The 48,258-nt window shown below is 48.9% G+C and carries 39 protein-coding genes and 4 pseudogenes (1 of these 43 only partly in view); 25 read left to right on the top strand and 18 right to left on the bottom strand.

The features are described 5' to 3' along the window. On the bottom strand, positions 1-476 hold the start of the coding sequence (locus G8770_RS11505; protein WP_167186484.1) for an Nramp family divalent metal transporter. Its footprint begins 793 nt before the window's first position; the window shows 476 of its 1,269 coding nt (coding positions 1-476); it begins with the start codon at positions 474-476; its stop codon lies beyond the left edge, outside the window. 411 nt (positions 477-887) lie between these two features. Here G8770_RS11505 and G8770_RS11510 point away from each other — a divergent pair, with 411 nt between their 5' ends. Next, entirely contained in the window at positions 888-1,412 is a 525-nt protein-coding gene (locus G8770_RS11510) for an HdeD family acid-resistance protein (RefSeq protein WP_167186486.1), read from the top strand. A gap of 69 nt (positions 1,413-1,481) precedes the next feature. Here the strand turns inward: G8770_RS11510 and G8770_RS11515 are convergent, their stop codons facing one another. From G8770_RS11515 to G8770_RS11535, 5 genes are all read right to left on the bottom strand, one after another. Continuing rightward, on the bottom strand, positions 1,482-2,837 hold the full coding sequence (locus tag G8770_RS11515) for a dipeptidase (RefSeq protein ID WP_167186489.1): 1,356 nt from the start codon (positions 2,835-2,837) through the stop codon (positions 1,482-1,484). Between the two features lie 237 nt (positions 2,838-3,074). Then, positions 3,075-4,421 carry a Na+/H+ antiporter NhaC family protein gene (locus tag G8770_RS11520; RefSeq protein WP_167186492.1) on the bottom strand — a complete coding sequence of 449 codons (1,347 nt, stop codon included), beginning with the start codon at positions 4,419-4,421 and terminating at the stop codon, positions 3,075-3,077. 260 nt (positions 4,422-4,681) lie between these two features. Continuing rightward, positions 4,682-5,875, bottom strand: coding sequence for a nicotinate phosphoribosyltransferase (gene pncB, locus G8770_RS11525; protein ID WP_167186495.1), 1,194 nt, complete (start codon positions 5,873-5,875; stop codon positions 4,682-4,684). A gap of 31 nt (positions 5,876-5,906) precedes the next feature. Continuing rightward, entirely contained in the window at positions 5,907-6,548 is a 642-nt protein-coding gene (locus G8770_RS11530; protein WP_167186498.1) for a nicotinamidase, read from the bottom strand. Positions 6,549-6,895: 347 nt separating this feature from the next. Further along, entirely contained in the window at positions 6,896-7,855 is a 960-nt protein-coding gene (locus G8770_RS11535) for a DHH family phosphoesterase (RefSeq protein ID WP_167186501.1), read from the bottom strand. 160 nt (positions 7,856-8,015) lie between these two features. On the opposite strand from G8770_RS11535, the gene G8770_RS11540 reads away from it, so the two are divergent. The 7 genes and pseudogenes from G8770_RS11540 to G8770_RS11565 all read left to right on the top strand — a co-directional run bounded on the left by G8770_RS11540 (position 8,016) and on the right by G8770_RS11565 (position 14,314). Then, on the top strand, positions 8,016-8,264 hold the full coding sequence (locus G8770_RS11540) for a hypothetical protein (RefSeq protein ID WP_208022207.1): 249 nt from the start codon (positions 8,016-8,018) through the stop codon (positions 8,262-8,264). Between the two features lie 190 nt (positions 8,265-8,454). Continuing rightward, positions 8,455-8,880, top strand: a complete 426-nt coding sequence (locus tag G8770_RS11545) for a DUF3577 domain-containing protein (RefSeq protein WP_167186504.1) — start codon at positions 8,455-8,457, stop codon at positions 8,878-8,880. 104 nt (positions 8,881-8,984) lie between these two features. Further along, positions 8,985-9,500, top strand: a complete 516-nt coding sequence (locus G8770_RS11550) for a JAB domain-containing protein (protein ID WP_167186507.1) — start codon at positions 8,985-8,987, stop codon at positions 9,498-9,500. An 89-nt stretch (positions 9,501-9,589) separates the two neighbouring features. Beyond that, positions 9,590-9,769 (top strand): DUF6573 family protein, encoded by a 180-nt coding sequence (locus G8770_RS24780; RefSeq protein ID WP_208022208.1) that lies wholly within the window; start codon positions 9,590-9,592, stop codon positions 9,767-9,769. A gap of 18 nt (positions 9,770-9,787) precedes the next feature. Next, positions 9,788-10,015 (top strand): annotated as a pseudogene (locus tag G8770_RS24785) (DUF6573 family protein); the annotation flags it as partial. Positions 10,016-10,220: 205 nt separating this feature from the next. After that, positions 10,221-11,263, top strand: a pseudogene (locus G8770_RS11560) (IS3 family transposase). Between the two features lie 675 nt (positions 11,264-11,938). Further along, positions 11,939-14,314: a fatty acid cis/trans isomerase gene (locus G8770_RS11565; protein ID WP_208022210.1), complete on the top strand. Its 2,376-nt coding sequence runs from the start codon at positions 11,939-11,941 to the stop codon at positions 14,312-14,314. Between the two features lie 93 nt (positions 14,315-14,407). Here the strand turns inward: G8770_RS11565 and G8770_RS11570 are convergent, their stop codons facing one another. After that, positions 14,408-15,442: a helix-turn-helix domain-containing protein gene (locus G8770_RS11570; RefSeq protein ID WP_167186510.1), complete on the bottom strand. Its 1,035-nt coding sequence runs from the start codon at positions 15,440-15,442 to the stop codon at positions 14,408-14,410. A 371-nt stretch (positions 15,443-15,813) separates the two neighbouring features. Between G8770_RS11570 and G8770_RS11575 the strand changes: the two genes are divergently transcribed. From G8770_RS11575 to cls, 10 genes are all read left to right on the top strand, one after another. Continuing rightward, positions 15,814-16,071 carry an amidohydrolase family protein gene (locus tag G8770_RS11575; protein WP_167186513.1) on the top strand — a complete coding sequence of 86 codons (258 nt, stop codon included), beginning with the start codon at positions 15,814-15,816 and terminating at the stop codon, positions 16,069-16,071. A gap of 217 nt (positions 16,072-16,288) precedes the next feature. Further along, the gene (locus tag G8770_RS11580) at positions 16,289-17,203 is read left to right on the top strand and encodes a hypothetical protein (protein ID WP_167186515.1); all 915 of its coding nucleotides are present in this window, start codon (positions 16,289-16,291) and stop codon (positions 17,201-17,203) included. Between the two features lie 218 nt (positions 17,204-17,421). Continuing rightward, positions 17,422-18,852, top strand: coding sequence for a DcaP family trimeric outer membrane transporter (locus tag G8770_RS11585; RefSeq protein WP_167186518.1), 1,431 nt, complete (start codon positions 17,422-17,424; stop codon positions 18,850-18,852). 41 nt (positions 18,853-18,893) lie between these two features. Continuing rightward, a complete protein-coding gene (locus G8770_RS11590) occupies positions 18,894-20,423 on the top strand; it encodes a M20 family peptidase (RefSeq protein ID WP_167186521.1) in 1,530 nt (509 codons plus the stop codon). Between the two features lie 339 nt (positions 20,424-20,762). After that, positions 20,763-22,106, top strand: coding sequence for a metal-dependent hydrolase family protein (locus G8770_RS11595; protein WP_208022211.1), 1,344 nt, complete (start codon positions 20,763-20,765; stop codon positions 22,104-22,106). Positions 22,107-22,175: 69 nt separating this feature from the next. Then, positions 22,176-23,504, top strand: coding sequence for a metal-dependent hydrolase family protein (locus G8770_RS11600; protein ID WP_167186523.1), 1,329 nt, complete (start codon positions 22,176-22,178; stop codon positions 23,502-23,504). 34 nt (positions 23,505-23,538) lie between these two features. After that, positions 23,539-24,864: a metal-dependent hydrolase family protein gene (locus tag G8770_RS11605; protein ID WP_167186526.1), complete on the top strand. Its 1,326-nt coding sequence runs from the start codon at positions 23,539-23,541 to the stop codon at positions 24,862-24,864. Positions 24,865-24,992: 128 nt separating this feature from the next. Then, positions 24,993-26,333 (top strand): serine hydrolase domain-containing protein, encoded by a 1,341-nt coding sequence (locus G8770_RS11610; RefSeq protein ID WP_167186529.1) that lies wholly within the window; start codon positions 24,993-24,995, stop codon positions 26,331-26,333. 39 nt (positions 26,334-26,372) lie between these two features. Then, positions 26,373-27,158 carry a hypothetical protein gene (locus tag G8770_RS11615; protein ID WP_167186530.1) on the top strand — a complete coding sequence of 262 codons (786 nt, stop codon included), beginning with the start codon at positions 26,373-26,375 and terminating at the stop codon, positions 27,156-27,158. A 71-nt stretch (positions 27,159-27,229) separates the two neighbouring features. Then, a complete protein-coding gene (gene cls, locus G8770_RS11620; protein ID WP_208022212.1) occupies positions 27,230-28,858 on the top strand; it encodes a cardiolipin synthase in 1,629 nt (542 codons plus the stop codon). Between the two features lie 182 nt (positions 28,859-29,040). On the opposite strand, the gene G8770_RS11625 is transcribed toward cls, so the two are convergent. Continuing rightward, entirely contained in the window at positions 29,041-29,517 is a 477-nt protein-coding gene (locus G8770_RS11625) for a hypothetical protein (RefSeq protein ID WP_167186533.1), read from the bottom strand. Positions 29,518-29,893: 376 nt separating this feature from the next. Here G8770_RS11625 and G8770_RS11630 point away from each other — a divergent pair, with 376 nt between their 5' ends. Next, complete coding sequence (locus G8770_RS11630) at positions 29,894-30,196, top strand: hypothetical protein (RefSeq protein WP_167186536.1); 303 nt, start codon at positions 29,894-29,896, stop codon at positions 30,194-30,196. Between the two features lie 270 nt (positions 30,197-30,466). On the opposite strand, the gene G8770_RS11635 is transcribed toward G8770_RS11630, so the two are convergent. Beyond that, complete coding sequence (locus G8770_RS11635; protein WP_167186539.1) at positions 30,467-31,843, bottom strand: GntP family permease; 1,377 nt, start codon at positions 31,841-31,843, stop codon at positions 30,467-30,469. Positions 31,844-31,985: 142 nt separating this feature from the next. Between G8770_RS11635 and G8770_RS11640 the strand changes: the two genes are divergently transcribed. Next, positions 31,986-33,008 carry an AraC family transcriptional regulator gene (locus G8770_RS11640; RefSeq protein ID WP_167186541.1) on the top strand — a complete coding sequence of 341 codons (1,023 nt, stop codon included), beginning with the start codon at positions 31,986-31,988 and terminating at the stop codon, positions 33,006-33,008. Between the two features lie 116 nt (positions 33,009-33,124). Here the strand turns inward: G8770_RS11640 and G8770_RS11645 are convergent, their stop codons facing one another. From G8770_RS11645 to G8770_RS11660, 4 genes are all read right to left on the bottom strand, one after another. Continuing rightward, positions 33,125-33,880: an enoyl-CoA hydratase/isomerase family protein gene (locus G8770_RS11645; RefSeq protein ID WP_167186544.1), complete on the bottom strand. Its 756-nt coding sequence runs from the start codon at positions 33,878-33,880 to the stop codon at positions 33,125-33,127. A gap of 215 nt (positions 33,881-34,095) precedes the next feature. Then, positions 34,096-35,388, bottom strand: coding sequence for a serine hydrolase domain-containing protein (locus G8770_RS11650; RefSeq protein ID WP_167186547.1), 1,293 nt, complete (start codon positions 35,386-35,388; stop codon positions 34,096-34,098). 142 nt (positions 35,389-35,530) lie between these two features. Further along, positions 35,531-35,983: a MaoC family dehydratase gene (locus tag G8770_RS11655; RefSeq protein WP_167186550.1), complete on the bottom strand. Its 453-nt coding sequence runs from the start codon at positions 35,981-35,983 to the stop codon at positions 35,531-35,533. A gap of 124 nt (positions 35,984-36,107) precedes the next feature. Then, the gene (locus tag G8770_RS11660) at positions 36,108-37,262 is read right to left on the bottom strand and encodes a YyaL domain-containing protein (RefSeq protein WP_167186553.1); all 1,155 of its coding nucleotides are present in this window, start codon (positions 37,260-37,262) and stop codon (positions 36,108-36,110) included. 314 nt (positions 37,263-37,576) lie between these two features. Between G8770_RS11660 and G8770_RS11665 the strand changes: the two genes are divergently transcribed. From G8770_RS11665 to G8770_RS11680, 4 genes are all read left to right on the top strand, one after another. Next, entirely contained in the window at positions 37,577-38,788 is a 1,212-nt protein-coding gene (locus G8770_RS11665; protein WP_167186556.1) for a CaiB/BaiF CoA transferase family protein, read from the top strand. 58 nt (positions 38,789-38,846) lie between these two features. Then, the gene (locus G8770_RS11670; protein ID WP_167186559.1) at positions 38,847-39,620 is read left to right on the top strand and encodes an enoyl-CoA hydratase-related protein; all 774 of its coding nucleotides are present in this window, start codon (positions 38,847-38,849) and stop codon (positions 39,618-39,620) included. 42 nt (positions 39,621-39,662) lie between these two features. Next, positions 39,663-40,778 carry an alpha-hydroxy acid oxidase gene (locus tag G8770_RS11675; RefSeq protein WP_208022213.1) on the top strand — a complete coding sequence of 372 codons (1,116 nt, stop codon included), beginning with the start codon at positions 39,663-39,665 and terminating at the stop codon, positions 40,776-40,778. A 205-nt stretch (positions 40,779-40,983) separates the two neighbouring features. Further along, positions 40,984-43,266 (top strand): TonB-dependent receptor, encoded by a 2,283-nt coding sequence (locus G8770_RS11680; RefSeq protein ID WP_167186565.1) that lies wholly within the window; start codon positions 40,984-40,986, stop codon positions 43,264-43,266. A 252-nt stretch (positions 43,267-43,518) separates the two neighbouring features. Here G8770_RS11680 and G8770_RS11685 read toward each other — a convergent pair whose 3' ends face one another. From G8770_RS11685 to G8770_RS11705, 5 genes and pseudogenes are all read right to left on the bottom strand, one after another. Then, on the bottom strand, positions 43,519-43,758 hold the full coding sequence (locus tag G8770_RS11685) for a transposase (protein WP_167186618.1): 240 nt from the start codon (positions 43,756-43,758) through the stop codon (positions 43,519-43,521). A 34-nt stretch (positions 43,759-43,792) separates the two neighbouring features. Further along, the gene (locus G8770_RS11690; RefSeq protein ID WP_167186568.1) at positions 43,793-44,251 is read right to left on the bottom strand and encodes a hypothetical protein; all 459 of its coding nucleotides are present in this window, start codon (positions 44,249-44,251) and stop codon (positions 43,793-43,795) included. Positions 44,252-44,331: 80 nt separating this feature from the next. Further along, positions 44,332-44,421 (bottom strand): annotated as a pseudogene (locus G8770_RS24650) (hypothetical protein); the annotation flags it as partial. Positions 44,422-45,121: 700 nt separating this feature from the next. Further along, on the bottom strand, positions 45,122-46,465 hold the full coding sequence (locus G8770_RS11700) for a metal-dependent hydrolase family protein (RefSeq protein WP_167186571.1): 1,344 nt from the start codon (positions 46,463-46,465) through the stop codon (positions 45,122-45,124). Positions 46,466-46,745: 280 nt separating this feature from the next. Continuing rightward, positions 46,746-47,691: pseudogene (locus G8770_RS11705) on the bottom strand (IS5 family transposase). A gap of 458 nt (positions 47,692-48,149) precedes the next feature. Between G8770_RS11705 and G8770_RS24655 the strand changes: the two are divergent. Beyond that, positions 48,150-48,258 (top strand): transposase (locus G8770_RS24655; RefSeq protein ID WP_167186574.1); only part of this gene is annotated, 109 nt, incomplete at its 3' end.

Below are 48,258 nucleotides of genomic sequence, written 5' to 3' on the forward strand. Positions count from 1 at the left end.
AACATCATGCCGACCAATGCCGCGATGATGCGTTCAAACACCGCGTAGGAGCCCAGCCAGACCAGGGCCAGCCCCAACAGCCCGGACGCCACGGCAAAGATTTTCAGGTCGACAGCGGGGAACAGCGCGGCCAGGGGCAGGGCAGTCGAACTCATGGCTGTCGCCCCGTACACAAACCCCCACAGCACAATGTAGATGCCAAAATAGACCGAAGCCCAGCGCCCCAGCGAGCGCCAACCGTGGAAGATGGTGTGGCCACTGGCGAGCGTCCAGCGCCCCACACCTTCCACCAGAATGATCTTCAGCAGACAGCCCAGCACCGCGGCCCAAATCAACTGATAGCCGTATAAACTCCCGGCCACCAGGGTCGCCACCAGGTCACCGGCACCGACCCCTGTGGCCGCCGCGACGAGCCCGGGGCCGATGAGTTGCCAGCGAGGGAGAGCAGTGGGTTGGTGTTTGGTCATTGTGGTCATAATAATATTTCATGAAAAGAGGTTTGCCGTTTACATTCTTTGCTAGGCTTTAAGCAGTCAAGAATATCAGACGGTGTCATTTCCAGGCGCGTGATTTTGCGTCCGATGCCTATACCATAACCGGGATTCAAGGTGAATCCATTGAAGAGTTTGCCGGTTTTCACGTTTCACGGTGTCAATGAGCGCATTAAGGTGGATGAATTTGCAAAGTCAGTCGGGCACTTTTACCAGTTACCAGTTACCAGTTACCAGTTACCAGTTAATGAATGATTTGGAGGATCTTTGAATCTTTTGAATGTTCAGTCAACTGCTGAGGTCCGACTTGTCTAATGGCCACTTGATTATTGCTAAAATCAGCAGGTTAAACGGGTTTTGGGCCAGTATCCCTTCACAAAAAAAAGGACAGTAATTATGAATTACTCTACACGCTTTTTCTGGGCGGGTGTTTTGACAATTGTGCTTGGTTTGGTTGTTCTGTTCAATGCGGCGGTTGCTTCTGGCGCTATCGTGGTCGTCACCGGTATTGTCTTATTGATCGGTGGCGCTGCGCAAGTTGTTCTCGGGTTTCTTGAGGAGGGATCCGGGAGAAAATGGCTGACATTAGCGCTCGGCTTCCTCACGGTATTTCTGGGGTGGTCCTTTTTGTCTAACCCGCTGGCTGGGATTGTCTCGCTGACGACATTTTTACTCATCTTGATGGCGGCGAGTGGAGCGGTTCAAGTCCTGTTCGGGTTGCGCGCACGTGGAACGCCGTTCTTTTGGCCACTCATACTCTCCGGTCTGGCATCAATTTTATTGGCAATCATCCTGTTGTCATCGCCAAGTGCAACAATCTCTCTGCTCGGCTTTTTGCTGGGCCTTCATATGCTCGCTTCGGGCGCATGCTTGACCATGGTGGGGCTCTATATGAAAAAGCTGGACGCCCTGAAAAAATAAATGCTGTCTCATCCTAAGCAACCGGATGAAATCAGCTTTTTACGTTACGGCTTGAGTGATCGACCGGAGTTATTGCTGAACGATTTGCGCTTCAGATTCCTCCCCAGAGTCTTCCGTCGAGTTTAATGTGGCAGCGACCGCTTGCACTTCATCCATCACGCGCATCAGGTTGCCACCCCACAACAGGGTGATGTCTGTTTCGCTGTAGTTGCGCTGCAGGAGTTCGCGAGTCACGGCCAATGTCTCGGAGGCGTCGTTCCAGCCGGACACACCGCCACCGCCGTCGAAGTCGGAGCTGATACCGACGTGATCAATGCCGATTTTCTGTACCAGGTAGTCGATATGATCGACGAAGTCCTGCACATTCACCGGTGGAGCAACGGGATCGACTTCCTGCTTGAGCAGCGGAGCTACCTTGGCACGAAGCTCCCTGTAGCCCGCCATATACTCACGGCGGGCTTCACTGTCGAGCTTACCCACTTGCGGCCAGGCGAGGATGTTGAAGCCGGTTTTCTGGGCTTCACGGGCCATCACCGCAGCGGCTTTTTCTTGCCAGGCGTTGTATTTCCCGGTGTTGAGGTAGGAGGCGAAGGCGACCGTCTGCACCACACCGCCATTTTCCTGGATGGCCAACAGCTCTTCGTCATCCAGATTACGGCTGACATCATTCAAAGCCCGAGCGGAAGAGTGAGAGGCGATGACCGGTGCTTTGCTCAGGCGCAGGGTTTCGAGGTTGGCGGCTTTCGAGGGATGCGACAGGTCGATAATGATGCCGACCCGATTCATCTCCTTCACCAGATCGCGGCCCAGGTCACTGAGTCCGCCGTACAGCCATTGACCATCACTTTCGCCGGTATTGGAGTCGGCAAATTGACTGTGACCATTGTGCGCCAGTGACATATAGCGCGCGCCACGGTTGTAAAAGTCCTGCACCAGGCTCAGATCCGTGCCCAGTGGATAGGCATTCTCAACCCCCATCAAGGCCACCAGTTTGCCTTCGGCCACCAGCGCCCGCACTTGCTCAGGCGTCGTGGCCAGGCCGATACGGTCCGGTGCGATTTCCTCAACAAGGCGATGCACGGCATCAAACTTGGCGATGGCGTTGTCCAGTGCGGCCGCGTATCCGGCTTCTGTGAGCTCCCCCTGCGCGGTGTAGATGCTGAACCAGATGGCATCCAGGCCACCGCGTGCCAGTTTGGCCAGGTCAACCTGGGTTTTGAGGTCCTGGGTGTAATTTTGCTTGCGGGTAAAATTGCTCACGTCCAGGTCCACATGGGTGTCCATGGTGAGGAGTCGTTGATGCAGCGTTTCTACGCTGTCACTGGCCTGTGCCGCTGGAGCTTGGGCTGTTTCAGCGGTGTCTGGGGAGCAGCCTGCCAGTACAGTGGTTAACACACAGAGCGCCAGTGATAATTGTTTAAACATAGAGTTACCTGCTTGCAAAGTGAAAGACACCGTGCCTTGACCGTGGTGCGCCACAATCACACCACGGCACGGTTTTCAGAAGTATCCTGATAGCGGGGAATTCTGAAAAGTGTGCAATTTATATGCCAGTTCCAGCACGCGGGTGCCCAAACTGAGGCCAGTTTGACGAAGAAGTCTTCTGCTGTCACTTTCAAAACAGAGAGCTCTGAAAACCGATAGCGTCAAAGTTAACAGCGCCTAGAGAATCATAGCCGCAGCCCAGCCGAAGATAATCAGGGGAATGTTGTAGTGAATAAACGTAGGCACGACGGAATCCCAGATGTGATCATGCTGACCGTCGGCATTGAGACCCATGGTCGGCCCCAGGGTGGAGTCCGATGCGGGGGAACCCGCGTCACCCAGGGCGCCGGCCGTGCCGACCAGGGCAATGGTGGCCAGCGGGCTGAACCCCAGTTGCAATGCCAGTGGCGCGTACACGGCGGCAATGATCGGCACAGTAGAAAACGAGGAGCCAATCCCCATGGTAATCAGCAAACCAATGACCAGCATGGCCAGTGCCGCCAGCGCCTGATTGTCGCCGATCAGCACCGAAGAGGTTGCCACCAGGGTACTCACATCTCCCGTCGCCTTGATTACCGAGGAAAATCCGGCGGCCGCAATCATCACAAAACCAATCTGCGCCATCATTTTCATGCCGTTGATGACCACATCGTTTGACTCGCGCAGGTGCACAATGCCGCCTGCCAGAAAGACAATGTAGCCTACCAGTGCACCGACAATGATTGAGCTGGTGGCGAGTTGTGCCGCAAACGCCAACAGGATGGCCCCGACGGTCATCCATATTTTCCGACTGGGTGGATGAGCGCTGGTCCCGGCTTGACTTTTGACGGCGTCATCCGGTGTTTCGATGGGGTGCAATTGATAGTCACGGGGACGGCGGTAGCTAAAAAACACCGCGACCAAAAGCCCCAGGGCCATGCCCGTTACCGGGAGACTCATAGCGACGGGTATCATGCTGCTGTCAATGTTGGGAACCCCATTGTCTTGCAATTGCCGGAACAGAATTTCATTCATGAAAATGCCACCAAACCCGATGGGCATGATCATATAGGGCATGGTCAACCCAAAGGTGAGGATGCAGGCGATCAAGCGGCGATCGAGTTTGAATTCCTGCAGGATGTGCAGCAGGGGCGGGATCAGAATAGGGATAAAGGCAATGTGCACCGGCACCAGGTTTTGTGAACACACCGCGACCACCAAAATCAAAAACAACAGCAGGCTTTTAAGGCGGGCTTGTTGCTTGGGGGTGGATTCCCCGGCCAGCAAGCTGTGTACTTTAGCCGCCATGACGTCGGGTAAGCCCGACATTTCAATGGCCACCGCAAAGGCACCGAGCAGGGCATAGCTCAAGGCTACCGCCGCGCCACCCCCCAGGCCATTGCTGAACTCGGTAATGCTGTTCTCCAGTGACAGGCCCCCAATGAGGCCGCCGGCAAGACCGCCTAATGTCAGCGACAGGACCACATTGATCCGTAACAGGCTCAACCCCAACATAATGCCTACAGCAACAATAACGGCATTCACTCGCCAGTCTCCTGTAAAGTCATGAGCTACTTTGTCATGATGTTTTAGATGCCATTACCCTGCCCGTAAAAGCCATAGCTGTCCAATACAACAGGTCTTTTACTGTGGGTAAACCGGAGCCAGTGACGTTGGTTGCCTGAAGCCTCGCAGGCGAGTTACCGGGTTCAGCGTAGGTTGGTAACTTGCGTCAACATCACCGGTGTCAACAACGGCTGCAAGCCGGTGAATACAGAATTTGATGCGGATAAGACGGGACCTTATCAGCAGACAAACTCCGCTTTACGCCCATAACTGTTGGCCAGCCAGGCTACATAATCGGGATCTTCACACATGATTTTGCCGGGGCTGTCAGAAAGCTTGGCGACGGGACGTCCATTGACCTCGGTGAGTTTCATGACAATGTTCAGTGGCCTGTAGCCCAAATCGTTGGTGAGGTTGGTGCCGATACCAAAGCCCACCTGAATTTTATCCTGGAACTGGCGATACAGTTCCACCATTCCAGGAATGCTCAAGCCATCACTCCAGATGGCCCGCTTGGTTTTGGGGTCCACTTTCAGTGCGTGCAGCCGCTGAATCAGTTTCTCACACCAGAGCTCCGGGCAACCGGAATCGTGGCGGAAACCATCGAATTGCTTGGCCAAATAGAGATCCAACAGGTCACAAAACGAATCCATACCAATCACATCGGTAAGGGCGTCACCCAGGCAGCCGCGAAACTCTTGTGCCCAGGCATCCAGCGCGGCTTTTTGGGCGTCCAGGGGATGCACCAGCCCTTGCCAGGCCTGCAGGTATTCATGAGCCATGGTGCCCACGGGAATCAGGCCTTGTTCCATGGCAAAGTGATAGTTGGAAGTGCCCACAAAATACTCGGACAGGTTCAGGCGCAGGGTGCGAATGACTTCTGCCTGCCAGGCTTTGCTGAAGCGACGACGAGAGCCAAAATCGGCAAAATTGAAGCCGGGCATGTCCCCTTGAGATTTCAACAAACTGATTTTCTCGGACAAGCGCCTGCGGCCTTCCTCGTAATTCGGCTCGGGGATGGTGTGTCGGTACCAGACTTCGCTCACGATGGGCAGCACATACAGTTCCCAGGGGCCGCCCTTGAGCATGGATCCCTCAGTGTAAATGTTCAGATTACCCCCGCTGGTTTCCAACTGAATGTGTTTGGTATCCAGCGTGAAATCGCTCAGGAAGTCTATGTAACCCGCGCTCAGGTGCGGCTCTTCGCTTAAGTAGCGCAATTCATCCTCCTGAAAGCGCAGTTCTGCCACCATGGCCAGCTGGTCTTTGACTTCGGCTGCAATCGGCGTCAGGTCAATGTCTTTATCGCGCAGCTTGAAGCGGTAGCGGGCGGTGGCGCGGGGGTATTGGTGCAGATTGACCTGCTGCATGGAAAACTTGTACTTGTCGGTGTCTAACAAACTGGTGATGATGGGTTCGCCTTTTTGTCTCATGATCCCGTCTCCTGCCGTAGGATTCTGTCACTCAAATTGAGTTGCACAGCTCGTTGGTCCGGTGAATGATTCTAGCTCCGGCCGCTTTCATTTCTGCCAGTGCCTGCTGGGTAGCTGTGGAGCTGATGCCTCGGCAGGCTTCCAGATTGAGTACCACCTGAAAGTCTGCGCGCAGCAGTTGCAAAACGGTCAAGCGCACGCAGTGATCGGTCGCCAGGCCCCCGCAAATCACGGTATCAATCCCTTGCTGTTTGAGAAACTCAATCACGCCCGTCGACAAGGTATCTTTCAGATCATGAAAGCAAGCCCCGTAGGGGTGCATGTCAGGTTCGATGCCTTTGTAGACGGCGAAGTCGTAGGACTTAATCGGCGGCAGGCCATCCAACAACTGAAAGCCTCGGGTGCCTGGCACGCAATGCAGATTCCAGCGGACATCCACATCTTCCCCCTTGACCGGACTGAATGGGGGAGCCTCATGGGTGGCGGCCCAGATAGGATTAGCGGGGTGAGCGTCCTTGGAAAACACCCGAAGTCGGGCAAATGTTGCTTGTTGATTGAGGGCCGCCACGATGTCGTGGCCCCCTTCAACGGGCAACTCTTCCGGACACAGTGGCGTAAAGCCTTTTTGAGGGTCCACATCAAAGCTGGCTGTGGTTTCGAAGGTGATCAGCATGACAAAACCCTCTTATGGGATTGGCTGTCGACTGGGGGCGGTGCAAGCCGGCGGTTTGCCTGGCAAGCCCTGGCCCGATAGAAGGCAGTCCCAAAGAGTACATGCAAGGGAGGGCGGCCCGCAGGGCACACAAGTCAGTCTGTGTCAGACCAGTTTAGCCATTGAAAGGCAAGTCACGTAGAAATAGCAACAATAATTTGAAAATTTTCCTGGGCTGCCAGAGCAGGGTACTTAAATGAGCGTACTTAACGTGTGTGCCCGAAAAGAGGGGCGGACGCGTGCCGAGGGGCTTAAATACACACACTAATTTAAGCCCCTCGGCATGGCAGAACTTGGAATAACCCGAGTTAGCAGTAGGCGGCTTCCAGTCGATCGGCGAAGGTTTTCAATTCGCCGGCGGGTAAGTCATTGATACCGGCTGCGGCAGCGCGTCCGCCACCGGTCGCAAATTGCCGGCACAGATCCGCGGCGCCAGTTTTATTGTTGAGCGGCGCCCGTACGCTCACCAGGTAATTGCCATTGGCTTTTGCGGTTAACACCGCGTGAGCTCTATCGGGGTATTGATTGGCCAGGTCATTGCCAAACACACCGCTGACACGACGCGCCCACTTTTCATTGGGGAGCATGTAAATGGCACTGTTTGACGTGGCCATTTCAGGCTGGCTGCTTTGGGCGGCCGCCATGTCTTCGGTGTATCCGGTTTGCAGCTGTTTGAAATCGACGTTGCCATCCTTGATGAAATCCAGAGGATTTGTGTAGGGCAGCAGCTTTTGAAACAGCTTGGCGGGCTCAAAATGCAGGTCACTCAAGTCGGAACCATAACCGTTGTAATTGATGTAAATGCCCAGCTGTTCCAACAGGGTGACGTCGTCTTGCGCCAGTTTTAGGCTATTGGCCAGGGCGGTTGCGCTTTTCTTGAGGTTGTCACCGAAGGCTCCAACAATCGCCCACAGGGTAAATTGACCCTTTAAATGGGTGTTGACCAGAATACTGGTGCAGGTGTCGGACGCCTCATTTATCAGGGTCTTAAGCTGGGGGTGGCTGGGGATCTCCCCGGCAAAGTGATGATCCACATAGAAAATACTGGCTTCTTGCTGCAGCAGCCGAGTCACATCGTCGCGGTTTTTATCAAGGGATATGTCCAGCGCGGTAATCCGGTCGCCGGGCTTGGCATTGACCTGTTTCAGCAAATCAATATCGCGTTTGACGCCCGTTACCAGGGTCGCCTCACGCGGTTCGCTATGGCGCAGCTGCAACAGTGAACAGATACCATCGGCATCGCCATTAAATACATCATAATCAGTCATGTTTCGGGTCCTTTCTCACTCGTACATCGCGTGCTAATCACTGTCATCCGCCGGTTGCGGCATGTGCTTAAAGTGATAACCACAGAATCTGGCCAACAGCATAAACGAAAATTAATGTCCAAAAAATCAGGATATTACGGATTTAAATATCGATTTTTTGGTGATGGTAGGTGTATACAAGAAATGGGAACTGGTGGAACGGTTGTACACCGAAACCCGGCGCAAGCTGGGCCTCGGCGCCGAACTGGATCGGGTACTGTTTGTCGGTGGCGGCAGCATGGCACTGGCGGAGTACATTGCCAACTGGTTCCCTAACCAGATCGTTGCCGATCACGCGGCGTTTGCCAACGCCCGCGGCATGCTCAAGTACCTGCAATACGTCTGTGATGATCCGGAAAACAACGCGTAACGGTTTTTAACGTGGTCACTGCGGTCTCAGTGGCAACTCAGGTATCGGCGGATTGTGCAATCGATACTGCGGTTTTACCGTCAATCCAACCTCGGGGCTTGCCCTGAGGCTACCACTCACCCTGCCGGGCACACGATCCCGCCAGGGACTCGCGTGCTCCGGCGTTTCACTGTGTCCAGGAGACTGCGTTATGAACCCAAGACAAACACCTTCAGAAAAACCGAAGTATTTCGATCTTGATATCCACGGCATCGGTTACCTCAACCGCGCCCGGCTGGTGACCCCCGAGACAGGCACGCCTTTTCTCAGTGTCACGGTGGCGGCGTTGCGAGGTCCGGCTGACGCTGCCCAATACACCCATTTCGACTGTGTGGTGGTGGGCGAAGAAGCAAAAGATCTGGTGCGCCAGCTCATGCCGGCCATCGAGGCCGACATGAAAGTGCTGGTTGGCTTTCACCTCAGTGATTTGCAGGCCGAGTCGTTTGTGTTCAAACAAGGCGACAAGGCGGGTACCACCGGGGTGGGCTTGAAGTCCCGCTTGCTGCGATTCCAGTGGATCAAAGTGGAAGGGAACCCTTACTACCCGGCGATCACCGGCAACACCGTCGTCGCTTAAGCGCAACCCCTGGCAGTGTCTTCCGACGCTGCCATTTTACCGAACCCGCGAGGAACCCCGTGCCTCTCGGACGGGTCTGCTCGCACCCTTCAAGGAGACCCGTCATGGTGTCAAATGCCTCACCGATTGCGGTGAACCGTAATAATCGTTTTCAAAAAGTGAACCTTGCGACCTTAAACGACGCTGAAAAACAGTCCCTGCTGACATTGGCGTTTGCGGTGTTACAGGACTTGCATCAGCCCGGCGCCGAGATTTCGAGCCCCATTCAGACCCGCAATTATTTGCGTCTGCTGTTGGCGGATCGGAAAACCGAAGTGTTTGGCTGTTTGTTTCTGGACAATCAGCATCGGGTGATCAATACCACCGAGATGTTTCAGGGCACGGTGGACAGTGCGTCGGTCTACCCGCGCGTGGTGGTGCAGCAAGCGCTGAGTTTTAACGCCGCCGCAGTGCTGTTTTTTCACAACCACCCCAGCGGGGTCGCCGAACCCAGTCACGCCGATGAAGCGATCACCCAGCGTTTAAAAGAAGCGCTGGCCCTGGTGGACATCCGGGTGCTGGATCATTTTATCGTCGCTGCGGGTGGCTCGTTGTCGTTCGCCGAGCAGGGGCTGATTTAACCCTGTTCACTCAATCAACCCATCGGGGAGTTCTGCTGCCCACTGGGACAGAACTCCCTAACGGAGTCATTTCTGTAGGGAGTTCTGTCATGAAGAAAACCAAAAACCGTTCGTTAGAAGCCGTGTTTGGTCCGTTGGTGTCAAGTTACAGCCGAGCCGAGGCGATCTCGGACGGTGTTTTAATCGACGTAACGACCATGGCCCGGGAAGCCGGATTTCAATGGCCGGTGGCACTGACGCATTCGGTGTGGCGCGATTGCGTGTCTTAGGGCGAACAACGACACCGCAGCCAGGTATGCCAGGATGAAGACGGTCGATTGTGGGACGTGTTGTTCATGGCGGTGTTTATGATCCGTCGAGCGGACCAGCCGAAAGATCGAATGACCTTTACGCTGTATCGGGTGCGCAGAGATGGAAAGACACTGGAGCCACAGGAAGTGACGTTAAAACTGATCGTGGGCCCTGGTGATGAGGGGGAACCGGTGGTCACGATTTTAATGCCGCATGAAGATTAAAGTCGCTGATACTTCGGCGCCTAGCCCTGACCACTTGGGATAAAGTGGTTCCTTTTTAGTATCCGATCTTTGCTATATCTTAATTATTCTTGGGCTGTCAGTGGTAATCCCCCCGATAAATAACTGGCCTGAAAAGTAGAATTTTCTCATAATAGTTTGAAGGAGATTCTGCATGAAATAACCCCGTTATTCGGATAGTCAGATTATGGCTACTCTTAAGCAAGCTGAATCCGGAACACCAGTTTCTGAGTTTTGCCGGGGACACGGTATGAGCACAGCCAGTTTTTTCAAGTGGCGAGCGAAGTATGGAGGCATGAATACATCGATGGTGGCACGCCTCAAAGAGCTTGAAGATGAAAATCGCCGCCTAAAGAAAATGAATGCTGAAGAGCGTCTTAAAGCTGAGATTATCCAGGAGGCCATGGAAAAAAGTGGTGAGACCATCTCAACGTAAGGAGATGGCGCAAGAGGTTGTTGCTAGCCGAGGAATCAGTATTCGTCTAGCGTGCAGCGCCTTCCAGGTCAGCGAAACCTGTTATCGTAACCAGCCTGTATTGTCATCAGAAAACGAAGCGATTGCTGATTGGCTAATCCGATTGACGGAAAGTGATACCGATTGGGGTTTTGGCTTGTGCTTTGATTACCTGAGAAATGTGAAGGGCCTTACCTGGAACCATAAACGGGTTTATCGAATTTATTGTGAGCTAGCATTGAACATCCAGGATCAAGCCCAGAAGGCGATTGAAGCGCAACAAACCAGAGCCATTGAAAGAGCCCCTCCGCCCGAACCAAGTTTGGTCAATGGATTTTATGCATGACCAGCTATCCGATGGCCGAAGTTATCGCTTGTTCAATGTCATTGATGATTACCGGCGCGAAGGGATTGTCATCGAAGCAGGCTTTTCGTTGCCATCAATCAGAGTGATCCGAGTACTAAATCAGCTACTTGAGTGGAGGGAAAAGCCAGCAGTTATACGATGGGACAACGGCCCAGAATTTATCAGTCATGAGTTTACAAAGTGGGCGGTGGCGCATGATATCCGGATTGAATATATCCAACCGGGTAAGCCTCAACAGAATACCTATATTGAGAGAACAAACCGGACCATCCGGTATAGTGGGGTCAGTAAACACCTGTTCGAAAAGCTCGAACAAGTTCAGGAGTATGCAACTGAATGGCTTTGGTTTCACAATCACGAACGGCTTTATAAGTCCAATAATGGGAAACCACCACTGATGGCTGCTTAACCTCTACTTTGAATGTCAGTTAAAAATGGGAGGATTACCCTTCAATGTTGACATTCTGTAGTGCCATTAGAGGGCTGATTTCAATCTCGGCGATCAGACAGCCAAGAACTGAGCCCAGTGAAAATCGTGAAGCCAGCGGTACTGCGATGATACACGCGACAAGAAAGATAAACGTCAGTGACAGGATGACAGTTAATGGATCTTTAACCCTATAGGTTGATATAGATAAATCTGCAATGTTTTCTGATGGGCTAAAGTTTGTGGATTAACAGGAGTTCACTTGGGAATGTCGGAAACCTGATCGTGAAATTATAGGTATTTAACTGTAATTGTGGACAAGCTCTTGGTATCCACGGGTATCTGAATACGCTTAATAACAGTAACTTATTGAAAAATATGGGTTCTCTCTATGGATAGCTTGTCGAGTTACGTGAAGGAAAAAGCGACTGCGAAAATGTTGCCAATTTTAATCAGGCTATGCCGATATCACAGACTATAATTGGTACGTTCTCCAGAATATTCTGGATGGATCGGAAGATTGTTTACATCTTTCAGGTAGAAAACCACCCTACGAAATATAGCAGATAATAATCAATAACTCTCATTTCCACAAGGGAATTTCGCAATTACTAATCTTGCATGTCAAGCAAACTAATTGCCATGGAGTGTTCATTAGTGAGTAGATTTTTAAATATTTTTTTGGTGATAAAAAAATCCAGATTTCTCATGCTGGTTGTGTTTGTCACAGGATGTACGACATTTGGGGCGAAGAAACTCTCCGAGCTTTATGGTCCAGCACAGCCCGGAGATAGAGAAGTGAAGGTTTTAGAAACGGGTCAAATTGATTACTGGAATGATGTAAAGCCAGTGATTGAGAATCGTTGTGTTGTTTGCCACAGTTGCTACGATGCACCCTGCCAGCTAAAGCTGGGATCGATAGAGGGGATAGAGCGAGGGGCATCCAAAGATTCTGTCTACGATCAATCGCGTTTATTTAAAGCAGACTTAACGCGTTTGTTTGAAGATGCCGGATCGGTGAGTGAATGGCGCGCAAAAGGCTTTCATCCTGTTCTTAATGAACAGGATGAAACGTTCACCGCAAATAAAGCTGCTGGAGTGATGCATCAACTGTTGCAGCTCAAATCAAATAATCCTCTTCCTGACGCAAATATCCTGAGTGATGACTTTACCTTTGGACTTAACCGAAAGAATGAATGCCCCAAACCCGAAGAGATTACTTCTTATTCCAACAGAAACCCATTATGGGGGATGCCATATGCCTTACCGGGGCTTAAATCCAATGAGCAGCAACTGCTGCTGAGATGGCTGGAACAAGGTGCTGTACACACAAAGAGGCCGGCATTACCTTCTCAATTCAAATCACTGATTACGGAGTGGGAGACATTTTTCAATCAAAGTTCTCTGCGGGGGCAGTTAGTCAATCGCTATATTTATGAGCACTTATTCCTTGCAAGTCTGTATTTTGACGAGCTCGAAGGTCGGCATTTCTTTCGATTGGTTAGATCCCGAACGGCACCAGGTCAACCTGTTGATATTATTGCGACTCGACGCCCCTACGATGATCCTGCGGTAGAACGAGTATACTATCGACTTGTCGAATCGAAGGGGGTGGTGGTTGCTAAAACCCATATGCCTTACGCTCTCAACAAAAAACGGATGATTCGATGGAACTCTCTATTCTACGACCGAGACTACACCGTAGACCAGCTGCCTGATTACGATCTGAAGCACTCCTCAAATCCCTTTCTGACATTTAAGCAGCTACCTGTCTCCTCTCGCTATCAATTTATTCTGGATGAAGCTCAGTATACGGTGATGGGTTTTATTAAGGGGCCGGTATGCCGGGGGCAAGTGGCTCTCAATGTCATCAATGATCACTTCTGGGTGTTTTTTATTAAGCCGAGTGAACTGCAGGATACGGCATTAACAGAGTTTATTGCTGATAATGGGGACTTGCTCAGCTTGCCTTCCGGTAAAGACAGTATTTATCGGCCGCTGAGTGCCTGGCGTACCTATTCCAAAAAACAACGTAACTATCTCGCTAAAAGAGATGAATATTTGCTGTCGTTAGGGCATGAGAAAGTGCCTCTGGATCTCAGTCAGCTGTGGGATGGCAATGGCAGTAATGAAAATGCGGCTTTAACCGTGTTTAGGCACTACGACAGTGCAACTGTTGAAAAGGGCTTGCTTGGCATGCAGCCCAAGACGGCCTGGCTATTGGGATATATGGATCTGGAGAGGATTCACTATTTGCTGGTGGCAGGTTACGACGTCTATGGAAATGTAGGTCATCAGTTATTGTCGCGTCTCTATATGGACTTTTTGAGAATGGAGAGTGAAGGAACATTCCTTCTTTTATTGCCTCAGGAGAGCAGAAAAAAGGAAAGGGCGTTATGGTATCGGGGAGCAAATGAAGAGGTTCTGGCTTATCTGGAAAGCCCCGAAGTGGAAAGAGCCAACCACAATACAGCGATTTCTTACAACACGGATAATCCAAAACAAGAACTATTTAAGATGCTTATGAATAAATATAAGTATCTTCTTCCAAAATATCGAAAGCTATCCAGCCTGAAAAATGAGGATCTGGCCAGAACGCTGGGGAGTGTTTCAAGCATAAAAGGTGACGATCTTAATAATTTACCGCAAAACTCAATCATTCTTGTCGAAACCAAAGATGGTGATGAGTTTTTTACATTAATTAAAAACAATGCTCACCTGAATATGACCTCAATGTTTGGAGAACAAAAAAAACGCATTCCTAGTGAAGATCAGCTGATTATTCTTCGTGGTTTTGTTGGGAGTTATCCAAATCTGTTTTTTAAAATTAACGATAATAATCTTGTTGATTTTATTAAACGAATCTCAGCTTCCGGTACAGAGCAAGGCTTCTCAGAATTAATGAATAGGTACGCTGTACGTCGTAGCCATCCTGATTTCTGGGTGTTCAGTGACCGTGTTTACAGAGGGTACGAAAATTTTGAGCCAGTTGATTTTGGGCTTCTGGATTACAATCGCCTCGAAAACCGATGAGGGAATTTTCGGGGACCTGTCTGGAGTTGCCACTACTTTGGTATGGGGCTCGGGTGCCCCTATTCAGCAAGTAGATAAACTTATTGTGGTAGGTTAGGTTGCATCCCGGCCTAGCGTTTCCGATGGTGATTCTCCGAACAACTGACGATATTCAACCGAAAAACGACCGATCTCCGTAAATCCGGAGTTTAGCGCTGTATGTTTTACCCGTCCACGCTCGTTGGCTGAATTAATCAAGCCGGAGTGCGCCCGCATAAACCGGCGTTTTTGTAAGTACGCGAGAGGGGGTAGACCACACACCCTGTTGAACGCCAGATAGAGAGTTGTTTTTCCGACATCTGCCGCAGAGCATAGATCTGCCAGCGAGACTGGCTGTCTACCGGCAGCCATAAAATGTTCCTCAGCAAGTCGAACAATGCGGTTGGGATCACGCATTCGTTCGGTTTGAGGAAGAGTTTCAGTTAAGGCATGTAAGTAGGTATCGGTCAACAGACCAAACACCTTATTGCTAATCTTATCGGATGAATGATTCCCGTGGTCACTACAGGCTTCATGAAGTATTGAGGTGAGTTGGACACGCACCTTAAAGCCATCGGTTTCCGTCAGACGCAACTCGCGATCATGTAACTTGATAGCTTCGACGCTGACACCACGTAATGCGGCGATTGTCTCGACAAATGGTCTTCTTGGTATGGTTATACCGCACACATCCCGACTCTTTGAACGTTGGTGAATACTGTCTAGATCTCCAGGCATGTAAATGCTGGATCTGTTTGCAGAGTCACCATTTATGAAATAATCACCAGACCAGGATATCGGAAGCGCGAAACTCACATAATCGGGATGGAATACATTGATGCCCACTGCTTCTACATCAATAGCGAGTCGAAGCAGACCGATTTCGCCGACAGTCGCCATCTGTACATTAACTGTATGTTCACCTCGCCCGGCCTGTACGTAATAAGATTCTTTCACTGGAAGCTGGACTTTTTTTGGTGAGTAATTTGGGCACTTGTCTTTGTGGTATGTGATGATGCGATTTTCAACGGATGGCGACTCTATGACCACTTTAGTACTCCATATTGTGAAATGAAAGGAACATATGTAAAACGGAAAATCTGCATACATTATAAACGCCTGGATTGATAGCGGTGTGCTAGATTTTATTCTTACATGGTGGATTATGTGTCATGAAGTGATTGATTGATGATTTAGGCGAAAATTTGGGAATTAATCCCCGTAAATACAGGTCGTCAGAGATTGATGCTCATGATTCTTAGTGAAAGTACCTTTGAATTGATTTGAGGAAGGACGTGCCATGAGCAGATCAAAAATTCAGAATTATTTATGTCAACCGCACAGTTTTTTTGATGTGTCTTAAGTAAATTATTAAAGTTTGATCTAGGCTTAAACAATGTAATCCATTGGTCACGCAATATGCCCAGCGAAGAATATTTATCGTTAATGAAAAAAAGGACTCCTGGCTTTCGGTGCAGTCCATGATCAACGATGAAAATACAAACCAGTTTAAAGACTCAGTCAGTAAACCAATAATTATCGACGTAACTGAGGTTGCCCAGAAGATGGATGTCAAAATGGCCAGGGCAACAGACGTGCTTTTCGATACAGAACTGGTGTGTAAACAGGGAGTGTTCGGAGTGATTGACAAAACTTCCTATGCAGATCTGGTTTTTGTAAATGGCAATCCTCTGGAAAACGTTGCTTTGATTGACAGCGAAGGAGCCAATTCGGTCTGATTATGAAGGATGGGAAAATCTTTAAAATTACCTTGAATTAAGATCGTTATCCGACGAAGTGACATCCCTGTTTTCCTTTCGGGGATGTCATTAAAATCGGGCTGGCAAGAATTGAATTTTCCCTTTTAAACTGTGTTGAAGAAATTCGGTCGCAAACCACTCTGTGGGTCGAATTTCTCGGTTCTCAAATTTGACAGCTACATGTAAGGAGCTAGTAATGAGACTTTCCGCCATAAAGTGTTTGAGTTCTGCAGTAATGGCCTGCGCAGTTGCTATCCCCGGTTTGGTTTTTGCTGAAGGTTCTGGTGAGAAAACGGCTGCAGAAATCGCCGCTGAGCTTTCAAACCCTAATACAGCTCTGGGCACGATGAATTTCAATCTGGACTACATTACGTTCGATGGTGATCTTCCTGGCGCCGATAAACAAAGCGCAGTGCGGATGACCTTTCAGCCCAGCTTGCCTTACCCACTTGAAAATGGGATGAATTTTTTCGCCCGGCCGGCCATTCCAATAATTTTCAAGCAAGATGTACCCACTGTAAATGAATATAATGCTGGAGGATTGGGACTACCCGGAACCTTCGAGCAGGGTGTGCCATCGTTTAGCGGTTTCGACAATACAGGATTTAATTTAGGTGATATCGGTTTTGACGTAGGCGTGGGTAAAACATTTTCAAATGGTGTTGTCGCTATTGGAGGCATTGTCGGAACCATACCCACTGCGACAGACGATGCACTAGGGAAAGATCAATGGGCATTAGGTCCCGAGGCACTGGTTGCTATTGTTAAGCCTTGGGGCGCTCTTGGTTTGTTGTTGACCCATCAGTGGGATGTTGCCGGGAATGACGATATTGATACCAATGTAACCGCGGGGCAGTACTTCTGGGTTGTCAATTTGAAAGATGGCTGGCAGCTTCGCTCTGGTCCTACGTTTTCTTATGATCACGAGGCAGAGAGCGGTCAGGAGTGGACGCTCCCTGTTGGTATTGGCATTAATAAGACCATGATTATTGGTAAGACACCGTGGAAAGTGGGACTGGAGTATTGGAACTACATAGAGTCCCCGGATGCTTTTGGTCCTGAGCATCAGATCCGCCTTGTTATCGCACCGGTTGTCTCTCTACCTTGGTGAAAAATCTCTGGAGTGAGCAGATAGAAATTTATTTGTCTCTTGCCCCGCAAGTGCGTTTAACCCAACGCAGTGTTCAGTAGATTACGAACTCGAAAGGCAGCCATCTAGAGACCTTGATGGCTTTGGTTCTGCAGACGGTGAGAAGGTTAGAAGGTAATGGATAATCTAGATGCTTTTCCATTTCAAATTGGAAATATCATTTTTTTGAGAATTTTAAGGTGATAAAAATTAAAAATTACCTACGCGTTCGAGCAAAAAGTCAGGCATTGATCTGGTGCAGCTGTTTGGGATTGTTTTTTTCGTGCTGGGCTGTAGCCGATCTCAATCAGGATGAAATTCTGGTGCTGCAGAAGCAGATTGATGAGGAGCGAAAGCGTCTTGATGCATTGGAAAAAAAGCTACAGGAACTGAGATCATCCGATACACCGCCTCCCCCTGTCCAGAGTGAGATTTCTGAAGAGGTGGCGAAAGTCATAGTTAACAGAGAAGAAACGAGCTCTATTCGTCAGTTAATGGCCGCTGAGGGTCGATATGACCCTTACCTTGACGAGAAATTTAAGAAGTCTATTCCTCTTGTTGGGTCACCTTGGCGTTTTTCATTTGGAGGCTATGCAAAGTTAGACATCATTCACGACTTTTCAGGAACCGGCAACAAGCGTCAATTGGTTTTAGGCCAGATCCCTGTTGATGATAATCCATCTGAGGGAAGTTACAGTCATGTTCAGGTCAGCGAAACTAGATTTCACATGGAAACGCGAAATTCTGATTCGCCACATGAGAACAGTGTGTTTATCGAGTTCGATTTCTTTGATGAAAATAGCCCTAATTCGGTACGTTTAAGGCATGCTTATGTTCGCTATGGAAAGCTGTTGGTGGGTCAAACCTGGACGCTTTTGTCAGAACTAAGGCAGCTTCCTTTGATTCTTGACTTTGCTTCTGGCGATTCAATTTTGGGCGGGCGTACGGAACAAATCAGGTGGACCAATCACTCAGAGGATAAGACGTTTGGATGGGCACTGGCTCTGGAGAACTTTAATGATGCCAGTATATATAACCCGGATGATTTGTCTGGAAAGGATCGATCAGACTTTCCAAGGTTGTCATCCGGGTTTACAAAACTCTGGGACCGTGTGGAATGGAGCACAGGCGCATCAATCACGCAGCTTCGTTTTGATGGTTCTGAGGGTGTTGGCGACTCCGAGGAATTGGCGTACACAGCAACCACAGCCGGCCGCGTCTATCTTGATAAAAACAAAAATAACTGGTTCGGTTTTGGGTTTGGCTATCAGTCGGGTTCTATCAATGATGTGATCACGTTTGCCAACGCTGGTATTCCCAATGCAGCAATAGATTCTGAAGGTGACCTGGATCTGGCGAAGGCTTGGAATACCCAGCTAGGTCTGCATTGGGCCTGGAATCAATCGCTGTCATCGAATTTCAGCTATGCGTATGCAAAGATCACGGACGTTCCTGAAGCATTTGATCCGGATTGGATCAAAGTTGGGGCGGCTGTACATGCTAACCTAATCTATAAATACGACGAGCAACTTTCGTTGGGAATAGAGGTTATGCACGGTGAACGTGAAAATGTTAATGGAAGAGACGGAGATGCCCAAAGAATTCAATTTAGTACATTTTATTATTATTAATCAAAGTTAAAGCTTTGGATTAAATAGAAGGAGATCGTTCAATGAAATCGCTTACTGGATTGAGTACAGTCCTCACAGGGACTGTATTGGCATTGTCCATGAGTTTGATGGCTCATGCTGAGGAGAAAAATAAATTTGAATCAAGGCAGATGACAGGCGTTGAGCCAGTAAGCGTCGAGGTTGATATTGATGGCGCTGTAGAGCGGTTATCCAAAGCGGTTCAATTCCCCACTATTTCCAACCAGGACAGAAGTGATTTCGATACCGAAGCTTTCCTGGGTTATCACCAGTTTCTGATGGATTCCTTCCCTAATGTCCACAAAACCCTGAAAAGGGAGGTGATGGGTGACCCGCGCCCCTACAGCTTGCTGTATACCTGGAAAGGAAAGGACCCTTCATTACCTCCAGCGTTGTTTTATGCGCATATGGATGTCGTACCAGTGCCGGACGACTCCAGAGACCAATGGAAGCAGGAGCCTTTCGCGGGTGCGGTAGCTGATGGTTATATCTGGGGACGTGGCGTTCTGGACGATAAAAACCAAATTCATGCCATTCTGGAAGCCGCTGAAATGAAGATAAAAGAGGGTTGGCAACCCTCCCGCACATTATATTTCGTGTTTGGGCAAGATGAGGAAGTTGGTGGCCCAGAAGGTGCAAAGCATATCGCTGATGTATTGGAGCAGCGAGGAATTAAAAAGTTTGCCTTTGTTATCGATGAATCCGCGCCTGTCACACCTGGTATATTTCCAGGGATTCCTGATAACACGGCACTGATCGGTATTGCGCAAAAAGGCTTTTTGAGTTTGGAAATAGCAATTCATGGTCAAGGTGGACACTCATCGCAACCTCCTGAAGAATCCAATATTGGGATTTTGGCTGAAGCCATCACCAAACTGGAAGATGCGAAATTCCCCTATAAAATTCATCCTGCTGTTCGTCAGCAGTACCTCTATATGGGGCCAGAGTTAGATAAAGATAAACAACCGATGTATGCAGCGGTAGCGTTTGGTAAAGATGGAGAAATGACAGAGTTAGAAAAACAGTTCATTAAAGAAATGGCTACTCAGCAGCTGACAAGGGCCATGTTGCATACCACCATTGCTGTTACCATGTTCAATGCCGGTATTAAGGACAATGTCTTACCACCTTCTGCTATTGCTGTTGTCAATTTCAGACCCATGCCTGGCGATACCCCAGAAGTTATTATCGACCATGTCAAGAAAGCGATTGATGATGATCGTATAACCGTCAGAGATATCTCGGCATCCACCCCAGCTACCAATGTTGCGGATGCGACCGGGAAGGGTTACAAAGTGCTTGAAAAAACTATCCGTCAAACATGGGGTAATGATCTTATTGTGTCACCATTTTTCGTAATTGGTGGGTCTGATTCGAAACATTTCCAGGCGCGCCCCTTTGCTCCTGATGTTTATACCATTACAGGTATACAGCTCGAGTCAATGAAAGAGTATGCAGGTTTTCACGGTGTGAACGAACGGATTCTAGTAGATGAATATGCCAAGTCAATCGGGTTCTTTTATCAATTACTGAATAACTTAGAGGAACTTTAGTCTCTACATCGTTGCATTGAAAAATGGAAGACGAAGGTAAAATTAATTCAGTTTGTTACCTCAAGAATCGTGTTGAATTAACCGGTATTGAGGCTGTCGTATTTTTAGATAGAAATTACGGTAAGGTCTGTATAGGAAGTAAAACATTTATATTTTTTCAACGATGCTTTGTTGGTTTGGTGTAAAAAATATTAAGAAAAAATATCGCAAGTAACATTCTCAAAACGACAAAGTGATTAAAAAATTGTTTTATCTTATCGGTGATGGGTAAATTTACTATTTGGTTATATTTATCTAAATATAAGATGAGATAAAGATATAATTTTTAAAGGAAAAGTTATGAATTTACTAAAATCGGTTAATACATTTTTCTCTTTCTTTATCTTAATGTTATCAGGTGCTGTTTATACTAACGCGCAATCTGTGCCAGAGGTTACATTAATAACTAACGTCAATGTGTTTGATGGAGTCAATGAAAAGTTAATAAAAAATGCTAATGTCGTCATTACAGATAACTTAATTACTGCTATCTCGACAGAGCCTCAAGCTGTTGCTGGTGGTAAAGTGATTGATGGCGGTGGTCGTACATTGATTCCTGGCCTCTCTGATGCTCATTGGCACATGACCATGGCAGAGGTGCCGCAAGCTGTGATTCTGACAGGAGATGTTTACGAAATCGCCGCCCGCGCGGTGCCGGCGGCTGAACGCACCTTGATGAGGGGGTTTACCACTGTTCGGGACATCGGCGGCAACAGCTTCTCAATCAAAAAATTGATCGATGCCGATGTTATTCCGGGGCCGCGTATGCTGGTTGCTGGTCCCCCCATAAGTCAGACCGGCGGACACTACGATTACCGGTTGCCCCATGAAATCCCTGCGGAAACCAATTTCGATTACTGGGGAAAAACTGGCTTTTTCGTCCTGGCTGACGGAGAAGCTGAAGTGCAGCGGCGTGCCCGGGAAGTGTTCCGAATGGGAGCCAGCCAGATCAAGATCGCGGCCGGGGGTGGCGTGGCGTCTCTTTTTGATCAGATTGATGTACGCCAGTACTCTCTGAAAGAGATGCAGGCATTTGTGGACGTTGCCGAAAGCTATAACAGTTACGTTTCGGCTCACGTGTTCACTGACGAGGCGGTTCAGATGGCCGTGGAGGCAGGCATCAAAAGTATCGAGCACGGCATGCTACTCAGCGAAAAGACTCTTCGGATGATGAAGAACAAAGGCGTCTGGTTAAGCACACAGCCCTTGGTAGACGATGAAGATCGGATGGTTTTTCCAACCGAGTCATCGACAAAAAAATGGTTGGAAGCTACTGCGGGAACTGAAAAGCTCTATCCGCTGGCCAAGAAGCTCGGGGTCAAAATCGCATTCGGTACTGATGCTCTGATGGACCCGGCAATGGCGGCCAAGCAAGGCAAGATGTTGGCTAAGCTGGAGCGCTGGTTTACGCCGTATGAAGTTCTGAAGATGGCAACTTCTGACAATGCTGAGCTTATGGAGATGGCGGGTCCGCGGCACCCCTACCAGGAGGGGCCACTTGGTAAAATCGTTGTCGGGGCTTATGCCGATCTGATTCTGGTTGACGGCAATCCATTGGAGGACTTGAGTCTTGTGGCCGACCCGGAAAATAACTTCGATCTGATTATGAAAGACGGCAAGGTCTACAAAAACACACTGAATTGAGATTCTTTGCCTCGTGTGAGCGCTAGCTGATGCTGCCGCTAACCAAAATAGAGATTACGAGAGAAGAAGATGAAAATCAGACTATTACTTTTTGCGCTAAGTTTATGTGCTCCTGTTGTATTTTCGGAGGAGGTTCCGGTCAGGACGCTGTTTACCAATGTCCACGTGTTTGATGGTGTGTATGAAAAACGCATCGAAAACGCCAATGTTCTGATTGAAGATAACCTGATAGCCAATGTGTCGTCCGAACCTATTGCGGCTGAGGGTGCCACCGTTATTGATGGCGGGGGGCGAACCCTGATGCCCGGGCTTACCGATGCGCATTGGCATACAATGCATGCCCATATTGCAAGTATGGAAGTCCTTGTGAATGACATCGGCTATCTGACACTGGCGGGTGCAGAAGCTGCCGAAGCAACGCTGATGCGGGGTTTTACAGCTGTCCGCGATGTTGGAGGTCCGGTTTTTGGCATCAAGAAGATGATTGACGAGGGAAGATATGTGGGGCCAAGAATCTATCCTTCAGGTGCTTATGTGACGCAGACCTCCGGACATGGAGATTTCCGCTTTCCTACAGTGATGACAAGGAAAGACGGAAGAGAACTTCTCGATCAGGAAATCATGGGTTGGACACTCATCGCAGACGGTGTTCCCCAAGTGCAGAGACGAGTACGTGAGAATCTAATGAGAGGCGCCTCACAGATCAAGATCATGGCGGGCGGAGGTGTGGCTTCACTCAGTGACCCTTTGGATGTAAGGCAATATACGCTGGAGGAAATGAAGGCTGCGGTGGATACGGCAGCCACCTGGAACACCTATGTGACTGTACATGCATATTCAGATGTCGCGGTCCGTGGAGCCTTAGAAGCAGGGGTCCAATCTATTGAGCACGGACAGATGATAACTGAAGCTACCGCAAAACTGATCAAGAAAAAAGGCGCATGGCTGTGCTTGCAACCATTGCTGAATGATGAAGACAGAATTCCATTTCCTGATGGATCTTTCGAGCAACAAAAATTCCTGGCAATGACCGATGGCACGGAGAAAGCCTACGAACTGGCCAAAAAGTATGATCTAAAGGTCGCTTTTGGCACAGATTTACAAAACGGTGCTGAGATTGCGGCCAAACAGGGGAAGTCACTGGCAAAACTCAAAATGTGGTATGAGCCATGGGAGCTGTTGAAAATGGCGACCAGCACCAATTACGAGCTCTTCAAGATGTCTGGACCCAGGGATCCATATCCCGGTGCCAATGGCGTGATCAAGGAGGGTGCGTTGGCGGATATCCTTCTGGTGGACGGCAACCCGCTGAAGGACATAGACCTGATTGCCGATCCCGAGAAGAACTTCGTCGTCATCATGAAGGACGGCAAGATTTACAAAAACACACTGAAATGAGCCTTTTATTTAACGGAATTACGAGGATATCTCCATGAAAACTAGATGTTTACCTTTAGTGCTCGGTTTCTGCGCGTCGCTTGTGTTCGCCCAGGAGACACCGGTCAGGACACTCTTTACCAATGTCCATGTGTTCGATGGCGTTCATGAAAAACGTATCGAAAATGCCAATGTACTCATAGAAGACAACCTGATTTCGGCAGTGTCTTCTGATCCTATTGAGGCCAATGATGCCACCGTGATCGACGGTGGTGGTCGTACCATGATCCCCGGTTTGATTGATGTGCATTGGCATTTGGCTTTAGCGGAGTTGCCCATGGAGGCAATAATTTTTGGAGGGGATGCCTACGAGGTGGGAATTCGAATGGCTCACGCTGCCCCCAGAACTCTGATGCGCGGGTTCACCACAGTTCGTGACATGGGTGGAAACACGTTCAGCCTTAAAAAGCTGATTGATGCAGGGGAAGTGGTTGGGCCTCGTATTCTTCCCGCAGGGCCAATGATCAGTCAGACCGGTGGACACTTTGACTATCGCATGCCCAATCAGGTACCGGATAGAGCAGGCACAATCGATTACTGGGGTAGAGTCGGCATGAATGCGGTTGCCGACGGCGTTCCCGCCGTACGTCAACGAGCACGCGAAGCGTTTATGTTGGGAGCCACCCAACTTAAGATTGCGGGTGGTGGAGGCGTTGCCTCTACCTATGACCCGGTAGATGTACGCCAGTATTCCTTTGAGGAAATGCAAGCTGCTGTCGACGTTGCCGAGAGCTACAACAGTTATGTCGGTGCGCATATATTCACTGATGACGCTGTACAAATGGCCGTAAAAGCGGGAATTAAAAGCATCGAGCATGGCATGCTCATCGGCGAGGATACGCTGAAGTTGATGAAGAAAAATGACGTTTGGTTGAGCATCCAGCCCATCTTAAATGATGACGACGCGGAAGAATTTCCAAATCCTGAGTCCAACAGGAAGTTCGTAGAGGTGACCAAAGGTACTGATACAATTTATCGGTTGGCAAAAAAAATGGGTGTCAAGATGGCGTTTGGCACAGATCTTTTTATGAGCGCAGAGGCAGCAGCCAAACAAGGAAAGTTTCTGGCCAAATTGACGCGCTGGTTTACGCCTTATGAAGCACTCAAGATGGCAACGTCTGACAATGCCGAATTGATGGAGTTGTCCGGTCCCAGGCACCCCTACAAGCAAGGATCTCTGGGTGTATTAAAGACAGGGGCTTATGCCGACCTGATTCTCGTTGACGGAAACCCTCTGGACGATCTGAATCTCGTTGCCGACCCGGAGAACAATTTTGACCTGATCATGAAAGACGGAAAAATTTACAAAAATACCCTGTAGCAGGCACAGCGATTATAGGACAGGTTTCAATAAGCAACAATCCCGAGAGGCCCGACGGTAAAATGATGTGGTTCATTGCCATCGGGTTGCGGACTATTACTTGTTCTGTACCATAAATGGATATGACTATGAATGTGAATGCTCATCGGATGAAGTACGCCAGTCTGGTTTTGGTGGCTACTGTTTTTCTGAATGCCAAACCGGTTGCCGCGCAAGAGCCGACCCCCCTGATCGAGTTTGTTGACGGATTTCCCATGAAGCTCGAAGAGGAGACCCGTAAGGCGGGTTACAACGAACTTTTTAGTGGCGGCGATGTTTCCGCGTATTTCAACGCGCGTGTCTCCGAGTTTTTGCCAACGGCTATTATCCCGTCGCGGCAGGGTGTGATGCCGCTGGGTCGCAAGCCCATGCCGGCAGTGGGCGCCATCAAGGCAGAAATGATGGATGTCAGCAAGCTGGACGGCTCCTTGACTCTGGATAAATTCCTGGAAAAAGCAGAATTCGCTCAGGCGTTTCTTGTTGTCCACAAGGGTAATATTGTCTACGAAAAGTATCCCCGGCTACGCCCTGAAGATCATCATCTGTGGATGTCCTGTGCCAAACCCATGGCAAGCCTGGTAATCGACCAATTGATCAGTGAAGGTAAGATCGACGAGAACGCACCGATCACGAAATATCTCACCGATTTCAAGAACACTGATTGGGATGGTGTCACCACACGTGATGTGATGGATATGGCCAGTGGCATGGATCTGGAGGACACGACTGAATCCCGTTTCGATTCTGATAATATTGCGCGCCGGGTTTATGAGTCCGAGTTTGGCTTCGAGAACGAAACCCGAGGAGTTGAGCGTCTGAGAGATGTTTTACGGAGCACCCCGAAGAAAGATGAGCCCGGCATGGCCTTCCATTACGCCTCGGGACTTACACAAATATTGGTGATCCTTGCAGAAGCAGTCGAGAAAGATCGTTGGGCACAGATCTTCGACCGACGCGTCTGGTCTAAAGTAGGCGCTGAAGGCGCGTTACAGGTGCACCTGACACCGGACGGTATCGCAGCGGCGCATGGGTTGGTGTCGAGTAATTTAAGAGACTTTGCCCGTTTTGGCATGCTTTACACTCCGAGCTGGAAGAAAATTGCCACAGAGCAAGTGGTATCGGATGAGATACTCGATCGTATTCGCAGCGAGGTCAGGACGCATGAGTTCATCATGGCTGGATTTGATGGCCCAGTATTTGCCGACCGTGTTGGTACGGAAGATTTTATCGCCAATAGTCGCCAGTGGGATCTGCTGTGGCCGGATGGAGATATGATGAAATTTGGCCTGATGGGGCAGGGACTCTATGTATCACCATTGCGGGACCTGGTGATTGTATATTTCAACGTAAACAACACGGATCTGTCCGCTCATCGTTTCGCGAGACCGATTGCGACCTCGGGCCTTTTTGAGAAGATGAAAAAACACTAAATCCACACTTACTTACGAATGATGCTTGGGGAAATTAGTATGGCAAAGCGAGTCGTTTCAGAGAAAAAGTTTCCACAACCTCTTTTGAACATTATCTGGTGGTGCACGACTGTTGTAGTGTTTTCTCTGGCTTCGACGGTCAAGGCGCAACAATTTGTAGGGGACAACCAGTGGGTAGCTCCTTATGGCGTATCCACGCTGGCGGCAACGGTTGGTGAGGAGTACGCCCAGCTCTATGTTATCGGGTCACTGGTGCCGGAATGGGAGTTTAATGTTCAGCTTACCAACTATTACGATGACCCCCGGGATGACGATGACAGTTATGTTGCGACCAACCTCTTCGTTAAGCGCCGTCTGTTGCAAAGTGATGATGAATTAACCGGATACAGTATTGTAGCCGGTACAGGCAGTTTTCCGGAGCACCAGGAAGATGGAGAAGTGGCCAAGGCGTTCAAGTCCTACTGGGTGACGGGGACGGCCACCTATGCATTCCTCGATGACAATCTCCTGCTGGATGTGCTGCCCGGAGTTTCGGTAAATCTCGATAGTGGAGACGATAGTGAAACCGCCTGGGGTTTTACCTGGTCGTCACGGGCGGCCCTGTACGGGGTTGTGCCACAGTCTGCCCTTGTGGCTGAAGTTTTTGGTACGGCAGGGGAGGCCTATGCGGAGCCCTCCTACCGGTTGGGTGTCCGCTGGGAAAGCCCCAAGTTCGTTGCTGCATTCACCTACTCAGATGCTTTCGATGGATCCGGCGGTGCGGGTTTTGAGGTTGGTATCATCTATTTTACCGAGCCCCGTTTCTGCTGGGGTGGATGCCGCTGAGAAAGCTCTGGCGCATTTTTCAATTAAAGCGGGTCAGCGAGTCCCGATGCAACACACCAGGCGAGCCTGGTGTGGCTTATTTGTTCAGAATCAATATCCCCAACATTAGCGAACCATTCTCTAAACAGGACAGCTATCCTACTCTGGTATTCCAGGTTATTGATGGTTGCTGTAAAAATGTCAAAAAGCGGAATGACAAGTACGTTTCTATCTCCTGTGATCCAGTCACAGCGGAGCTTTTTGAACAGAGGAACAGAGTGCCCATGATGCGAACAGGGAGGAGATTGCTGATATCGTTGACTGTGGCCGCACTCTATATTTCCGGTATCCTGTTTGCGATCGAAGCTGCGTTGAAAGTCCGGACCGAGCAGGGGGCAATAGCCTGGGCGGTTTCTCTGGTCACCATGCCGCTGGTGGCTGTGCCTGCTTATTTGGTGCTGGGACGCAGCAAGTTTGAAGGCGTATCTGACGCTTTTGAAAGCCGTCGTGATGAATTTGAGCGTCTTCTTGGGCATATCGAGAAAAATCTGAAACCCTGGGAAATACCTCCTTCGGAAGGCCCTTCGTGGCACGCTGCCATGGTGCGTCTGTCTAATATGCCGCTCACCAGAGGCAACCACGCTGATCTACTCATCAATGGTAACGCGACGTTCGACAGTATACTGCGGGGGGTCGCTTCGGCTGAAGAGTACATACTGTTTCAATTCTATATGATTCACGACGATGGTCTGGGTCAAAGGGTGAAGGCGGCGTTGATTGATCGCGCCCGAGCCGGTGTGCGTGTCTACGTACTCTACGACGAGATTGGCAGCAGCGGTTTGCCGTCTCGCTATGTGAATGATATGCGTTCGGCCGGTATAGAGGTCAGCTCTTTTAAACCGACGCAAGGCTCACGCAATCAATTCCAGCTTAATTTTCGCAATCATCGCAAGATGGTTGTCGTCGATGGTGAGACGGCCTGGGTCGGTGGCCATAATGTGGGAGACGAGTATCTGGGGCTTGATCCCGAATTCAGCCCTTGGCGCGACACCCATGTGCGGCTGCAGGGGCCCGTGGTCATACAGCTGCAAATGGCCATTCTCGGTGATTGGTACTGGGCCACGCGTCAACTCCCGGAAGTAAATTGGACACCCCGTCCATCGGAAGAGCACGATAAGAAGGCGATGATCTTCCCTTTCGCACCTACAGGCCAATTTGAAACCGCATCCTTGTTTTTCGTGGCTGCGCTTAATGGAGCAAAAGAGCGTATTTGGCTTTCTGCACCATATTTTGTGCCGGATGCAGCAGTCATGAAGGCCCTTCAGCTTGCAGCCCTGCGGGGGGTGGACGTGCGCATTATCACCACGGGAAAGCCCGACAGTCTCCCGGTTTACATGGCTGCGTTTCACTACATGGAGGAGCTCGCCGGGCTCGATATCCGTTTTTACGCCTATCAGCCGGGTTTTCTGCATGAAAAAGTGATGTTGATTGACGATAACGTGTCGACTGTCGGCACGCCTAACTTCGACAATCGATCATTTCGGCTGAACTTTGAAGTGACGTCTGTGATTTTAGATCGAGAGTTTGCCAGGGAAATGGAGGATATGTTTGAACGAGACTTTGAGCATTCCAAATCTCTTTTTCCGGAGAGCTTTGCTACAAGGTCACTCTGGTGGAGGGGGGCGGTAAAGCTGGCAAGACTGGCCGCGCCGGTGCTGTGATCAGGTGCTGCCATCAGATTAATGCAAGGAGAACCGGCAGAACTCGACCAGACTTTATTAAGAGGACAGAAGGCTTTAGTTAACGCAGGATCAGTTAGAACATTTCAGCACGGCAAGATGTAGCTAGGGTTTATCAGGTGCTGAAAATTCTGGTCGTCGGTATTGATGGCGCTGTAGAGCGGTTATCCAAAGCTGTTCAATTCCCCACTATTTTCAACCAGGACAGAAGTGATTTCGATACCGAAGCTTTCCTGGGTTATCACCAGTTTCTGATGGATTCCTTCCCTAATGTCCACAAAATCCTGAAAAGGGAAGTGATGGGTGACCCGTGCCCCTACAGCTTGCTGTATACCTGGGAAGGAAAGTCCCTTCATTACCTCCAGCGTTGTTTTATGCGCATATGGATGTCGTACCAGTGCCGGACGACTCCAGATACCAATGAATGCCAGAAGAATAGAATCCCACTTTGTTAAAGCTCCGCCGTCTACAACCAGTTTTTGAGGGGCTATATTATTCAGTTTATCTTTAAGTTCAGTGAAGCTGCTGTGTGATTGCCCCTGAACCCAGTCGCCGGAAAGAAACATAACTGTACAGTCATGCTCATCTGTCGAGAGTTCAAACCCGAGAGAAGAAGATATGGAAGAATTTTGGGGCTTCATGCAATACAGGTGTCCATTCTTGATCTATAGTCGTTAAATCCATAAAGTGAGATGCGGATGCGTTCTTTCCATTCCAAACTGGCTTGAATCAAGGACGAATTCCGTTTGATTGTAACCCGTATCCTGGAACAGGTTGCTCAATTAATCATAGCAGTCGCCTCAATTTCTTCCATGAGACTCAGTGTTTTGGAATGTTGTTTTGCACGACAAAGTTGTAGGATCTTATTTTCCCTTAGTGAAGGTGAATTCAAAAAAGTAAGATGGCTGGATGAGAACTATCAGGGCGTCCAGCCTGATTAAATTCTATGATTACTGTCTATGTAACCTATTCTCGGATCATATATATTCATCGCTATTTCAATGGAAGCGTAATTTTATGAGTGAGCAATACTCCGCACGTTTTTTCTGGTCGGGTGTTATTACGATTATCATGGGACTAATTGTTCTTTTCAGCGAGACAGTTGTGTCCGGTACCATAGTGGTTGTTACCAGCTTGATTTTATTACTTGGTGGTGGTGCACAGGTGGCTCTGGGCTTCATTGAAGAAAACAGCGGTAATAAATTGGCTGTCCATAGGGATTGGTGCTCTGACTCTTCTTTTTGGGATGGTCCTTTTTGTCTAATCCGCTCTCTGGGGCTATTTCACTTACGACCTTCTTACCCATTCTGCTGGCGGTGAGCGGGGTATTTTTTTGATGATTGATGGCGGAGCTATCTCCTACCTGTAAGGAATCCTCCTCCAGCTTGTTTTTTTAACGTCTCTTCAGTGTGATAGAACCGTCTAATAACACATGTGTGCTCACGTCCATTGCTAAGTAAGTGGCTCAAAAGGAAGTTTATATCCATGGAAATAAGGAATGTCGATTACGCTCGACACGGGCTGTCAATGCCTGGTTCCAGGCAATCTGCGCTTTTAACGCAGCTACAAATGTCTCGTCCCAAAGCAGCGTCATATCAGTGCGGCTACACCCATCGCACAGAGCGTAGCAATCACCGGAATGACGACGGTGATGATACCCACATCCTTGTAAGCTTCCCTGTGGGTGAGCCCGGTTATGCTTAGCATCGCCACAATCGCGCCGCAGTGTGGCAGGGAATCAAAACCACCACTCGCCATGGTTGCAATGCGATGCAGGGTTTCCGGTTCAATGCCCATATCCAAATAGGCGGGTGCCATGGTTTGCATAAATATCTGCAGCCCGCCCGATGACGAACCGGTGATGGCTGAGACCAGACTGACCGATGCAAACATTGACAGCAATGGGGGTAGACCTGATTCGAGCATCAAACTGATAAAACGTTCGAAACCTACGGTGTGGGTAACCACGCCACCAAAGCCGATAACGGCGGAGGTATTTATCAATGGCATGATTGAATCATGGGTGCCCCGCCCCAAAAGCTGTAAGGCCTGATGTCGAATGCCCGGAAACAGCGCCACCGCAAGTAACGCTCCGCTGAACAACGCAATACTAGGCCATACAATAGGTTGGCTATTGGCAAAAGCCAACAGCTCCATTGCCGGGCCACCGCCTGCCAAGCTGACCTCACTAAGAGACAGTGTAATCATACGCGGCAAGATGATAATACACAGTACAAGGGCTAGCGGCAGGCATGACAGCCCCCAGTGGGGATAGCGCCCGCCGTCTTGTTCGAGGTTGGAGATTTGATCAGTAGGACCCGGGACAAAATGCTCACCATTGGCCCGAGCTCGAATGCGCTGTTTCTCCAAATACCAGATGCCACCTCCAAACATAATCAATCCGCCGATAAGGCCCAGCCAACCACCGGCAAAGAGGTCGGTGCCCAGAGACGCTGAAGATATTACATTCTGAACCGAGGGCGTGCCAGGCAGAGCCGACAAGGTGAAAGTCCCACCTCCCAATGCCAGAGCTGCGCAGAACAAACGTTTGGGTATGTCCGATTCCTGCAGCAGCTTCAGGCCCACTGGGTACATGGCAAATATAACGACGAATATGACCACTCCGCTGTAGGTTAACAACGCACAGGCCAGTGTCGTAATCCACAGCGCGCGATGCGCTCCCAATTTTCTGACCAGTGCCAGTGCAATTGAAGCTGCTGCATGGCTTTCGCCCATGACACGTCCGAAAATCGCGCCGGTGGCTAACAAAAGAAAGAATTTACCGGCAAAGGTAAAGGCACCCAGCGGACCAAAGGAAAAATAGTCAGTCAATCCGGTTGCCAGTGGCAGGCCATTGGTGATGATGACCAGCAAGGAGCACAGCACGGCTGAAAAAACGATATCGACCCCTTTCAGGGCAAGCCAGATGAGCAGGCAAACGCTTGCAATGAGACCAACGTATTCCATAGTGTCACTTCAGGTAATTTGAATGTGGGGTGAATTCTGTCCGTTTACTTATTCGGAGGCTTGTTTTGAGTGGACAAATGAGTGTAAGGTCGTAGTAATATGTGCGTGGCGTGGAGTATTCTGTGGTCGAGTGGAGACGGTTATGAGCAGAGAGCTTTATTTGGTGCGCAGTGAGGTTGTGGCGGGTTTTGATGACCTGGTTCAAGAGCTGGGTGCTGACCCTAAACCCCTTTATCGTCAGGCAGGCTTGACGGCAGCGCTAATGGCAAATCCGGATTATATGGTGCCCTGTGCTAGTGTCTGTACGTTGCTGGACATTGCGGCAAAGCAGCTCGGTAGGGGAGATCTTGGCCTGGTGATGGGCGCTAGAAGGAAGGTGTTTCAGGTTGGTGTATTATGGCCACTGATCGCACATTGTCCTAGCGTGGATCGAGCGTTAATAGAGGCCATGAAGTACTTGCATTTACATAACCGGGGGATGTTCTGGCAATTTGGTAGCGACGGTGATCGTGCCTTTTTGACCCGAATGGACAGGGTTGCCAGTGAGGTGCCCACCTTCCAATGGGCTGTGTACAGTACTTGTGCTATGTTTCTCGGGATGAAAGCACTTTGTGGTAAGGATTGGCGTCCCTCGTCGGTGAGCTTTATTCATCCACCTCCAACCGACACCAAGGCGTACGACCGGTTTTTTGGTGTTAAAGTTGCTTTCAACAGGGAGTTCACTCGGATTGTTTTTCCGGCCTCGGATCTGAAGGGAGAGATTTCACACCATAACCGAAGTCTATATAGTCAGCTCAATAAGCAGGTTCAGGCGCTCGAGGAGGAGTACGAGTGTCAAGAAGACTTTTGTTCGAAAATAAAGCTGCTGATTGAACAGCGTATGCATACGACAGATTGCACTCAAACGGCTATCGCCACAGTCCTGGCCATGCACCCCAAAGCCCTGCAAAGAGAGTTGAAATGCCGCGGTGTTAGCTTTCGCGAATTGAAGGTCGAGGTGCGGCTGGATATGGCGGAGCGCTACTTAAAAGACTCGGAAATTCCGTTGACAACCATAGCGGATATACTGGGTTTTAGCGAGTTGAGCGCATTTTCTCATGCATTTAAAACCCGTCATCAGGTTTCACCGGCTGCTTGGCGAGACAAGGTCAAAACCACGTCATAGGTTCCAAGTCACTACGTTTCAGCAGCTAATGAATATTGTGGCGGTCTGCAGCAGGGAATCCCCCGGGAGCATTAGCGGCCCCGTCAGCGCATTCAAGAAAGCTTAAAAAGCAATGACTATTTCGCTCTCCATTTGGGAGCGCGTTTTTCTGAAAAAGCAAGGGCACCTTCTTTCGAATCTTCGGTCTGTAGGAGCCATTCGAAACATTCATGTTCAAGTCTGACGCCTTGAGGCAGTGGCATGTCAAGCCCCTGCATGACAGCAACTTTCATCTTTTGTACCGCGAGTGGAGCGCCCTTGATGATTTCTGCGGCGATCTGTTCGCACTTTGGCATCAATTGATTCGCTGCAACAACATGATTGACTAGGCCCAGGCGATAGGCTTCTTCTGCATTGATGCGTCCACCGGTGTAGAGCAATTCAAGAGCGTTGCCTAACGGAATCAGGCGGGGCAGTCGCTGGGTCCCGTAGCCACCTGGAATCCAACCGAGCCGGACTTCACCAAAGCCATAGTGGGCATCGTCAGTAGAAACGCGAATATCAGCGCCCAATGCTTGTTCCAGACCGCCGCCATTACAGTGACCATGGATGGCGGCGATCACCGGCTTGGTCAGGGTCAGCATGCGTGGATACAAACGGTCCTGAAAGCCCTCTGCGGCGGGTGACTTGACCCATTTGATATCGGTGCCGACACAAAATGCACGACCCCCGCCGCTGAGGATGCCCACTCTTAAATTGGGGTCGTTTTCTAGATCATCCCATGCATCAGCGATCGCATTATAGGTATCCCCATCGCAGGCATTCATAACTTCCGGGCGGTTGATTCTAACATGGATGATGCCATCTGATTTTTCAACAATAATTTTTTCCATAACTACTCCTTAACTCAACATTTGCGCGCTTAGCAGTTCATTCGGCATAAAGGGTCGCAATCAAATCAGGGATTGCAAGGGTTTTGGGGCTGTCATGGTATCTGTCCCCGGGTTCATACTCGACGGCAGGAAAAACCTTGTATTGCCTAATGTGCTGTCGGTAAAACCCGGGAACTGCATGTCGCGACTAACCTTGCTCATTGCATGAATATGTTTTAATTCTGGTAAAGTTTTTTCGCAAGAGGTCGTACGAACCTGTGAAGTGGAGAGGATGGAACTGTCGAAAAATAAGCGATAACGATGCCTTCATTTGGCGATACATACAGTCCCTGCCCGAACAGTCCACCTTTAAACATGCCGCCATCGGCATAAACCGCATCCCATTGCCGCGAATTACCAAGCGGTGCTTCACCGAGGTAGGAGGTAAAGCGCTTGCCATCGCCTTTCATAAAGGTATCGTGACTGTAGTGTGGTTTGGCAATGCGCGCCAACGCGGCGTCAGAAACAACTTGTTTGTCTGCAACCAGTGACCAGTAGGGCGTATACAGCAGACCATAGCGCGCTAGATCGCGAAGCCGAGAGGACACAATACCGTGCGCTGCGGCCATACCATCGGGGGCAAGATGTATTTGCAGAGCACTGTCGGCACGCACATGGGACCAAACTCTATCGTCAAACGCGTCTGACCAGCTTTGACCGGTTACGGCTTCGGCAATGAAGACCAGCATTTGGGTGATACCTGAACTGTACTCAAAGACCTGGCCCGCTGGGCTGGTACGGCCTGCGCTCTTCAATATGTCGCGCACTGTCTCCACTTTGCCGTTCTTGTAAGCTTCACCGAACTCGGCGCGATAATAACGGGTCGCAATCGAATCCGGGTCCATACGGGTTTTGGAGCTGTCATGGGTGTCTGTCCCTGGCACCATGTCCAACAGCTCTATAACTTTTGTATTGCCCAGTGCTGTGCCGGCAAAATCGGGCAAGTGTGTGCTGACAGTATCACTATCGTGTAGCTTACCTTCATCGATCAGTTGCTCTATCAGCAATGCAGCGGTCGGCTTGGCTACTGACGCCCAAAAGTGGCTATCCGTTGGCCGCAAGCCCGGATAGGTTTCTAAAACCACTTCGCCCTTGTGTAGAATAATCATCGCTTTCACCGCTGCACGAGGATCATTGATTGCGTCGGTTAAGGTCATCTCACCCAAATGTGTATTTGCCGTTACTTCTCCGAGTTCTTTGGTCCAGTCGCTTGAGTTACTTTTGAATGTGTTCGCAGAAAGTCGGTTGGGAATAATCGCCGTTCGCATGGTGCTTGAAATATTCTGAGTCCACCACGAAGTGAGGTCTCCCCCGCTGAGTAATTTTTGATAGCCGGTTTGACTCGCATAAGTTTGGTTTTCATGGAGTGAATACCCGTTGCGCGAATTTTCTACATCTACCGCTACTGCGGTCAGAGACACGCTCGTGATGAACAAAATTGGTAAAGCTTTTATTAGTATTGATTTCATAATTTTCTCATGGCAGATGGTTGAATTTGACTATCCTTGAACTCTAATTGAGTTTTCTTCTGGTGAGGGTATCAACCGTATAGTTCTCGGGTTGTACCTTACAATACTTATCCCAGTCTCTTTTGATGCATGAGCATCATGGCTATCCGTTTCGCTTTTTGACGATAATGAGATGCTCAGCATACATGACGACTTCACCGTTCTGATTAATAACTTCTTTTGCCTCGACCACTATGCCGTGATCCAACTGTTTCGGGTGATCCTCTTTTGATAAGACGCTGACTTTGACTTTAATGGTGTCCCCCGCAAAGACGGGCCTGGGGTAACGAATCTTGTTATAGCCGTACGACATCCCGTTAGGGTTCAGCGGTTGACTAGAGACGGTGAGGCCAATAGCGATTGCAAAGGTCATGGTGCCGTGGGCAATGATTTTCTCGAACGGTTGCGACTTGCAAAATTCGGCATCGGTGTGATGGGGCATAAAGTCACCGGAATGCCCTGCGTGGAAGACGATATCGGCTTCCGTGATGGTTCTGGCTGGCGTGAGACGCGATGCACCGATTTCGAAATCTTCAAAAAACTCCGGTGGATTCATGTTAAATTCCTATTGACGGGGTTGATTTATTAGCTGGGTCAAAAAAGCGGGGGGATAAGGGCATGCCCTTACCCCAGTTCATGTTGCCTGGGTGAATGCCAGTAACGTAGCTGATCTACGTTAATCAGGAAAACAGGCCCTTTTTCTCCAGGCAGTAGAGGGCTTCCATCAAGTAGAAATCGCCCCAAATGGTTTCGTTTTTCGGTGCGACTTTCTTCCGTCCGTTCATGCAACCATCGAGGAGCATGCCGACAGGGCGCTCATCACCATCGTCGATCGGCGTGAGATGCTGGCACAGGCTCTCCAGCATGGGTTCTAGACGATCAGTAAACGGCTTGGCCTCTTCCGGCAATGGGTCCAAAACGGCAAGACGAGCCAGAGCAGAACAAACAATGGCAGACGCGGAAGTGTCCAGAGGGGCGTCCGGGCTTGGATCGTCGAAGTCCCAAGGCGGTACATCGGCCCCGACTTTATTCCACCAGTAGTCAAACAGCTTTTTAGCGGTGCGCAGGTAGTGAGTGTTGCGAGTGTGTTCGTAGGCCCATAAGCTGCCAGCAATGGCCCAGGATTGACCGCGCGACCAACACGAATCATCGGCATAACCCAGCAGGGTTGGAATTTCACCGATCAACTCACCGGTTTCCCAATTGAACATGATGTTCTCAATGGTCGAACCATCTTCTCGAATAAAGTGTTCTTCCATCACTTTATGCATTTTTTCGGCACCGATCAGGAAGGTTTCATCACCGGTTTCTTTCCAGGCCCACCAATCCAAAATGAGAGCAGGGTGAACATTATCAATGCAGATAGTATTGCGAGACAGTGCACCCGCGACGACCTCATCGGAAAATTCCACGGCGCCAAGAACCTGGCATTGAGTGCCGACAGGCATGGCACCATTGCCTTTGTTGGCGCTAGAGCGCATTGCCCAAGCCGCAGCCAGAGCTAACGTGCGCATGTTTTTGTCACCGGTGGCTCCATAAAGGCGTGCCGCTGAATAGGCAAAACGGTGGCCGCGAAACATGTCATCCAGTTCCAGTTTGTAGCGAATGGTTTCCAAGCGGCGGAAAGCCTCTTCAATTAGCTCTGGTCGATCAAGTAGCTCGCCGGTCATACGCAGCATGTCAATCCAGTGGCCGTCAATCCAGTCCCCGGTTGGTACGGTGTTCCATTTTCCTGTTTCAGGATCTGCATTGTGCGGCCATGCATCGCCTATTTGTTCGCGGGTGTTCAATACTCTCTGGCACAGCAGGTTTAGCGCTTCAGCTCGATTTGCCATAACTCTTTTCCTGTTATTGATGTTTGAAGTCGCATTGTTACGTCTCACATTGGAGTTCTGCTTGATATAAAAGGACAAGCCTGGAGATTTCGTTGCAACCACACATGGGGGTGAACACAGTCCCAGTGTCCACTTAAAACAAGCGAAATCAGTAAGGGGGCGTAATAATTGAGTTTCAATGTTCCTAATAGTCTCAATTGACCACTAATAACTATGAACAGTCGGCTTTAAAGCATCAGCCGACATAAATTCTTTTAGCTTGGCGCAACTATGTTTGACGAAGCGCCAGGCCGGTTACAGCCTCGGAGTCTGATATGCCCAACCTACTTGAAGGAATCAAAGTTTTAGAACTTGCCTCATACGCCGCAGGTCCGTCTGCGGGAGTGATCCTCTCGGACTTTGGTGCCGATGTCATTAAAATTGAGCCTCTTACCGGGGATCCCTGGCGTCATGGGCACTTAATTCCTCCTCTGCCATCCAGTGAAATTGCCTATTGCAACCTGATTCAGAACCGCAACAAAAAATCCGTTGCGCTGGACATGAAGAACCCCGAGGCACAGAAAGTATTTTATAATCTGGTCGAGTCAGCAGATGTACTCTTGTCCAATTGCCTGCCCAACGTGGCAGAGGACTTAAATGTTCAATATGAAAAGATCAAGGAGATCAACCCGCGCATCATCTATGCGCAAATCAATGGTTACGGTGAAGGTGGCGACGAAGATAATGCTCCAGGTTACGATGGAACCGGCTGGTATGCGCGATCCGGTTTGATGGAAGCACTTCGTGCAAAAGATGGAGACCCGGTTCCCATCCCGCTGGGGATGGGCGACATGTCCACCGCGACCGCACTTTTTGCCTCCATTATGTCGGGTCTCTACCATCGCGAAAGAACGGGAGAGGGTAGTAAAGTTACCACATCGTTGATAGAAAATGGCGTATGGTCAAATGCAATTCCAATTCAGGCGGAACTGATTGACGCAGGCACATTGCCGAAATTTGCACGCGAAGATTGGCCACAACCAACCATGAATGCGATCTATAAAACCAAAGACGATCGCCACATTGTGATCATTCAGCTGAATGATCGTGTGTTGAACGACATGTATAAGGTGATTGGCGCCAGTCATTTGATCGGGGATGAACGCTTCCAAGATAACGTCAGCCGTTATAAAAACCACAAAATTCTGTTTAACGATATTCAGGCTGCCATCATTACGATGACCCTTGACGAGGTGATTGCAGCACTGACGTCGGTGCGTGTGACCTTTTCTGTGGTTAAGCAAACCCGGGAATTGCCAGACGATCCTCAGGCAAACGCCATCGGTCTGTGGCCAGAAGTGGAAGGCATGCAGGGTGTGCGCACGGTTAACAGCCCAATCAATGTGAGCGCTGTGGAAAAAGTAAAGCCCAAGCCAGCCCCTGAGAAAGTCGGCGGTGACACGGTGTCAGAACTTAAATTGATCGGTTACAGCGACGAGGATATTCAGGTACTGGTGGCCGCAAACGCAATCGGCATTGCCCGATGACTGACAGCTTTTCCTTAAATCGGAGCTTTGAGCTTTGACATTACATACGAGTATGCATATGCCTGACTATCAGTATATTTTGACCGAGAGCATAGCCGAGGTCGGTATCGTTACCCTGAACCGTCCCAGGCAGATGAATGCATTCAACGATATTATCACACGCGAGATGATCGATGCGCTGAACGCCTTTGATCAGGATGACAACATTGGCTGCATCATTATCACTGGTAATGAAAAATGCTTTGCAGCAGGTGCCGATCTAAAACATATCGCTAACCTCGAATTTGCCGATGCCTATCGAACCAATCTGGGGGCGGATATTGGCTGCGTTGCGTCTGTTCGCAAGCCGATCATCGCTGCCGTATCCGGGATTGCCTTGGGCGCGGGTACCGAATTGGCTTTGATGTGCGACATTATCCTCGCCTCTGAAAGTGCGCAATTTGGCCTGCCCGAAGTTACATTGGGCGTCATCCCCGGTGCCGGTGGCACACAGCGTTTATCGGACCGGGTGGGCAAGGCCAGAGCCATGTATTACATCCTGACCGGGCGGACTATGTCAGCCCCGGAGGCTGAGCGAATTGGCCTGATAACGCAAATCGTACCCGCTGAAAAACTGATGGATGAGGCCCGTGCTTTGGCTGCAGAGCTAGCGGCTAACCCGAGGCTCGCGGTGATGGCGGGCAAGGAAACCGTAAACCAGGTGGCCGAGATGCCATTGGTCGAGGGTTTGCAGGTTGAGCGCCGATTATTTCACGGGCTTTTTGGTACCGCGGATCAGAAAGAAGGCATGGCTGCTTTTGCCGAACGACGTAAGCCTAAATTCAATCAGTAGTGCAATGCGATGACTAAAAATAACAAGGATATAAACCGTTGCTTGAATATTACCGACCTGGATAAGCTTGCCCAGCGGAGACTGCCAACTCCTATCTACGACTTCCTGGAGGGCGGCGCCGATGATCAATACAGCCTGAGACATAATAGCGAGGCTTTTGATCAATTACAGATAAAGGCGCGCTCTTTGATTGATGTCAGTAGTGTCGATCTGAGTGTACATGTACTGGGCCAGCAGTTGCAGTGGCCGCTCTTATTGTCGCCAGTCGGTATGAAGAGAATGTTTCATCCGGACGGGGAGTTGGCGGCCGCCCGAGCCGCGACTCACAGTGGTTCGCTCTATACAGCGACCGTCTTTTCCACTATCTCGCTGGAGAAAATTGCCGCCGAGACTGGTGGTCCGAAAATGTTTCAAAGTTACCTGCTGGCTGATCCTGAACTCAACGATGAGATGGTTGATAGAGCCAAGGCCGCAGGCTATCCCGCCATGTGCTTAACCGTGGACAGCATTGTCGGAGGCAATCGCGAGACAGTGATACGCCGTGGCGTATCGATACCTCCCAAGCTGACCTTGAAATCGGCGTTACAGTTCGGCGCTAAGCCGGTTTGGGCATCCAACTACCTGAAACATGAAAAATGGCAGCTGGAGAACATGGTAAATGCCAAGTCACTGGCTGGAGCACCTTATGCTTTGCTCGATACCAAGCCCAGCTGGGAGAAGGCCGGGCGCATGATTGCACGCTGGCAAGGGCCGTTTGCAATCAAGGGAATTATGAGTGCTGAGGACGCCAAGCGAGCCGTCGAAATCGGCGCTACGGCCGTGATCATTTCCAATCATGGCGGCAGGCAACTGGACGCCACACCAGCGCCGATCGAGCTGCTGCGTGAGGTTAGGGGCGCGGTAGGAGCGGATGTTGAAGTGATTGTCGATGGCGGCATACGACGTGGTACTCACGTGTTAAAAGCCCTGGCGATGGGGGCCACGGCTTGCAGTATCGGCCGACCCTATCTCTATGGCTTGGCCGCTGGCGGGCAGTACGGTATCGAGCGATCTCTGGCGTTGTTGCGCAGCGAGTTGCAACGCGCCATGATCTTGGCCGGTTGCAGCAACATCAAGACCCTCGATATCAGCCTGCTGCGCCGGGCCGGGTTTGATTGACCTCGGCAGGGGCCCTGATCATTCATCATTAAATCACGCCGGTGGAGGCGCTTTACAAAACTGGCGGATCAGGTGTGAGAAACGGTGTTTATGCTTGAAATCTGTCCATCCATATCAAGCAGAATTTCTTGTAAAGCGTGATCTTATAGTCACGTGTACCTTTCAAGACTTAGGTATGTGGATCAAGTTGGTTATGACGTAAGTCATGGCGTCTATAACAATAACGCATGAAGAGATAAAGCCCATGAAGACAATAAGCTGGAAGACAAAAACTAATTTTGTATTACAAGCCGCTATTAGCAGTGTGTTACTGCCCTCGGCAGCAACCATTCAGGCTGCAGAGGCTTATACCCTTGAAGAGGTTGTTGTAACCGCCCAAAAACGCGCCGAACGTTTGATCGAAGTCCCTATCTCAATTTCCACAATCAGTGCAGAATCGATTCAACAGACCGGTATCAAAGAATTAAAAGAAATGGGCGATTTAACTCCCAACCTGCAAATCAGCCAAAGCTCTGACTTTAATTCGCGAATTACTATTCGCGGGGTGGGCGCGGATAGTCGCAATATTGGTTTTGATAGTCGTGTGGGCGTTTACCTTGACGGTGTTTATATGGGGCAGTCGCCAGCGGCTAATCAGGGCTTGGTCGATCTGGATCAGGTGGAAGTACTGCGCGGTCCTCAGGGAACACTGTTCGGGAAAAACACGGTGGCAGGAGCGATCAGCCTGATATCGAAAAAGCCTGGTGATGAATTCGAAGGTTCTCTGGGTGTTAATGTAGGCAACTATAATAATCGCGAACTTCAGGGGTCCGTCAATCTTCCACTGACTGACGACACCAGTATGAATGTATCCGCCAATAAAACAACTCGCGACGGTTATATTAAAAACCTGTTTAACGGCGACAAGGTAAACGAGCGAGACGTCGTCTCCGGTCGTGTGCATCTGCGTTCCGACTTGACTCCTGCGCTAGAGATGAATGTCAGTGCTGACTATCTGACGCAAGATCGACTGGGGTTCAACGGTGAGCCTTTGACCGACACCTTTGGCCTCTTTATGCCAGTCTCGGGCAATGATAAGTATGAAATTTATCAGAACAAGAGCTTAAATGAAGATAAAACTCTCAAGGGGGGAGCGGTCACCTTCGACTATGAATTGGATAACGGTTATTCACTGAAATCCATCACGGCCTACCGTTCTACTGAAATAATATATGATGCCGAGCCAGATTATTCTGCAGCAGACTTTCTAAATGTGTTTTATGCCGACAGCTATAAGCAGACCACGCAGGAGTTCCAGTTAATTTCCCCGAACGAGTCAAACTTTAAATATGTCCTGGGTGTTTATTATTTCCAGCAGGATAGTCAAACGGATCGTGTTGCCAATGGCGGTTACGGTGAGGTTCCCTATCTTGGACTCACTATGGCAAACTTTGGCATCGACGCTTCACAAGCCGTCGTTGATATTGATGGTGCGGTAGATACCGAGAGCTACGCTGTCTTTGCAAACGGCACCTATGACCTGACCGAGCGCCTCACTCTGGGTGTTGGCTTCCGTTATTCGGAAGAAACCAAAGAGGTCGACTGGAGCATAGACGGAACAAATTCCGGGGCTTTTGATATCGCCACGACCCGCGTTGACGACAGTCGAACGGATAAAAGTTTTGCTCCAAGTCTTAGCCTCAATTATGCCCTCTTTGAGGACAGCTATATCTATGCTCGAGCGTCTACCGGTTTCAAGAGTGGCGGCTACAATCTGGACTTTATTAATACCTCTCAGGTTGAGGCCGGAATTGAGTTCGACGAAGAAACCGTGATGAGTTACGAAATTGGGTATAAGACCGAGTTTCCACAACAAAATGTGCGATTGAATATGGCACTGTTTTATTCTGAGTTTGACGACTATCAGGTGAACCAATACGTCGACCTTGGAGGCGGTCGCACGGCCTTGTCTATCACCAACGCGGCCACAGTGATCACCCAAGGCTTTGAGATGGACCTGACCTATCAACCAACTGCCAACCTGCAGCTGACTGCGGCTTTGGGCTTGTTGGATGCTACCTTTGACAGCTTCCCGGGTGGCGGCTCTGAAGGTAGCGATGCCTCCGGTAATGATTTGCCCTATGCGCCCAAGGTTACTGCTTCTCTGAGCGGTCAATATTATTACCCGCTACCGTCGTTGGGCGCCAGCTTGCTGTTGCGTGCTGATTACAGTTATACCGATGAGTACTACATCACGATCAACAACGATGAGGACTACGGTCTGCTCGATGGCTCTACAGTTGACTTTGGCCAACTCGATAGCTATGGCACTGTTAGTGCGCGCATTGGTCTGGAAGACGATGGCGGATCCTGGGCGGTATCTCTATGGGGCCGTAATTTAACCGACAGCCAACATCTAGATTTTAGCAACCGCGACTTTTTCGGTACTATTTTGGGAGGCTACGCGATGCCCCGGACTTACGGTGTCGAAGCGAAATACAACTTTTAATATGGCCTGTGCCTGTCTACGTCTACTCCGCCTGCACACTGCACCAGCTCAATTTAGATAAAGTGTGAAAGTATTAAATTGTACCCATGTTTCCATGGCCGAGATTATCGGCCATGGAGGCTAACAGGCCGTTGAAAAAAGGTTTTCTCGCAAAAAATCTCCCACCAGAAAATTCCGACAACACTTTGAAAAATGTCATTATTTTTTGCATCCAAACTCTTCTATCGTTGAAGCTGAAAAATATTTTTTTGATTAATATTTATGCAGAATCCGATCTTTGATGGTTATTCCCAACGCCATCAACGATTTCATTCGCATTATATTGTAGCCTGTTGCTGAAAATATAAAAATCCAGGCGGTTTTATCACGTCCTACGTGGCGCAATTTACGCATCAGACCAATGTCTTTCATCCAGCCAAAGCATTCCTCTATCTGTTTTCGTTTTACCTGGTTGACGGCGTGAACCCAGGGATCGGTCGTTCTTTTGTCTATCGCACTATTGGTGTCTTTCTTGGCAACATGCGCGTCACCTCAAGGCCACAACAACCTTCCATAAACTCACAAGTATCGTACTGGCCACCACAGTGAGTTCCGGTGTTGTTCCTTGGCGAGCAAGCATGGTTGTGCCTGCATCCCATTCCTGCTTTGTGCTTGCCCTGGGCACTTCAGTCTCTACGATCAAGCCGTTCCTGTTCTCTGTCAGACGATGCGCCATATGGCACAGCTTTGATGCCGTCCCTTTATTTTTCCAATAGAACTTCGCACCGGCGTCGGTTGTTAATGTGTGCGTTTTATTACTGTGTGGCATGCCTGAAAAATCGTCGTCATCATCTCCTGAGCCATGCTTTGGCTTGAAGGATTTCATCGATGCACAGGCCTCAAGTAGCGTGCCATCGATAGATAAATGATCACGCAAGATGAGCCTTTTGGCATAGGCTTGCTTCTTGATGGCTTCGAAAAACAATTCATCGATATAAAAACGCATCAAAAGATCCCTGTTCTTTGAAAAGACGGAATGATGCCACGCAGGCTCCTCCATGCCGAGACCAGCAAACTAGTTAAACATCAAGTCGTATTCCAGCCGCGGCGCTCTGAGCGAATGGTAAACAAGATTTGTAAAAGCATTGCCCGTATGAGCTGCTCTGGCGCAATGGACGGGCGACCAACTGTGGATTACACATTGCTCAAAGCTGAATCCTTTTCAGCAAGCCCAATATCGACGATTCTATGGACCTACGAATAGGGTGGGAGCTGGGAATTCACGATTCGAGATCTTCATGACTGAATAGTACGCTCTGCGTTGTTGTATGAACGCGCATATCCGGACAGCTATGATGAATGAAGCGCCATTATCGTATTTTTTGAGTTTTTCAACAGGCTGCTAGTGATATTTGGCGTTGTATGGTCTCTTTTTCCGGAAAAAGACCTCCATTCATATATTTTTACAGTTGGAGTATTCGAGGCGCTTATTTTGGCTTTAATAGAGGCCAGAGACAACCGACGTGTTCTTAGCACTAATAATGAAGAAGAGAATAGAGTAAAAGAAGAAATCTTTAGAAACCTGAAAAATGATGAGAACAAGCTGGGTGTACTAATAAACACCATTCTGGAGAGTGCTCAAAGTACGTCAATCCCAGATTGATATCAGATAGATTCTTCAAAAGAGATGATTCTGTCTCGCTTACATATAATTTCTTCAAGTCCTAAGCTGAAAGTGAAACACCAAGATGAAACAGATGTAAATTTTATTTTAAAACACTAAATAACATATCAGAAATGACTAAAAAGGGAGCTATGCTCCCTTTAACAATAATAAAAGCCGCCATCAGACCTTTATAATAAAATACCCAAAATCTTACTTAATGGAGTTTTTATAAATTTTCCCGTCTTTCATGATCAGATCAAAGTTAGCATTAGGGTCACCAATTAAATCAATATTTTCTAAAGGGTTGCCATCTACTAGTATTAAGTCTGCATAAGCACCTTTGTTAATCACGCCTAACTTACCTTTTTGATATGGGTTACGTGGACCAGACAAATAAATCAGCTCAGCATTATTTGACGTAACCAGTTTCATGATTTCGTATGGCGTAAACCAACGCTTCATTTTAGCTACGAACACCCCTTGTTTAGCTGCAAGTTTAGCATCAAACAACATGTCCGTACCCCACGCCATTTTCACCCCTAACTTTTTAGCAAGGCGAATTGTTCGGTCAGTACCATCAGTGACTTCTAAGTATTTTTGTGTACTTTCAGGATCCCGAAACTTAATCGCATCGTCATCATTTAGAATAGGCTGAACAGATAGCCAAGCACCTTTTTCCTTCATCAGTTTAAGGGTTTTTTCACTCAGTAGATTTCCATGCTCTATTGATTTCACACCGGCTTCAAGAGCTACCTGAGCTGCATCGTCAGTAAAAATATGTGCCAAGACATATGTATTATAGGTATCGGCCACTTCGACGAATGCTTCAAGCTCTGCTTTTGTGTATTGTCTTACATCAAGCGGGTCATAGAGAGAAGAAACACCACCACCAGCAGCTATCTTGATCTGTGTTGCGCCTAACCGCATTACTTCGCGTGTACGTAATGTTACTTCCGGCACCCCATCTGCCTGTAACATCAATGCATTAGCATACCAATACCAATTTGAGTCGCCCGAGTTTGTAGGCACTGAAGTATAAGGACGATAGTCAAGGTGACCGCCCGTTTGGGTAATAGGAGGTCCCGAAGGTAGCATACGAGGACCGACAATATCGCCTCGCTCAATCATTTTGTGGATAGAAAACGTATTGCCGCCAGTATCCCTTACCGTTGTAAAACCACGCATTAACACATCAGGTGCAGCTAAAGCGCCAGAGATAGCGACTTCAGCAATGTCTCCAGTTAACACAACATTCTGTAATAAGCAGCAATATGTCATGTGCCAGTGAGCATCAATCATACCTGGGATCATAGTACGACCACCACCATCAATCACCTTGCCACCAGCTACCATAAGGGGCTCTGTTGAGACTTCGGTAATAATATTGTCAGTGATAACAATATTGGCATTTTTTATTAATTTTTCGTTAACACCATCAAAGACATTAATATTAGTGATCAATGTAATATTGGGATCAGGCACTTGAGCTGACGCTTTCCCTAAACTCGCGATGGTTAACGATACCGCGATAATCGTTTTAACATATTGCTTCATTTTGACTTTTCCTATGCACAAATATTTGATTTCAAAAAAGTGATTAACGTGGCATTAGCCACTTATTTTCACTATTTTTTATTTTTTACCCTAAATACAATTTGAGAAGTAATGCACCTTAATGTGCGTGAGTTCTAGGGGACCTCTGAATAACGCTATATTTCACAACATTTCTTGATAGCAGTTCCGCTTTGCCGTTTTTCGGGCTAAATATCTCCGCATTTCTCATTATTTCCATCTGGAATTGCCCTTTTGGCCAACTTCAGATGGAGTTATCCCGTTAGGGCATCATATAAGGCTCAGCGCGAAGCAAATTGGCAAAGCCTGCCAGAAGATACAAACGGTTGCTGTTCTTTGCCAAACTGCGATAGTGGACTTTGCTATAACCAAATTGGCATTTGATTCGGTGGAAACAATGCTCGACTTTGGCTCTAACACTGGCCTTAATTTTTTCCGCCTGTGACATCGTATCTGATTTGGCCAGCGTCGAGCGCTTACCAGGACGCATGGCAATCTGCCATTCTAGGTTGCGATCTTTGTGTTCCACGCGCTTGTCTAAACCTCGATAACCCGCATCACCCCAGATCCGCTTTTCATGGCCATGTGTAATAAATGATCTATCTGGGTGATGTCATGAACATTTGCGGGTGTCGTCGTCAGGCTGTGAATGAGGCCCAGCGATTCATCAACAGCCACATGCATCTTCATGCCAAAGTGCCATTCATTGCCTTTCTTGACTTGATGCATCTCAGGGTCGCGCTCACCCTTTTCATTTTTGGTCGAAGAGGGCGCTGCAATAATGGTCGCATCCACGATACTGCCTTCTTGGAGCTCTTCAGTCCCTGGGAAGACAGATGGCCTTGGATGGTGTCGAATAAACGCTGGCCAAACATATGCTTCTCCAGAAAATGACGAAAGTTAAGAATGGTCGTCTCGTCTGGCAGGTTATCTGACATCCTTAGCCCGGCAAAACGGCGTATAGACTCAATTTCATACAACGTATCTTCCATCGCTGGATCGTTCAGATTATAAATAAGCTGCATAACGTGAATACGCAAGATCACCGGCAGTGGATAGGGCTTGCGGCTAGTTTTGCCGGTTGAGTATTTCTTGGATAATTGCCGTTCCAGTTTTTCCCACGGAATCAACTTATCCATACGCTCAAGAAACTTCTCCCGACGCGTCTTGCCTTCATATTCTGCTTCGGCAAAGGTTAACTGGCTCATATCCTGATCTCAAACGTGTAAAGCGCTATTTTGCCATTTATTGGGTGTTTTTCAGAGGTTCCCTAGTAAAATTCAGTTGGCATCTAGACCAACTGATACAACTTTCCTTAATTAATATCGACACTAACTCAAATTGCGAATTACACAGTTCAAAAATCGTTACAATAATTCGTTTTTAAAAATGCTGTCACACACCAACACAACGTTAATATTAAGTTAAATAAATGTAGCAATCCTTTTGGGTTATAACAACTATTAATGCTATTTAATCAATAAAATTATTAGTTAGTTGAAACGGGATTAATCATTAAAAATGTTAATTTTAATGACAACTTTGCTAACTATATTTCATCGAATATATTTATTATCCGAACATAAAAAGAGGCGTTAAATACCAGAGTTACCCACGAACAGTAGACACCTTCTATAGTTATATTCAGCTATAAGGAGGTGTCCCAATGGCACGTAAAAGAAATCAGGCTTATACCGAAGAGTTTCGTAGAGAAGCCGTCAAACGCTCCGAAAAGCCAGGAGTTACCCAGGCGCAGGTCGCCAAGGAATTGGGGG

This window comes from Pseudomaricurvus hydrocarbonicus (genome assembly GCF_011602365.1).
Taxonomy (GTDB): Bacteria; Pseudomonadota; Gammaproteobacteria; order Pseudomonadales; family Cellvibrionaceae; genus Pseudomaricurvus; species Pseudomaricurvus hydrocarbonicus.

Coding starts and splice junctions, on each gene's coding strand:
- G8770_RS11580 (WP_167186515.1), top strand. CDS start 16,289: ATGAGACTTTCCGCCATAAAGTGTTTGAGTTCTGCAGTAATGGCCTGC.
- G8770_RS11640 (WP_167186541.1), top strand. CDS start 31,986: ATGAGCAGAGAGCTTTATTTGGTGCGCAGTGAGGTTGTGGCGGGTTTT.
- G8770_RS11515 (WP_167186489.1), bottom strand. CDS start 2,837: ATGTTTAAACAATTATCACTGGCGCTCTGTGTGTTAACCACTGTACTG.
- G8770_RS11575 (WP_167186513.1), top strand. CDS start 15,814: ATGATCAACGATGAAAATACAAACCAGTTTAAAGACTCAGTCAGTAAA.
- G8770_RS11655 (WP_167186550.1), bottom strand. CDS start 35,983: ATGAATCCACCGGAGTTTTTTGAAGATTTCGAAATCGGTGCATCGCGT.
- G8770_RS11625 (WP_167186533.1), bottom strand. CDS start 29,517: ATGAAGCCCCAAAATTCTTCCATATCTTCTTCTCTCGGGTTTGAACTC.
- G8770_RS24780 (WP_208022208.1), top strand. CDS start 9,590: ATGAAGAAAACCAAAAACCGTTCGTTAGAAGCCGTGTTTGGTCCGTTG.
- G8770_RS11570 (WP_167186510.1), bottom strand. CDS start 15,442: ATGTATGCAGATTTTCCGTTTTACATATGTTCCTTTCATTTCACAATA.
- G8770_RS11700 (WP_167186571.1), bottom strand. CDS start 46,465: ATGAAGCAATATGTTAAAACGATTATCGCGGTATCGTTAACCATCGCG.
- G8770_RS11545 (WP_167186504.1), top strand. CDS start 8,455: ATGAACCCAAGACAAACACCTTCAGAAAAACCGAAGTATTTCGATCTT.
- G8770_RS11635 (WP_167186539.1), bottom strand. CDS start 31,843: ATGGAATACGTTGGTCTCATTGCAAGCGTTTGCCTGCTCATCTGGCTT.
- G8770_RS11590 (WP_167186521.1), top strand. CDS start 18,894: ATGAAATCGCTTACTGGATTGAGTACAGTCCTCACAGGGACTGTATTG.
- G8770_RS11680 (WP_167186565.1), top strand. CDS start 40,984: ATGGCGTCTATAACAATAACGCATGAAGAGATAAAGCCCATGAAGACA.
- G8770_RS11610 (WP_167186529.1), top strand. CDS start 24,993: ATGAATGTGAATGCTCATCGGATGAAGTACGCCAGTCTGGTTTTGGTG.
- G8770_RS11660 (WP_167186553.1), bottom strand. CDS start 37,262: ATGGCAAATCGAGCTGAAGCGCTAAACCTGCTGTGCCAGAGAGTATTG.
- G8770_RS11690 (WP_167186568.1), bottom strand. CDS start 44,251: ATGCGTTTTTATATCGATGAATTGTTTTTCGAAGCCATCAAGAAGCAA.
- G8770_RS11615 (WP_167186530.1), top strand. CDS start 26,373: ATGGCAAAGCGAGTCGTTTCAGAGAAAAAGTTTCCACAACCTCTTTTG.
- G8770_RS11535 (WP_167186501.1), bottom strand. CDS start 7,855: ATGACTGATTATGATGTATTTAATGGCGATGCCGATGGTATCTGTTCA.
- G8770_RS11530 (WP_167186498.1), bottom strand. CDS start 6,548: ATGCTGATCACCTTCGAAACCACAGCCAGCTTTGATGTGGACCCTCAA.
- G8770_RS11665 (WP_167186556.1), top strand. CDS start 37,577: ATGCCCAACCTACTTGAAGGAATCAAAGTTTTAGAACTTGCCTCATAC.
- G8770_RS11605 (WP_167186526.1), top strand. CDS start 23,539: ATGAAAACTAGATGTTTACCTTTAGTGCTCGGTTTCTGCGCGTCGCTT.
- G8770_RS11650 (WP_167186547.1), bottom strand. CDS start 35,388: ATGAAATCAATACTAATAAAAGCTTTACCAATTTTGTTCATCACGAGC.
- G8770_RS11670 (WP_167186559.1), top strand. CDS start 38,847: ATGCCTGACTATCAGTATATTTTGACCGAGAGCATAGCCGAGGTCGGT.
- G8770_RS11630 (WP_167186536.1), top strand. CDS start 29,894: ATGAGTGAGCAATACTCCGCACGTTTTTTCTGGTCGGGTGTTATTACG.
- G8770_RS11600 (WP_167186523.1), top strand. CDS start 22,176: ATGAAAATCAGACTATTACTTTTTGCGCTAAGTTTATGTGCTCCTGTT.
- G8770_RS11510 (WP_167186486.1), top strand. CDS start 888: ATGAATTACTCTACACGCTTTTTCTGGGCGGGTGTTTTGACAATTGTG.
- G8770_RS11645 (WP_167186544.1), bottom strand. CDS start 33,880: ATGGAAAAAATTATTGTTGAAAAATCAGATGGCATCATCCATGTTAGA.
- G8770_RS11550 (WP_167186507.1), top strand. CDS start 8,985: ATGGTGTCAAATGCCTCACCGATTGCGGTGAACCGTAATAATCGTTTT.
- pncB (WP_167186495.1), bottom strand. CDS start 5,875: ATGAGACAAAAAGGCGAACCCATCATCACCAGTTTGTTAGACACCGAC.
- G8770_RS11595 (WP_208022211.1), top strand. CDS start 20,763: ATGAATTTACTAAAATCGGTTAATACATTTTTCTCTTTCTTTATCTTA.